Source organism: Evansella sp. AB-rgal1 (genome assembly GCF_041820985.1).
GTDB lineage: Bacteria > Bacillota > Bacilli > Bacillales > Salisediminibacteriaceae > Evansella.
Window position 1 is genome coordinate 1 of record NZ_JBGUAU010000038.1, and the last position, 49,000, is coordinate 49,000.

Sequence of the window (49,000 nt, forward strand, 5' to 3'; positions counted from 1 at the left end):
ATATCCGCTTATTTCAAAATCTCACTACCTAACCTCCGTAAATTATCCTCACCTGGTAGTATCAACCTGAGGGAGTTTAAGTACATTTATCATAATGTTAATTTATGGTAAAACGAGTCAGATTCACTTTGTGAAAAGGTCTCGTTTTTGCTGTATTATTTTTATTTTTCTCCCCTCTAAACGGAACTACTTATAACACAACCCCGACCCTTTTTACTGTCAATCCACAGGGTACAAGACATAAGCTCAATCTAAAGATGGATTTCTGAATACGTTGTATTAAGAAAGGAGGGTGTTACTATGCCAGAGTTATTGACAGGACCAATTGAAAACACACCTGTGGGTGGAGTTAGACCAAGTACTCAAGTGACTATAAAAATCACGAATCAAAGCACAACTAATTTTGGTACTGTATCCATTAGAGGCTTTATATTAAACGCCTCTAGAACACTATATGTAAACGAACTATTTGCAATTGCTCCTAATCAAGTAGTAACAAGAACCTATAATGCTACTTTCAATTCCTTTGAATATATTTTTACAATAGATGGGGCAGCCGAAGATGATATAGAGATTTCCGTGTGGGGTAAAAATGCAGCAGGTAATTTAGTTACAGCCCATCGACTTGTTTCAGATGAACTATTAGGTTCAGAAACCGGACCTCAGGGTGTACAAGGACCTCAAGGTGAGCAAGGACCACAAGGTGTTCAAGGACCACAGGGAGATCAAGGACCTCAGGGTGTTCAAGGACCTCAGGGAGAACAAGGGCCTCAAGGTGAACATGGCCCTCAAGGTATTCAAGGACCTCAAGGAGAACAAGGGCCTCAAGGTGAGCAAGGACCTCAGGGTGTACAAGGACCACAGGGAGAACAGGGACCACAAGGCGAGCAAGGGCCTCAAGCAAGTTTAGGATATGGGTCACTAAGGGGGGCTACGACTCTACCTGTAACGATTGGAAGTAACGTAGTTTTTGACAGTGCAGGTCCTTGTTTGAATACCTCATCAAGTTCTACTTCTATTCAAGTTTTAACAAGTGGTGTATATGAAATCAATGCACATATACTTTTAGAAGGTGTTTCAGGAACAGCAGGCTTTATACTTCAAAGAAATCTTGGCTTTATTAACTCAACTGCATTTAGGACGTCTTTTCAAGGAAGTGGAACAATCGGAGTAGTCCATCAAATAGCTTTAAATGCAGGAGATAGTATTTCCATTGGAACTAATACAGTAGGTGGTTCTCCTAATTATAGAGGTCGAAATTTAACAATAACAAGACTTTCATAAGTTGAGTTAATGTCTATTATTATAGACCCATCTAAATCAACTACCTTTCTACTAGAGGTAATGATGTTCATTATTTTTCACCAAAGCCAACAAAGACTAGCCTATCGTCGAATATACTTATCGATAGGCTGATTTCAAATCCCCCAGATTATTAATAGTAAAGAATATATTTTTACGCAAAATGTTAACGTTGAATACTACACACTAGTGAAACAAGGATGTGTCAAAAGTATGTTTCCTTTGACACATCCTTGTTTCTTTAAGCTATTTTTCTACTAGCCACCTTATTACTTCGTTCCTATATATAATATATCACTCTCTGATAATCCGTATTGTTTTGCTTCCTCTAGCCCATACTTTTCAGCGAAGTTGTATGGAATGACAGAGAATCCCGCCTTTTGTAGTCTACTTAAATAACCTTCCTTATTATAGATCCTAACGTGATCATCTTGACCAAAATGTTCTCTTCTTGCTTCAGATGATGTGATCGTTTCATCCTCTATGATTCTGTCAAAATTTAGAGCGATTGGTACTTGTAAAATACTCCATCCTCCAGGCTTCAACACCCGATATAATTCTGACATAGCCTTTTGATCATCCATAATATGCTCCAGTACATGACTGCAGATGATAACATCAAAGTAATCATTGCTGTAAGGAATTTCTGTTATATCTATTTTTACCGTTTCAGTATCCATAGGAGTTAAATCTCCGAATACAATGGAAATGTTTAACTGCCCTTTTATCCAAGCTTTTAAATTTTTTTCTGGTGCAACATGTAATATACGTTGCGGCTTATCCAACAAATCCGTTTCCCTTTCGATATATAACTTATAAAGTCTTTCTCTATCAAAAGAGTGACAGACAGGACATGTTGCGGTATTTTTATTCCACATCTCGTATTTACACTTTGGGAAATCAAATATATCTGGCCATGGGATGAATTGTGTAAACGTATGCTTACAATAGGGACAATTTGGCCCTACCTTATCATGATAACCTTCCATAGGTTTTCCCCCTCCCCTATAAATATCTTGCTGCAATTTACTCTATATAAGTAACATAACGCTTCTAAGTAAAAACAACTTCTGATGAAAAAATTATTTGTTTTTTATTCATATGCCTTTTTTATGTATATGTGAAAAATAGAATCGAGAAAATAATTCATTGTTTTTGCTAGTTTTATATTTGAATTTTTTTACAACATGTAGAGTGACAGAAGATAACACACTTTTCTATGATTTTAAGAAAAGTGCAGCATGGTATTAGTTGCTGAGGAGTGTCTAATAGTTTGTTCAACAATACACCTCTAGAGGCGTTGAAGTTACTCAAAGTTTGATTTTGGTAAAATAGAAGCAAAAAAAGACATCCTTTTTTTGGGTAGGGTTGTGGTGACTCTACTTACCCAAAAAGGATGTCTTTTTATATTTACTTTTTGTTTCTATTCATTTTTATTGCGGAAGTTGTGTTATTTACTAGCTAGTTCTGCTTTTTTAAGCTCAGACTTTGCTAAGTCAAAGCGATCTGCGTTCATTACTTTCACCCAAGCAGCTACAAAGTCGCGTACAAATTTCTCTTTGTTGTCTTCTTGAGCGTATACTTCAGCAATGGCACGAAGAATCGAGTTAGAACCAAACACAAGGTCTACTCTTGTTGCTGTACGTACTACCTCACCACTGTTGCGGTCACGTCCAACATATTCACCATCTTCTACTGGTTTCCACTCTACTCCCATGTCAAGCAAGTTAACAAAGAAGTCGTTTGTAAGTGTACCAACGTTTTCTGTGAATACGCCGTGTTGTGTTGCCCCGTGGTTTGTTCCTAGTACACGCATACCACCAATAAGTACCGTCATTTCAGGAGCAGTTAAACCAAGTAATTGAGCTTTGTCTACAAGAAGCTCTTCTGAACTTACACTGTACTGTTTTTTCTGATAGTTACGGAATCCATCAGCAACAGGCTCTAGCACTTCGAAGCTTTCAGCATCTGTTTGCTCTTGTGTTGCATCTCCACGTCCAGGAGCAAATGGAACTGTTACATCAAAACCTGCATCTTTTGCTGCTTTTTCTACTGCAGCACTACCAGCAAGTACAATTAAATCTGCAAGGCTAACTTCTTTTGTAAAGTCGTTTTGAATGCTTTCTAGTACATTTAGAACCTTTGAAAGTTGCTCAGGTTGATTTACTTCCCAATTCTTTTGAGGCTCAAGACGTACGCGGGCACCATTTGCACCACCACGGTTATCAGAACCACGGAACGTACTAGCAGAAGCCCAAGCAGTTGTAACTAGTTCCCCTACGGATAGACCGGAAGCTAAGATTTTTCCTTTCAATTCTGCAACATCTGCATCCGTTAGATCATAGTTACCAGCTGGTACAGGATCTTGCCAAATTAAATCTTCTTTTGGAACTTCTGGGCCTAAATATCTTGCTTTAGGACCCATGTCACGGTGAAGAAGTTTGAACCATGCACGTGCAAAAGCGTCTGCAAATTCATCTGGATTTGCATGGAAACGTCGAGCGATCTTTTCGTATTCTGCATCATGACGTAATGCCATATCTGCAGTAGTCATCATTGTTGGAACTTTTATGGAAGCATCTTCTGCATCTGGTGCTAAATGTTTCTCATCAGGATCTACAATATGCCAGATCCATGCTCCTGCAGGACTCTTTGTTAGCCACCACTCATATCCAAATAATAAATCAAAGTAACCATTATCCCATTGTGTAGGGTTCGCAGTCCAAGCACCTTCAATACCACTTGTGATGGTGTCTCGCCCTTTCCCACTTCCATAGGAGCTTTGCCAACCAAAGCCTTGCGCTTCAATTGGAGCTGCTTCTGGTTCAGGACCAACATGGTCAGGATCTCCAGCACCATGTGCTTTCCCAAATGTATGTCCACCAGCAACTAACGCAACCGTTTCTTCGTCGTTCATTCCCATACGGGCAAATGTTTCTCGAATGTCTCGAGCACTTGCAATAGGGTCTGGTTTTCCGTTAGGACCTTCTGGGTTAACATAGATAAGACCCATTTGAACAGCCGCAAGTGGATTTTCAAGCTCACGATCACCTGAATATCGGTTATCACCTAACATCTCTGTTTCAGCACCCCAGTAGATGTCTTCTTCTGGATGCCAAATGTCCGGGCGACCTCCACCAAAACCAAATGTTTTTCCACCCATAGATTCAATCGCAACATTCCCTGTTAGTAGGAGTAAGTCGGCCCAGGAGATCTTGTTTCCATATTTTTGCTTAATTGGCCATAGAAGGCGACGAGCTTTATCAAGATTACCGTTATCTGCCCAGCTATTAAGTGGAGCGAAACGTTGGTTCCCAGTTCCACCACCACCGCGGCCATCACCCATACGATATGTACCGGCAGCGTGCCAAGACATACGGATAAAGAATGGTCCATAATGACCATAATCAGCAGGCCACCAATCTTGGCTGTCTGTCATTAGATCAGTAAGATCTTTTTTAAGTGCTTCATAGTCTAGCTTTTTAAATTCTTCCGTATAATCAAATTCTTCACCCATAGGGTTCGATTTTTTGTCGTGTTGATGTAAAATATTTAGGTTTAGTTGATTTGGCCACCAATCTTGATTTGTTGTACCGCTAGTTTTCGGACTAGTTGCGGCACCGTGATTAAATGGGCATTTTCCACCACTATTGTTATCAAAAGATTGCATATTTTTTTCTTCCCTTCTTTTATAGATTCTTATTAATAATATAGATTCTAATAGTTTAAAAACTTATATGTTAGAAATCTATAATTATTATTATGTAATGATTATAATAAACTATCTTTTAAAAAGAAAGAAATAACACTTGTAAAAAACAAAAAGAATTTCCAACACGAAAAAACATAAGAAGATAAAGGGTTGATGAGAGAAAATCTTCTATAGTTCTAATGGAATGATATATTTGTTTCTTATATAACTACTTTGCAAAAAGAATGTAAACTACATAAACATTGTGAAAATATTTTTATATATGAGAAGTAAACGCTTTCTTTATCAATTAGATTCAATATTATCAGTGGATAGATTCCTTTTTAGCATATGGTATATTGGGAAAGTTTAGTACTCATTTTAAGACGGTAGTGGAAAGTAGAGATATTAGTTGCATTGGAGCAAATCCTGATGGCAGTCTTTGGCTTTTCTGTTCTTTAAGAATGTTTACCTTTACTAATGAAAGAAAGTGTAAGAAAAACTATTAGATTCGCTAGGAAGACTTGGGGATAACCTAAGTTTTTCTAAAAGGAAATAAAGCCTTTTAAAAAAAATGTCGTAACTTGTTGTAGCTGTTAGAGGGATAAGTTAAACTAGTATGTATCCTTGTTCCTTCATAGAGAAGATTCATATCAAAAGTGATTGCAGGGGTGTTACCAATATATAAATATTTCGTTTCGCTAAACGAAGGAAGCAGGGAGAACCGTCCCCAATGCTTCCAAGAAAGGTGATGTTGGATTGATGAAAAAGGTTTATTTGAATCATGATGGTGGTGTGGATGATCTCATCTCCCTATTTCTTCTTCTTCAAATGGAAGGTGTGGAAGTTGTTGGAGTTGGAGTAATCCCTGCCGATTGTTATTTGGAGCCTGCCATGTTTGCAAGTAGAAAGATAATTGACCGATTTGGGAAAGGGAAGAAAGTTGAAATTGCAGCTTCTACGTCTCGTGGAAAAAATCCATTTCCAAAGGATTGGAGAATGCATGCATTTTTCGTAGACGCTCTACCAATTTTAAATGAAGCAGGAGAAATTCGTACACAAGAAACGGAAACTCCAGCACATATACATATGATAGAAAAAATTAAGAACTCAGATGAACCTATTACCCTTCTTTTTGTTGGCCCATTAACAGATCTAGCAAGAGCGCTAGATGAAGATCCCGAAATAGAGAAAAATATAGAAAAACTTGTTTGGATGGGGGGAACATTTCTTGAAGTAGGAAATGTGGAAGAGCCAGAACATGATGGAACTGCCGAATGGAATGCTTTTTGGGATCCAGAGGCAGTTGCAAGAGTATGGGATACGAATATTGAAATTGACCTTGTAGCATTAGAGAGCACAAATAAGGTTCCTTTAACATCGAGCGTTCGTGATGATTGGGCTAAAAATCGCTCTGATATTGGAATTGATTTCTTAGGTCAATGCTATGCCATGGTTCCGCCACTTCAGCATTTTGTTACTAACTCAACCTATTTCCTTTGGGATGTATTAACAACAATGACTATCGCAAATCCTGATTTGGTAAAAACAAAGAAGGTTTCTAGTAGAGCGATTGCCGACGGTCCGAGTCAAGGGAAGACGGAACTATGTGAGAATGGGAAAGAAGTAAATTTAGTCTATGATGTGGATCGAGACGAATTCTTCCGTCAAATTTCCCAATTAGCTAGGCAAGATGGGTGAGGTGAAACCGATGGAACGTGTAATAATAGATACGGATACCGCAGGAGACGATACAATCGCTTTGTTGACAGCATTACATTTTTTTAAAGTAGAAGGTGTAACCATTACTGGTGGGAATGTAGCGTTTCAACAACAAATTGAGAATGCACTTTACACGATTCAAGTAGCTGATGCTGATTTTTACACTCCCGTTTATAAGGGGTATGAAGGCCCTTTATTCTCCTATGGGAATAAACAGCATGTAACGGTAGAGGATGTTCATGGCAGTGATGGTATGGGCGATTCTTTTTTTGAAAAAGCGAGCCAACGACCGGAAGAAGGTCATGCTGTAGACTTTATTATCAATAAAGTGAAGGAATTTCCTGGGGAATTAAATCTACTTGCCATCGCTCCATTGACGAATATTGCAATGGCGATTAAGAAAGCACCAGAGATCGTAGGCGATATCAAGCACCTCTATATTATGGGTGGAACAAATAACAGTTTAGGTAACATTACCCCTGCTGCAGAATATAATTTCTGGGTTGATCCCGAAGCTGCAAAGATTGTTTTGCATTCTGGAATTCCTATGACGATGGTAGGGTGGGATATGTGTACGCAGTACTCCCTTATGGATGATCGTGATCATGAGGAGATTCGTGAGTTGGGAACTAGCGGTTCCGATTTCTTTATCAATGTAAATAGAGTTGTAAAGCAATTTAACAGGGATGTACACCGATTAAATGGCACTACGCACCCTGATGCTCTTTTAGTAGCGATTGCTGCGAATGAATCTATCATGACAAAGTCTACTAGCTATTTTGTGGATGTGGAAACGGTTGGAGAGCTCACGAGAGGCTATAGTTTGGTGGATATCAATAATCGTACTGGTAATTCTCCAAACGTACGAGTGTGTGAAGCGGTGGATCGTGAGAAGTTTAAAGAGGTTTTGTTTGATGTTTTGAAGGCGATAAAATAGGGTGGAGAGACAAAGTTGCGGAGGATAAAAGATGCAACTTTGTTTTTTTGTGATTAGAGAAAGTAGAACTATATACTAGCTTTTCGTGTGTTTTTAGATTGGTGGGCAAGAAGAGGAGGTTAATAGAAGCTAATGGTTATAATAGGAACCTAGTAAGTTCCGGTTTATTTTTCGTTTCGGTTCTAACTCATTGACAAGAACGAATGTTCGTTGTAAATTAAGTTTGAACATATGTTCTATCGAAGGGGATGAGGAGATAATGAGTTCCAGACTGGATCATGACCGGTTGTTTAAAGAGTTGATAGAAACTTTTTTTGAAGAGTTTATCCATTTGTTTTTTCCAAATGTGTACGAGCATCTTGATTTTCAAACACTTCGTTTTCTCTCAGAAGAATTATTTACAGATGTAACGGAAGGCGAGAAGTTTCGGCTTGATTTAGTTGTTGAGACGAAGGTTAAGGATGAACCAGGACTCGTCATTGTGCATGTTGAACCTCAATCTTATAAACAAGATAATTTTAATGAAAGAATGTTTATTTATTTTAGTCGTCTTTATCAAAAATACCGTAGAAAAATCGTGCCAATAGCAATCTTTAGTTATAACAATCCACGCAATGAACCAGATTCTTTCCAAATAGACTTTCCTTTTTTAAAACCCTTAGATTTTCAATTTTTAATTATTGAATTAAAGAAGCAAAATTGGCGTGAATTTATACGCTATGATAACCCAATTGCCGCTGCTCTATTAAGCAAAATGGGGTATACTATAAGTGAAAAAATAGAAGTGAAGAAAGAGTTTTTTAGAATGCTTCTTCGATTAGAATTAGACACAGCAAGGGAGGCTCTCATCGCAGGTTTTTTTGAATCATACTTGAAATTATCGGAACAGGAAGAGCAATTATTTTTAGATGAGGTGAAGTTGATGAAACCGGAAGAAGGTGAAAAGATTATGGAGATCATGACATCTTATGAAAGAAAAGGTAGAGAGATTGGGAGGGAAGAGGGTCGACAAGAAGGTAGACAAGAAGGACTACAAGAAGGAAGAGTTCAGGTAGCAAGGAAGATGTTGGATAAAAAAATGTCATTGGAGGTCATTAAGGATGTAACTGGGTTATCCATAGAGACTCTGGAACGGTTAAGAGACGAGTTGTGATTAATATCAGATAAATATTGTCATTGTGGTTCCGTTGAATATGTACTTATGATGTTCTCATAAGGACTTATTTACTCACAGCTTCCAGCACACGTGCAATAACATTATGATAAAAAAGGGGGCAGTGCTACTAACTATCTCCTCAAATGAAAGGAGCAGGAGGACGCCCCCCCATTGCTCACTAAATCAGACTGGTAATGGAAAATAAACCGCCTTTATTTTAAGTTGTGGATCTATCCATTTTTAGAAAATAACTTTCCTGTCTGACATGTAAAAGGAATCTGATGGTAAAAAGGGACTTTAAACTGCCCCTGTTAATCGAGAAAAGATGATGAACAGTTAAATACATCTGTTTGTCATCATCCACTATTTCGAGAACCGAAGGAAGCAGGAGAACTGTCCCCAATGCTTCCCTTTCTGCGGTATACACTGAGAATGATGCCTAATACTGCTGAGTAAAAAAGTAACATCGTTCCTCCATAACTTATAAATGGGAGGGAGACTCCAGTAATCGGTAGTAATCCTACAACCATTAGTATGTTCCAGCAAATTGGAACGGTGAATAGTGCAGCACCTCCCATGACCAGCAATCTTCCAAATAAGTCCTTTGTTTTCAACGCATTTACTGAAATACGACAAATAAAAAGTAATAGCAACAAACAAAGGAAGATTCCAAATGTCCACCCTAAGGAATATACAAGCCATGGGAAAACGTAGTCAGTATGTGATTCTGGCAAGCTCCGCATATTAATTCCGTTAAATATGCCATTTCCAAACCATCCAGCTTGGGAAAGAACATCACTTATAAGTAAGTTTATATATCCAGCACCAAATGCGTGTTCAACAGGATTAATAAAAGCAAGTAGTCTGTCCAAGCGATGCTGAGTATTCATTATGAAGTAGCTTAGAATAGAGAGCCATGCGATTCCAAATACTCCATTTATTGCTAGCGATTTAATAACAAACTTTTTACTTACACCAGAAAACGCAAACATCGTTACAACACATACAAAATAGATGATACTCGTGATGAATTGTGGGAGGACGGTGTAAAGTAAGATTGGAAACCAAAATAAGAGAAGTACTAATACTTGTTTTTTCCACGTTGTAAATTCATCATGTATCTTACTTATAATGCCTGCCCATCCAACGAAAAAGAAAAATAATGATACTCCACTTACATCAATATGAATATTTCCAATTAAAACCCATCTCATTATCCCAGCTTTAGGAACTCCAAAGAAATGTGTGAATAAGAGTAGCGTAATTCCAACCGCAATAAATAGTTTCCACCAATTCAATAACTTTCGATAATCAAAGAATAGCATAATGATGATCATAGAAATCGCAAAGGTATACCAAAGTGCTTGTCGCTGTAAAAAATATGAGCCAGGTAAATCGAATTGGGGTATTCCCCCAACCAAAGGAAGAAAACTAATCCCAGCAATAATAAAAAATAAAGATACTAGCACCCAGTCCATTTTCGGCTTATGTAGACGATTCAAATTCTCACCAACAGTATATGGATTCCCCATTTCAGCGATCGCTTTTTCTTCCGCTTCTTGTTTGGAATACTCTTGATTTTGGTAGCAGCTACTGAGTTGTTCTAAATGTATAGTTAACTCTTTTTTTATCATGCTATGAGCAGCTTTCCATTTTACTCGTGAAGTAACTTTTCCTAAGTATTCCTCAAACTTAGAAGAGCTCATAATGACGCCTCCTCTAATAATTGCTTCAGAGTTCCTCGTTCCACTTTCGCATGTTCTTGCTTCCTTGCACCTACTAAAAGCTTCTTCCCTTTTCTAGTTAAAGAATAATATTTCTTTTCATCTTTCCAATTGGATTGTAGAATCCCTTTGTTTTCGAAGAAATGCAATAAAGTATATAATTGTCCTTCGTTGTTTTTAAAACTATTAATGTTTTTTTGGAAAAGGAAGGTGGAGATGTCGTAGCCGATTTTTTCATCTTGCTGAACCGATTCTAACACAGCGACTAGAGTTTCTTCTTCCCAGGTATGAAAATGGAGATGAGATTGCTTACCGCGAATCTTCTCTCTCACTGCATGTTTCCTCTCACAAGAAAAGGATAAGTCCTTAAACACTGTTTTCTTCAGGGATCTCTTTAGATTTATAAATGGATCAGTCATCCTTTAAACCTCCTTCGTCATTTCATCTTTTAGTAATTCCTTCGCACGTTTTAATCTTGTTTTCAGAGTATTTATATTAACAGCAGTCACCTTACTTATCTCCGCTATTGTTAGCTCTTCGTAATAATGAAGAAATACCACTTCCCTATATTTTAGTGGTAGGGTCATGACTGCGGTTGCTAGACTATTCTCTTCGTTTCTAGTCACGATTTCCTCTTCCACTTCCTTGGATTTGGACGGGAGATATTCAAAAAGCTTCTCATTTAAAGTTATTTTTCGATAATGCCAGCTTCGTAAGTAGTCCTTACAATGGTTAGCAGCAATTTTGTATAACCAGGTTTTAATTGATGATTGGTGATGAAACTGATCTAATTTTTCATAACACTTAATAAATATTTCTTGAGTTAAATCTTCTGCAGTAGCTTGATTTCTGACATATGTATATACTAGATGGAGAATGATATCGCTATATTCATCCATCAATTGATCGATGATTAGTTCGCGGTCTTCCAAGTTTTCTTCCGTAACAGCTATTTGATTTGAATCATTCATCTTATGTATCACCTCTTCCTACATTTTAGACGAAACCGACTAGATTTTGGTTTGGAAAAAAAATAATATTTTATTACAATGTAGATGAAGTCTGTATAGATAGAATTGAGTAATCATAATGTGTTCAATATAGAGGGGAATTTTCGATTAGTTTTAAAGAATTCCTAAGAGGGCTAGAATAAGTATTTCGTTTAGCTAAACGAAGGAAGCAACGAGAACCGTCCCCAATGCTTCCAGAAGGGGTGAGGATATGTGGCTAATATAATGGATTATTTGGATTGGCGGGGTGATTTGACGTTAAAGCAATCGCCTTTTAATGAAGTGGATAACCTTATTCTTTCCCAGATGTCGTATGTGAATTTTGAACAGATTGTACCTGGTTTACATAGTGACCAAGATATCACAATTAAAGAGGCATCGGATTTATTTTTTACACAGCATTCTGAGTTAGAAATAAATAATTTAAATTTTTTAATGAAAATGTCTGTTCATCTTTTGGAAAAAATGGCTTCATGCGAACGTTTTGCGGAGATGTCTCTATCGAACTATGTGAATATTATTGACCACCACACACAGAAACAATTTTCCGCGGTCACCATCACGTTGGATGAGGACAACGTTTTTGTTGCGTTTCGTGGAACAGATAATACGATTGTCGGTTGGAAAGAGAATTTTAATATGACCTTTATGTCTCCTGTTCCTGCACAACTAGAAGCTATTGTTTATTTAGAGAAAGCGGTAGGGAATTTAGATAAAAACATTCTAGCAGGTGGTCACTCTAAGGGTGGTAATTTGGCAGTATATGCTGCTGTGAAAAGTAGCGCTGCTATTCGAGAACGAATTACTACGGTATACAATAATGATGGTCCTGGTTTTCACAGGGATGTCATTGAATGCATGGAATACAAAGATATGCTTCCAAAGGTGAAAACTATTGTTCCTCAGTCTTCCATCGTAGGAATGATGCTGGAGCATGAAGAGGAAATTATGGTTGTAAAAAGTGGAGAAAAATTACTTATGCAGCATGATCCTATGTCTTGGGATGTATTGGGAAACTCTTTTATTTGCGTGGCAAATGTGTCCAAGGAAAGTAGAATTGTAGATGGAACTTTGAAGTCGATGCTGCAGAAGTTAAATGAATCTCAACGAAGTCATTTTGTTGATTCATTGTTTCAAATATTGGATACTACCAATGTGAATACCATTGATGACCTAACACAAGATAAGTGGAAAAAAATAATGGAGATTATCAAAATCGTAACTAGTATGGAGCCGGAAAATCGGAAAGTCATGATGGAAACAATAAAACTATTATTCAATGAAGGAAATAGGGTGTACAAGGAGGCGAAGCTGGAAGAGAAATCAACAAAGGCGTAACGTAAACTTATAAAAGTATGTCGTTTAGAGGGAGATGACTTTCCTTAAGAAATGGGTGAGTTAGTACGAGTTGCAATTGCAGCTCTTTTTTTCTACCTACCAACTGGAAAATGATGTTAAACTAAAGTTGATTATTATCAGAAAGTGTCTCCTCGGAGAGTTCTGAACGACTTATGAAGATTATAAATCACTATTGCTCCATGTGATCCAACAACACCTATGAGAGAAATTTCACTTAAAGTAATTCGTTCATAGGAACAGAACATTAAACGAACAAGCAATTTTGTTTAAGGAAAAAGTGAAAAGAGGGAAATTTACAGTGGATAAGGGTCAAAGGAAAATTTGGAATGAAACCCATAAAAAATGTAGAGAAATTCTATTGAAGCCAGAAAAACACAATGAAGCAGTAAAGTTATTGTTATCATTGCATTCTGTTCTACACTCTTCCTCTATTAGTAACTTAGCTGAAACTACCTTAGCAGATGAAATAGTGAATAACTTGGATGAAAACGTATTTAGACAATATCCAGTGTCTAATCCTGATACTAGAAATTCAATTGCGTGGCATCTTTGGCATATTACCCGTATTGAAGATATGACGATGAATATATTAGTAGCTGATAAACAGCAAGTTCTTCACACTGCGACCTGGCTAGAGAAAATGAATATCCCGTTTTCGCATTCTGGGAATGATATGAGTGAAGAAGAGGTTGCTTTGTTAAGCGCAAATCTTGATTTTCATTCATTATTAGAATATAGGGAAGTAGTTGGTAAGCGAACACAAGAGGTTATTTCTTTGTTAAGTCCTGAACAATGTAATATGAAGGTGGAACCAAAAAGAATAAAACGGTTATTTGATGAAGATGCAGTTAATAAAAATTCTAAATGGTTAGCTGATTATTGGAGCAGAAAAGACATTGCAGGTTTACTACTGATGCCTGCCACAAGACATATATTTATACACTTAAATAAATGTGTTCGTATTAAGGACAAGTTTCATAAGAACTTGTGATAAATAGAATAATGGACCTAGTAATTGCTCTTGTTCTTTGTATTTTTCTCCTCCCAGCCGAAACATTTTAGAGTCATTAAAAGGGTATTTTACTTCGTGTATCGAAATATGTGATAGATTACTAATACAAATGCGAGGTGTAGGTATGAATAAAATGGAAAAGAGAATAGACTCTATTTTTTCAAAATGGCAAAATGGTCTATGTCCTGGTGGGCAGGTTGTTGTTCGAAAAGGTGGAGAAGTAGTTTATAAGAATAATTTTGGATATGCCAACATAGAACATGAAATACCTGTGAGGGATGAGACGGTTTTTCATGTTGCTTCTGTTTCGAAACAAATAACAGTCATGTGCGTGCTGTTGCTGCAAGAGGATGGGAAGTTACACATTGATGATGATGTGAGGGAGTATGTAGCTGAATATATCGCGTTTCAAGAGCCGGTAACGATTCGTCAGATGATGAATAATGTAAGTGGTATTCGCGATCAATGGGAGTTACTAGGCTTAAGTGGTGTGAGAATTGTGGATACCATTACCCAACGAGATGCATTATCGTTGATAGGAAAACAAAGAAAACTTAATTTTGAGCCACAATCTCAGTTTTTGTATAGTAACTCCAATTTTTCTCTATTGGCAGAAATCGTGGAGAAGTTGTCAGGAAAAACGCTGAATGAGTTCGCAGAAGAACGGATATTCAGACCTTTGGGGATGAAGAGCACGTTTTTCAAGGATAATTATTGGAAGGTAATCCCTCACAAAGCAAATTCCTATTACGATGATGGAACAGGAGACTATGTTTATAGCGTTCTTAACTATGGAACATATGGAGCGACCTCCTTGAATACAACTGCAACAGATTTTTTGAAGTGGATGGAGAACTATAATACTCCTACTATTTGCAAGGAAGAGACCATTCAAATGATGTGTGAAAAGCCAACTTTATCGGATGGATTAGAAAGTAGCTACGCTGGTGGACTGTTCGTAGGAGAACATAAAGGTCACAAGTATATTGAACATGGCGGAGCGGATGCTTCTTATAGAAGTGCGATGTTGAGATTTACAGATGATGACATTGATATCGTGCTGTTCTCTAATACGCAAAATATGCTCATGAAGGATGCAGCATTTGCGGTTGCAGATGCGCTGTTTGGTTATGAAGAGAAGGAGCTACAAGTAGACCAACCTAAAGAATACGAGGGAAAATTGGATACAGGAAAAGTGGAAGGCTATTATTTCCCATCATCTGATTCTTTGCATATGGCGTTTGATGTTTTTGTAAAAGATGGTAGTGTACATATGAAAAATGCGTATGGGTCAGCTCCATTAACTCATGTATCAGGTAATCATTTTGTAATTGATCAGTTTAACTTGGATCTATACCTTGGAGAAAGTCCTGTTTTGAAAACAAAGGAAAAGCTTGTTCCGTTGAAAAAACTTGCGCCATTTACTCCTGAGGATAGTTCTGTATATGAAGGGCGATATCATAGTGTTGAGTTAGATACCGCATATGAAGTAGTAAAAAAGGATGGTGCTTTATACCTTTCTCATTTCCGACATGGGGAACAGGTCCTTTATCAGTTGGAGGAAAATAAGTTTGTAACGAATGCACCTTTTACCTTCGTTGTGGAGTTTATGAAAGAAGGAGAAGAGGTTACAGGCTTTGTGTTTAACGGTGGAAGAGTGAAGAATGTAGAGGTTGTGAGGGAGAAAGGACTAAATTAATTTCTGCTCATAGAGAGAACGTTTCTGTACGATGCAGAGACGTTCTTTTGTTTTTTCTGTAAACTTTTATTTAGGTCGCCATTTTCAGTTATACAAACGAATGCTGATCCTACCGTATTTTCTTAAGTTCATTGTATTAACTGCTAGGATACTGAAAATCTATGATAACCTTATTTTGTGGAAAATGAAATATATTGGATGTTATATACGTCTAATTTAATAGATGGATTTACTGATGGGGGAGAGAGAATGACTGATAAGGAGCGGATTTCGGAGTGGTTTCACCAGTATAGCGATGATGTATATCATTTTCTAATTTATCGAGTAGGATTTCATGAGGCTGAGGATTTGCTGCAGGAAGTGTATATTCGTGCTTGGAAAAATATAGATTTATTTGAGTGGCAATCAAATCCGAAAACCTGGTTGCTTAGTATTGCTCGTCATCTTGCTGTTGACGAGTATCGTATCAAGAAGAAAAGCATATGGAAGAAGATGATTTCATTTGAATCCAAACATGAAACCAAATCTGTGGTTTCTCCAGAGAGTATCTTTGAATGGAATGAGGAAAAAGCGAACATTTACCTTGGTATTCAATCTTTAAAAGAGAATTATCGTGATGTTCTTATATTAAGGGGGATTCAAGAGTTATCCGTCCGGGACACAGCAGAAGCGTTACAGTGGAGTGAAAATAAGGTTCGATTAACATATTTTCGTGCAAAGGATGCTTTACGCAAGAATCTGGAGAGGGGGATGTATCGTGAAACGAGTTCACAGGGATGATGTAGATGAAAAATTGAAAAATATGCCAAAGCCCTCTGTTAATGTTTCTAAGAAAAAAAAGATACATAATTCACTTATGAATATGGATATTCAAAGAAGTGTCAAAAAGCCCTCGTTTTTTCGAGGAAATGACTTGAAGTCGCTTGGAGGATTTGTTGCTATTGGTGCTCTAGTGCTCTTTGTTTTTGTTGCTACATTAATTGTAGATAACTACAGGAAAGGAGATGAAATACTAGGAGATATAGAAAATGAAATGGATAATGAAATTGAAGTACACCAAGAAGAAGCGAAAAGGACTGTTTATGATGAAGTGTTTGGTTTATATATATATGAGTACTTATTTAAAGGAGAGAGTAATCATTGGGAAGGGGAGTTTTATTACTTTGGTGAAGGAGTATCTGGTGATGTAAGTTATAAGGTTGGAAATCAAACAATTGAAGCCCAAGGTTTACATTCCTATGAATTGAAGCTAACTTACAAGGGAGAATCTGTAGATATTCAGAATGTAGAAGAGTTGGAAATTACAACTTCAGTGAAAGGCGATTCAAAAAAATGGGAGCAGTCCACAAATAACTTACAAAGCGATAAAGAATATTGGATAAGTGGAATAGGTTTTGATGGGAGAAGGGGAAGCATCAAAGAGAATGATGAGTATATAGAGATAACTGTAAAATGGGGTAATCAGGAAGAAACAATTACTTTGTATTCTTCTCATCTTGATGAATGGGAAGATCGTGGTCCTGCAGTTGCACATTTACAAGAGATAGTTTCGATGTATATAGATGATTCAATCGACTTTATGGATTTAGCATACAGAACATATCACCTTCATTCGGAAAACAATACTCCATATCTTGTCATTGCATCTTCAGAAGAACTAGAGCAAAGCTTTAAGGATACGGTTTTAAAGTTAGTTGATAATAAATTTGATGTAGAATTTAGGAAGGTGGAATTTTCACGGCAGCAGTTATTTCATACAGATGTTGGGTTAAATAAAAGATTGATAGAAGAAAAAGAATATCAATCAGAGAATTTCGAAATCTACTTTGTAAGAGAGTTTACTTTTGAAAATCGAGTAGGTATTGGTATCGCCCCTTATACAGATCAACATGCACAAGAACTGTATGACTATCTAGACACTGATGACATCTTGGTGTTAGATGCTACGGAAGAACAATACGAGGATTTGTTAAGAGACTATAATATCAATAACTAATCAAATAGATACGATTTTCTATATTCAACTTGAAAAAGTATGACACATGAAGACTTTTGTAGCTTTGCCTAATTTTTTTATCTTGTTTTATTTGTCTCTATGTAAGATCGAGTAGTCGTTCATAAAAAAGCACATCAAGCAAAATAAACCTGCTCGTTGTACTTTTTTTCGGTATAAAAAGGTTTTTCGGGGTTATCTTAATATTGTTTTTATTACCATCTGTGAAAAAACAGATTACATAGGAGGAAAAACTAGATGGCAAAGAAAAGTTTGTTTTGGTTAGCTTCATTTGTATTACTAGTAGGTTTGGTTTTTGTTGGAACGAATGAAGGGTTTGCGGAAGAGCATGATCAAGAGGATGATCAAGATATCTTAGTGGAAGATCCAGCTGAAGTTGAAAAGGAAAAGCAAGTAAAAGGAATGAAGATCGCTAAGTTTGAATTGGAAATTGAACTAATGGATAAGACCGAAATGGAATGGGAATATGAAAAGAAAAGGAAGAAGGCTAAAGCAGAAATTGAGCATGGTGATAAAAAGATAAAAGGTAAAAAAGCAGTAAAAGAGATGGAAAGCATTATTGCTAAGTTAAAAGTAACAAAAGATATGGAAGAGGATGCAATCGTTGCTCATGTATTAGAGGTAGTAGGTGTTAATGCAAAGGATGTTAAGAAGCTGGAACTAGAGATGGAATGCGATAAAGGGAATAAGATTAGTATTAAGAAATAAATAGAAAAAACCCATGATGCGGTAAAACAATACTGTATCATGGGTGTTTTTTGTTTTTTTGCGGTAACGTTCATGAGAGGCCTAGTATGGAAAAACTACCAACGCCTATAATTCAGTACCGTTTCCTTCCATCTAAATAAGAAGAGACAAACACGTTATCGAGATGTTTCACTTTAGCTCTAGTATGTTTTTTTGTACTTCCTAATGGCTTCTCTTTTATATAACGATACAAAATACTTTTTGCCGTTTCTAATCCCATGTGAACTTTAGGGTTGTTAATATTATTATCAATCTTACCAATGTGTTTAAGGTTAAGGTCAAAGTCGCCTTTTTCCGCAAGCATATGAAAATAGAATTTCAACTCATTATCTGTTGTACCTACTTTAACTAGTACAACGGAACTTTGAAGTCCATTTCTTGGATTTATACTATATTGGAGATTGACTTTTTCTGCACGTTTTTCTGCTAGGAGCCTTTTAAGAGTGGTCTTTTTTAAATGATATAATTCTGAAGGATTGAGAGCTGTTTTTGCATGTCTATTGATTGTATAGAGGGCGTATTGAATTTGTTTTAGATCGGGAGTACCCATATTTTTTGATTCCATTTACATCCACCTTATCTTTCATATACTTCTATTATACCATGTGGGAACTCCGTTGAAAAACTCTAAATAGGCTTTTAGGATGATTCATACACTACATACTTTGATTAGGTAGAAGGAAACGCTTCTGTATTTGGAAATGTTAAATAAAACTTTTTACCCATATTGAAAAATTAGTTCGCCCACTATCTCGATGAAACAGAGAAAAAAACTGGTGGAAATACATATTTCCTTCTTGTGATTTTGATGTGATTTGTCTTTTGAAAGAGGAAAGATTTGGCTATTTATGTTAACATAAAGGGGAGTAATTTACTTAGTTTATGAAGTGCTTCACTTAAGAACCAGGTAAAAAAAGAACACGATCTTCATTTTATGTTGATCTAGTGTTGTAAAAAACGTGAATCATCATTCTTTTGATTTGGTAGAAGGAGGATTTCATGAAGAAAAAACATTACTTCATTGTTGTTGGTATTCTTATCGTTTTTGTAATATCCTATCTCGTTTATGACCAAACCAGATACACGACTTTCGAAAATGAATATATCGACATTCAGAACTATTACATTAATCATGATGAGAATTGGAACATATCTGAAATAGAAGTAACATACCTTGATGTAGATAATAACAAAGGATTTTCAACTGTTATAGATGATTCATCTACTATTGACTCTATCTACGAACAATTAATTTCAACTGAATTGAAAAAGACTTCGACTTCGGATGAGGGTCTTGGGGGAAACAATTTTACGTTACATCTTCTATACTCGGAAGGGAATCCATCGACGAGAATGCATATCCACTATGATAGAATCTATATAAGTGAGCCTTTCCTACACATGACTTACAAAGAAGTAGAGTCTAATAAATTTTATTCATTTTTAGAAGAATTAGATCTTTCGTGGGATCGAGAATTTCAGATGTCGTCCGAATAGATTTTTTTACATCTCTAAAAGGGAGTAGAGAAAATCTTGAATTTGTTACTAAAATTTTGGAGTTGCAATGTTGCAGCTCTTTTTTTGTATCTATAAACTGGGAAATTATGTTAAGGTAAAGGAGTTAGTTCAAGAAGGATAATGATTTTCAATGGTGAAATGTAATGTTTCGGGGGTAATTAAATGAAAAAAATTATATATGGGTGAAAGTAAGGGGGCGATAGCACAAGAAGCTGTCGATGCTCCTACCTTGGTGCCAAAGGGAAGATGAGATGAAGAATTTCTACCGGCTGTTACTTTAAAGAAGCGTTTGGAAAAGAAGTGGTGTTTTTTAATTATAATTTACCGAATTTTACGAAACATTTGTGGTGTGCTTTTCGTCCAGTATATGAGGAGGTACTATGAAAAGAATTATATTTTGTTTGCTTTTATAAGGAATGTTTGTAGATTGTTCTGATAAAACAGAAATAGTAGATAAAGAGGAATGGAAGGAAGTTCAACTTTTCATATTCCTGTTACATTTGGAGATGGAACAGAAGGAGAATATGTTTTGATTGGAGAGGAAGGAAGAATTGGTTTTTTAGTAGGCTCTGGTAAAAGGGAGAAGCAGAATTTCATCCAATTATTGCAGGAAAAGATAATAAATATATGTGGCATTTATGGGGAGAAAGAGAAGAAGTTGAAGGAACACTAAGAGTTGTTGGTATGAACGAAAAAGGAGAAGAACACAAAGTGCTAATTGGAACATCTGGAAACAAAGTATGGGAGTACCAAAATTTAGGAATTAATCCTCACAATGGGGCTGATATCCACATTCCATCACATATGGGGTTTCCAACAGCAGGATTATGGAAGCTAAACGTTTATATTGGTGATGAAATATTTGGTGAAATTATTGTAAATGTTGATGAAAGCTAAATTCTTATTCAACGATAGGGAAGCGTTAGCACAACAGGCTGTCGCTGCTTTTGTTCCAAAACGGGAAGGATAGTGAAAGAAGGAAAGCATTGAGCTATGGATATGGAGGGGTATAATGAAAAAAGAAAATTTTATGATTTTAGGCTCAATATTAACTGTTACTGGATTTATTCTATTATTTTTCAGTACTAATTTTGGCACATCAATAGCTAATTCTTGGCTTCACCAACAAGGTGGGGCAGATACTTCAATGTATCATTTAATGATAAAAAGTTATATAAATAACTTTTTAGTGACTGGAGGGATACTCTTTGGCATCGGACTTTCTACTGTAATTATTGCCTGTTTTCAATTCGCTAATATTAGGGAGAGATAAATCCCTTATCAACAAATAGGGAGGTTAATTAAATGATAAAGGAGAATCATATGCAACGTTTCATATACTATCTTGTATGGACGATAATTATAGGGGGAGGGTTGTATTTTGGGTACAGTATAGGTCAATCCATGCGAAATTTTGATAGCGTTATTAGTGTAAAAAATCATGTATACTTTCAGCATGCTCTTTATCTACAACTATTCCCAGTCATTATTGGCATGCTTTTGAGAGCACCTATATTAGTGAAAGAAATCAAAGAAGGAAGAAAATGGCGTATTGATTACGTGAAGTTGCTTGTAATTGGACTGCCTGCTTTTTATGTTACTTTTAGCCACTTGTTATGGGCATTATCCTCTTTTTACTTACCATTTACTTTACCGTTCACTTTCTTGTTATCAGCGTCATTTGACACCTCGATCATAACAATTACTGGAATTATTTTTGGTTATATTTTGCTTGATAGTATTAAAGAATGATTGATAGGTAGTTTTCCACTATTGTGCTAAAGGGGAAGCGTAAGTGGAACAAACAGGCGTTGTCGTTGTGGTGCTTACGGGAGAGGTTTCTACAATAAGCTCTTACAATTGTTAATAATAGGGAGGTGGTAAAATGGATGTTTTAGAGAAACTAATTGCAGCTATTGTTTCATCCCTTTTGTTTTCAGTGGGGTTATCCATTCTAAACAATACAATGGTATATTTTAGGGTATACTTGATGTTTTCATTTTTTATTTTTTTAATAGGGGGAGTAATATTTTCTATGTTAGCAGAACACCTATTAGAGAAATTTGAATTTAAAACGCAAATATCAAAATACTTTCTATCTCTTATATTTTATTCTGCGGGTGGAATTCTCGTAAATGTGTTTCTGTATATCTTAATTTTCAATGAGGGATTTGGTTTAGAGTCATTATATATGATGCTATTAGGTATTGTTGCTGCGTTACTATTCCTACACGTTATGTTTATTACTAGAAAAGCATTAAACATATTGGTAAAAAGAATTTCTTATTAAACAAACAAAAGCGTTACAAGTTCTCGCTTTCCTTATGTCGCTGATATCATTGCACATGATGTAGAACAAACGATAATCAAGATATGGTGTTACTGAAAATGGATTTGGTACGACATTTATGGCTTCATAAATAGAGTTGGAAAAATCAAAAAGTATAGGTTGGAAAGAAATCGAGATAAAAATAATTCTGGATTTATATTTCAAAAAAAGAACATGATTCAATGGGTAGATGAAGGTGTAACATACAGATTAGATGGTGGCGATTTACATGAAGAAGAGTTATTCCAAATAGCGGAATATTGAGTAGTGTGTGATGACTTACACTTAACCAAACAGAGAGAATTCCTTTAAAGAGAGGGGGAGTATTTCATGCCACAAGGTGACATTGCATTAATAGTTGTTCTTTCCTTAATGTTCGTTTTTATAGTTGGGGTAGTAGTATTAATTGTACTCTGGTTTAAAAGTAGTTATAGAAAAAAGGATATAAAAATAGAAGAACTCCAAAGAGAAATTGAAGAACTAAAAAAACGAACTTAAAGTTTGGAGCGTTGTTCAAACGAGAATCGAGAGTGTAACAGGTTCTTGATGCCTTTTGTATCACGAAAGGGAGGTTAATAAAATAATGTAAAAACAAAAGGAGGGAATAAAGTAAAATGAAAAAAATTACACTGGCATCTGTACTTTTTGTACTTTTAGTGGGGTGCAGTTCAGAACCATCATTCTCAGAAGTGAACCTAGAAGATGTACATGAGGATGCACGCTCCGTTTTTGAAAATATTGGACCAACAGATGATGCCCCAATTTACTATGACGGAGAAGACATTGCATATATCTTCTTGCATGGAAATAACGAAGATAACAAACTATTTCACTTTACGGATTTTAGCGTGGAATCAGATGGTAATAACCTTATGATTTATTACACGCAAGAAGAAACAAACGATTCTTCAGATAATACTCTTAAGTACCAGGTTGTATATAAAATTAACAAAGAAAAAGAGTACGAGAGAGTACGAGTCTTTAAAAATAGAGAAGAAGCAGAGTTTTATAGTGTTCCAGGAAATTAACTACATACTTTAACAGGTTGCCTTACACAAGCAAATATGAAAATAATGGCACGAAGAATTTTTCGTGCCATTTTCATGTGCGAATGAAACGGTGATTATCGTTGTGAAAAATGTGTAATTTCACATGTGAATTTGTCTGTGTTTTTCCGTTTTGCACCTCTGAAGTAAACCCGTTAATACGAGGAACAAAGGTTTTTTGATTTTTTATTGTCTAGTGATGAACAGAACAAATTAGTTTATTACAATATATTTTTAGTATTATATGAAAACAACTTCTTTTTCGCTAAGACCTAGAGCCTCTGCTGTTGATGTTTTCATTTCCTCAAGAAACTCTGGGTTTTCCACCAATGACAATCCATAAGAAGGAATCATTTCTTTCAGTTTCGGCTCCCATTCTGGTACATATTCTGGAAAACATTTTTCAATGATTTCTAGCATAACAGAAACCGCAGTAGATGCACCAGGTGAAGCCCCGAGTAAAGCTGCGATCGAACCATCTGCAGCACTTACAACTTCTGTGCCAAATTGAAGGGTTCCTTTGCCACCTGCTTCTGTATCTTTAATCACTTGCACACGTTGACCTGCTACGACTAAATCCCAATCTTCGCTTTTGGCGTTAGGGATAAATTCACGTAACTCTTCCATACGCTGCTCTTTCGATAACATAATTTGTTGGATGAGGTATTTCGTCAATGACATGTTTTTTGCCCCAGCTGCCAACATAGTTAAGAGATTATTAGGTTTTACAGAAGTTATTAAATCAAAAACGGATCCTGTTTTTAAGAACTTAGGTGAGAAGCCCGCAAACGGTCCAAATAACAACTCTTTTTTATCGTTTATAAATCTAGTATCAAGATGTGGAACGGACATTGGTGGAGCACCAACCTTCGCTTTTCCATACACTTTTGCATGATGCTGCTCTGCTACAAAGGGATTATTACAAACCATAAATATACCGCTTACTGGAAAGCCTCCGAAATTTTTTCCTTCAGGGATACCAGATTTTTGTAATAAGTGCAGACTTCCACCACCACTGCCAATAAAGACAAATTTAGCAGTGTGTCGTTCCATGGTATCGTTCTCATTATTTCGTACTTTTAGTTCCCACTGACCATCACTAGTACGTTTCATATCTTCAACACTGTGTTGGTAATTCATTTCTACATTTTGACTCTCTAAATTGGTAAACATCTTACGCGTTAGTGCGCCAAAGTTAATATCCGTTCCAGAGTCAATTTTTGTAGCTGCAATAGGCTCAGTAGTAGAACGCTCTTGCATAATAAGCGGAATCCATTCCATTAGTTTTTCCGGATCATCGGAGAATTCCATCCCACTAAATAAAGGATTATTGGACAACGCTTTAAAACGGTTTTGCAAGAAGTGAACATCTTTCTCGCCTTGTACAAAACTCATATGTGGCAATTGTCTAATAAAATCCTCTGGATTAGATAGCCGATTGCTGTTTACTAAGTAAGACCAAAACTGCATAGAGTCTTGAAATTGTTCATTGATTTTTATTGCCTTACTAACATCTAAAGATCCATCCGGCTTTTCGACTGTGTAGTTTAGTTCACATAGTGCTGCATGCCCAGTACCCGCATTGTTCCATTCGTTGGAGCTTTCCTCTCCAGCGCTTGCGAGTTTCTCAAAAACTGTTATTTTCCAATCTGGCACTAGTTCTTTCAAGAGTGTACCTAATGTAGCACTCATGATTCCTGCGCCAATTAAAATGACATCTGTTTTAGCTTCTCTGCTGCTCATATTTACCAACCTTTCCTCCTAATTTTTGCAGAAGGATGTAGGTGCTCCTGATTTGGCGTCAAACCAAGCCAAGTCGCAACCTAGTCACACATCTTTTCTGGATCGAATATAACTAGATACTATTGTATCACTATTATTTTGAAAATTAAAATATTATTTACTATTCCTACGATACTTATATTCTATATTATAGCAAAATATTCAAAGGTCGTATAACTCCAGTTTAAGGGATAAACAAGAAAGGGGAACGAAGAATGGCGTGGGAACGGTCCACGCCATATATTTGGATATCAATGTTTTTTATTTAGGTTCTTTATTTTCCTTGTAAGCTCTTTAAATTTCTCGTCCAGTTTCTTGTATTCTTTCTCATTCGGAGTCATAAAGCTAAGTTTTCCCAACGCCTCTTGTCTTTCCGTTTCTAATGTTAAGCGCAACTCATCCAGATCATCTCTTTTCAACGGTTCGTCATTCCATTGTCTCTGGATTTTTTGATTGGAAATGACATACCTAGTACTTGTTGTTTTTTCAAGAAAATATCGATCATGAGATACAACGAGCAGCGTTCCGTCGTATTGTGACAGTGTTTCTTCTAATTGTTCTCGTGATGGTAAATCGAGATGATTCGTCGGTTCATCTAAGATAAGCGCATCCTTCTCTTCTAATATATATTTCATGAGTTTACATTTTACACGTTCTCCCATACTCATCTCTTGAACGGGTTCTGTCCATTGTGAAGCAGTAAACCCCAAATGCTTCATTAAATTTTGAACTTTTCCTCTTGCTTCAAATGTCTCTTGATAAAACAGCTGTGCTGGTGTTTGTTCCAGAGGTAAATCAAACACTTCTTGAGTTAAATATCCAATGTTAGCCGTTGGCGAAATCCATACATCTCCTTCAGAGGTTTCCATACCATTTATTATATTTAATAATGTTGTTTTACCACTTCCGTTTGGTCCAACAATAGCAACTTTTTCTCCATGCTGAATAGTAAAACTAACATTCTTAAATAATGTTCGCTCGTGAAAAGATTTAGAAATATTTGTTACCTCTAAAAGTCGTTTTCCCACTTTGTCATTCGCTCTCATTGAAAATTGTACAGTATATTCTGGCGTTACACGTTCTACTTTCACTCTTTCTAACTCTTTCTCTAATCGCTTTTGTTTTGATTTTACTTGTGCATCCATCTTTTTGGCTTTCACACGATAGTATTCCTTCATTCCATCCTTTTTTGTGGATTGACCATGTGCCTTTTTCGACCAAGAGGTAAGCTCCTTCATTTGTCCATCGATTCGCTCCACCATCTTTTGCTGCTGCTCATATTTTCGTTGCTGTGATAGCCGTTTTTGTCTCCGATGCTCCATATACTGAGAATAGTTCCCTTTAAATTCAACAAGTGTTTTCTCCTCCAGAGACCATATTTTAGTCGCAACGGCGTCGAGAAAATATCGATCATGAGAGACAAGGAGGATGGTTCCGTGATAATTTTTCATTTCCTTCTGTAACAATTGCAAACTTCCATCATCAAGATGGTTTGTGGGTTCATCTAAGAGTAATAGATCTCCTTTTTCGGAAAAACCAGTTGCAAGTCTTGCTTTTCGTTTTTCTCCTCCACTTAAGTGGGGAAAATCAACGTTCGGAACATGCCAATTCTCTCGTAACTTTTTTTCCAGAGGGGTCTTCTCTTTGGAAAAATGGAATTCTGTTTCTTGCTCTACCATAATTATCTTCATATCTTGTTCTAGCCACTGTATTTGTCCTTTTGACGGATGGATATCTTCGTGAATCATTTCTAACAATGAAGTTTTTCCAGCACCGTTCTTTCCGATGATTCCGATGATATCTCCTTGTTGAACACTTGCATTGATATCTTGAAAAATAGTGTTGTCCACTATTTCATAGCTTACGTTTGATAATTTTAACAGTTCTTTCATACGATCAACCCTCTTTACAGGGAGAACAAAAAATCCTCCCAAATTTGATTTGGAAGGATTAGCCGTGCCATTACATACACAAACAAAGCTATCTTTTGACATAGCTCATTTTATTGGATTCTATAGAAAAATGGGCAGACTAATCCTATTTCGATTGATTTGAAATTTGTGATTTCAAATGTTAGAAAATAAGATTAGTTATCCATCGGCCACCCATCATCCCTTCAATAAGTATTAAGGTAATTATAACACAGAAAAATTTGGAAATTCAATAATTGGATGGGGGGATATCAGGAGGAGATCGAGCAGATGAGAGGAGTTTTTATCTCGTGAAATGCTCGATCAATGGCCGGTGAATGTCTAATAACTAAAAATCTACTTAAAGTAAAGTTATTTTTGTCACAAAATCGATATTGACAATCGAAAATGGGAGGAGTAAAGTACGATTATAAAAATAAATATAATCCTTTATATCGCTGAATCTGTCTAAAGGCAGAACGGAGGAACCAATTTTCGGCAAGTAGATTACTAGTTGCCGTGGGGTGAGTCTTATTATAAGAAAGGGTACTCTCTATCCTTAACCCGACAGCTAACTTCGTAAGCGTTCATGGAGAGAAAGGTCTGTGATGAAGACCCTTCTTTAAGATTGGTCTTTTTTCATATGGGCAAAAGGAGATGTCATAATGGCAAGTAAAAAACAGTTTGTTGTTATTGGTCTAGGTCGTTTTGGGGGCAGTGTTTGCAAAGAACTTGTTAGATTAGGGAACGAAGTACTAGCGTTAGATACGGATGAACAAAAAGTAAACGAATTTGCAAAATACGCAACACATGCAGTAGTTGCAGATTCAACTGATGAAAGAGCACTAATCTCATTAGGAATACGAAATTTTGATTCTGTTATCGTTGCCATTGGTGATAACATTCAAGCTAGTATATTAACTACACTACTTTTAAAAGAAATTGGAGTAAAACATGTTTGTGTAAAAGCGAGAAATACTTATCATCATAAAGTGCTTGTAAAAATCGGAGCAGATAGAGTAGTACACCCGGAAAGTGATATGGGGAGACGAATTGCCCAACAAATGTCAGATGAAAATGTAATAGATTTTATTGAGCTTTCGGATGAGTATAGTATTGTTGAGCTAATAGCTTCACCCAAAATTGAAGGGAAAACCCTTATTGATTTAAATATTAGAGCTCGTTTTGGTATAACCATACTTGCTATTAAAAAAGGAAACGATATAGATATTTCACCATTACCTAATTATCAAATTTCTCACAAAGATTTACTTATTGTCATTGGACATAATGATGACATTAAACGTTTTGAAGATCAGGTGATGTAACGTGAAAATAGTTAATTTACTAACTCACTGGCGATTTTCACCGCCACAATTATTGGCTTTAAGCTTCGGAGTTGTCATCATTGTTGGTACACTTTTATTAAAGCTACCATGGAGTACAGTGGAAACTGTTTCATGGATGGATGCTTTTTTTACTGCTGCATCAGCAACGACGGTAACAGGATTAGTTGTGGTAGATACAGGGAGTGCTTTCACTAGTTTTGGGCAAGTAATCGTTATGATTTTAATAAAAATTGGTGGATTAGGATTAATGACGTTTGCCATTATGACCGTTTTAGTCTTAGGAAAACGGATAGGACTTAAAGAAAGAGTGCTTCTACAAGAAGCACTGAATCAGCATTCCATAGGGGGAGTAGTTCGCTTAGTAAAAATATTATTTGTTTTTTCCATTTCCATGGAGCTGTTGGCTACTATTTTCCTTTCCTTTCGGTGGGTTCCTGAGTACGGTTGGGGTCATGGTGTTTTTACAAGTCTATTTCATTCTATTTCTGCCTTTAACAATGCAGGATTTAGTATATGGTCAGACAGCTTATCAAAGTATGTGGGTGACCCCAGCATAAATATTGTCATTACTATTTTATTTATTACTGGAGGATTAGGGTTCACCGTTATCTATGATGTAATGACAACAAAGAAATTTCGTCTTTTTGCATTGCATACAAAAATTATGCTTGTAGGAACAGTTGTATTAAACATAGTTGCAATGCTTGTTATTTTTCTATTGGAATACTCAAATCCATTAACATTAGGATCTATGTCAAGTGGGGAACAGTTCTGGGCATCGTATTTTCAAGCTGTAACTCCAAGAACAGCAGGGTTTAATACCATTGATATAGGGAGTATGAATCCTGGTACGATAGTATTTATGCTACTGTTAATGTTTATTGGAGCGGGCAGTGCTTCTACTGCGAGTGGAGTAAAACTAACAACGTTCCTAGTTATTCTGTTGGCCGTTTTTACCTACTTAAGAGGAAAACAAGAACCAGTGATTTTTAGGCGTAGAATCAACAACGAAATTGTCCATCGAGCATTAGCTATTGTAGTGATTAGTTTAATAGTTATCTTTCTATCCATATTAGCTCTTAGTGTGACGGAATCGAATGCACCGTTTCTGAATATTGTTTTCGAAGCTTTTTCAGCATTCGGTACTGTCGGGTTATCTATGGGGTTAACAGAGGAGCTATCATTTTTAGGAAAACAAATTATTATTGTGCTGATGTTTATCGGAAGAATTGGTCCGTTAACACTAGCATTTGCATTAGCAAAGTCATCAAAGCCACTGATAACACATCCAAAGGGCGATGTTTTTACTGGGTGAGTGAAGGGTGGATATAGAAAGTACTTCGGAGATCTTTATGCGGAGTGCTTTTTTATTTGTGAAAAATAGGGAGACATTATTAAACGGTTTTACAGACATTAGGTAATTAATTATATATGTAACCGTATTCTACTTTATTTACATTCTTTTTATCTCCCATTCACACGTGCTCAATATTCCATCATTAGTATGAAAAGTGTTACCAGTAACGAATTCATTAGAAAATAGTGGGAAATATACGACGAAAGGCCTGTATAAAAGCTTTATAAAATGTGAGTTCTTGCTCTTTTATGTAACATTACTCTTTTCTATACTAAACTTTTCCAAAAAAAATTAGGAAGGATTTGGTAACAATGAAACGAATGTCATCGAAATTTACTATTCTCTTTATGATGTTTGCCGTCCTATTCACTCCAGTACTTCAAGGTTTCACTAACGAAAGTGTAAGTGCTAAAGCGCAAGATAACAGAAATGTGAGTCAGGAAGAGTTTATAAAGTCATTAGTTGAGATGTTAGACGTTGATATGGAGAGTGAAGCAGATCTTATAGATCACTTGCGAGTAGCACAAAACATAAATATCGTATCTAGAGATGAAGTTGAAACGTTTGCTCCTAATGAAAAAATTACTCGTGAACAAGCTTATGTTTTCTTAATCAGGGCATTAAATTTAGCTAACAGTTATGGCACATCCATATTAGAACAATATCGAGATTACAGAACAGTTAGCAACTCTGCAAAGGAGTATCTAGCAGCAGCTTCCTATTTAGGTTTTGTAGGGGAGGAAATAGTACTAAGACCAAATGCACCATTAAAGCAACAAGATTTAGCGTACATACTTAGTCATTACGAGACAAACATTGATAAAATTGCGATCGTCCATACAAATGACCTTCATGGTCGTGTATTGTACAATCCGGAAATTAGAGAAATGGGTTTTGGTAAAATAGCTCAAATAGTTGAGAACACGAGAGATTCCTACGAAAATACTTTTGTGTTTGATATGGGAGATACCTTCCATGGAACAAATTATGTGAACTTCAACCGAGGAATGACCGCGATCGCTGCTATGAATGCGATTGGTTATGATGCGATGGTTCCAGGAAATCATGATTTTAACTATGGGCAGGACAGGCTATTAGAAATCTCTGATGCACTTGAGTTTCCAATAGTAAGTGCAAATGTGCTGAAGGAAGAAGGGGAATACCTTCCTCCTTATGAAATTTTGGAAAGAAACGGTAAATCATTTGCTTTAATCGGTATGGTGGCAACAGACACTCCTGAAAAAACACATCCTGATGGAGTGCGTGGCTTGTCTTTTGAAGATGAAGTAGAGTATACACAAATGTATGTAGACCAGTTAAAAGATGAAGTGGATCACATCATTGTTCTTTCCCATTCTGGTTTTTACACAGATGAAAGAATAGCAGAACAAGTGGATGGTGTAGACCTCATTTTAGGAGGACACAGCCATACAACAATTGAAACGCCAAGGAAAATTGGTGGCACATATGTAACACAAGCATATGAACATGGAAAAGCAGTTGGATTTACAACAATGTTGTTTTATAACGATGAATTGATCGGAATCAATGGGCACTTAAAGCGTGACAGTGATCAACTTCAAGAACAGCCTGACATTGCGGGGCTTTTAGAGACATATAAAGCAGAAGTAGAAGAAGCATTAGAAGAGGTAATCGGTACTGTTGATGTGTATCTTGATGGTGCAAGAGAGCATGTCCGTATACAGGAAACGAATTTAGGAAACATGGTTTCAGATGCGCAACGTGATTACCTTGATACAGATATTGCTTTTACAAACGGTGGTAACATCCGTGCAAGTTTAAATCCTGGTGAAGTAAAGGTAGCTGACATATATACAGTACTTCCGTTTGATAATACTCTTGTAAAACTAGAGTTAACAGGCGATCAAATTTTACGTAGCTTAGAACATAGTGTGCGTTTATATCCGAGTCAAAATGGTGGATTTCTTCATGTATCGGGAATGACTTTCTCGTTTCAACCGGCAAATCCTGCGGGAGAAAGAGTTGTTGAAGTTATTGTTGGTGGTGAACCATTAGAATTAGAAAGAACGTATACAGTTGCTACGAATGATTTCCTTGCAGCAGGTGGAGATGGCTATACGATGTTTGGTGAAGGTAGATTAGTTGCAAATACTGGAGAATTGCTTAGTACTGTAATGATTAATTACATTGCTGATCAGAAGCCAATCCCAGGGCTAGAAGGAAGAATTGTTAACTTAGGTCAATAGTTGGTGAAACTAGGATTCCGATGTGGGTCCTAGTTTTTTATTTTCGGGTATGAGCTCATTAAGCAGTTCGGGCGTCTATTTTAAAGTCTTCGTCTTTAATAAAGACGGTATAAAGGATCTTGACGTCATCGCGCGACATTTGAGGAGGGAAAAGAGGTAGAAATGTCGCGGAAGAGGGAGACGCGCGACATTTGAGGAGGGAAAAGAGGTAGAAATGTCGCGGAAGAGGGAGACGCGCGACATTTGAGGAAGGAGATGAGGTAGAAATGTCGCGGAAGAGGGAGACGCGCGACATTTGAGGAGGGAGAAGAGGTAGAAATGTCGCGGAAGAGGGAGACGCGCGACATTTGAGGAGGAAGAAGAGGTAGAAATGTCGCGAGAGGTGGAGATGCGCGACATTTGAGGAGGAAGAAAAGGTTGAAATGTCGCGGAAGAGGGAGACGCGCGACATTTGAGGAGGAAGAAAAGGTTGAAATGTCGCGAGAGGTGGAGACGCGCGACATTTGAAGAGGAAGAAGAGGTTGAAATGTCGCGAGAGGTGGAGACGCGCGACATTTGATGAGGAAGAAAAGATTGAAATGTCGCGAGAGGTGTAGATGCGCGACATTTGAGAAAGGAGAAGAGGTAGAAATGTCGCGGAAGAGGGAGACGCGCGACATTTGAAAAGGAAGAAGAGGTTGAAATGTCGCTGAAGAGGAAGGTGCGAGATATTGGAAGAAGAAGTTTCCATTTTCATACTCATTTTTTTGTTGTCGAAGAGAATTAGGTGGGATTTGTATGCATCGAGATAATCTTCTGTACTTTCTTTTATCACTTTGCAGGATAGGACTAAAAAACTGCCGAAATACTAAACACAGAAAACGATTTTTTTGGAGGCAAGACATGGAACTTGAAATAAAAGAAATACAAAAGGAAGAAGCGTGGGAGCTTCGGCATATCGTGATGTACCCTCATAAGGATCTAGAATATGTGAAAGTAAAGGAAGACCATGAGGGAATTCACTATGGCTTGTTCCAAGAGGAGACGCTTATTTCTTGTATCTCACTATTTATAAAAAACGAGGAAGCGCAGTTTCGCAAGTTTGCGACACTTCAACAGGAGCAAGGAAAAGGGTATGGAAGCTTGCTGCTAGAATACGTAATGAAAGAAGCGGAGATGTGTGGGGTAAAGAAGATTTGGTGCAATGCAAGAGTAAATAAAACTCTTTTTTACCAGATTTTTGGGTTGCACGAAACAAACCAGTACTTCCGTAAAGGGGAGATTGACTATATTATAATGGAGAAAAGTCTGTAGTTAGGGTATGTTGAAAAAGGAGGATTCGTTGCGCTATGAAACTAGTATTCCAAGCTATTATTTGTTCTATTATTATTCATGTGGTTTATATTTCCAGCATTATTTTCGTTGGGTATATAAAAACAAGAAACTATGTACCTGATATAGCAAGCAGTTATGAAAGTGTGGAATATCTCCAGAATGAAGTTACATTTGGTGTGGTTTTTTCTCCTTTCTTTTTTCTTTTTACATTCGTAGGAGTAGCAGCTATCTGTGGATGCATTCTATATTTTTATAAAAATTGGAGTTTGAAGCAGTAAGTAAACATTGCCAGAGACGGTAGAGGGGGATAAAAATGAGTTTCTTTTTGACTATTCTTTTATATCTTGTCGTTTTATTTTCTATTTCATCATCATCTTCCGTTTTGTCGATTACATGTGGTTTACCAATGAGCCAGTTATTGTGTATCTACTTATTTTAATCTTTACTCATTTATTATTGCAATCTATTGGAAAAATAAAAAAGGAGAGTAAGTAAATCATTAACTATAAGTAAGACTTTTTTTTAATGGAAAAGCCTATCAATTGTTCTTATAGTGTTACTAAAAATTTCTCTTCTATTGAATATGTAGTTTACGGAGGATGAGACTTTCTGATAGATACATTGGAGGCTAGTAAAAGATTGATCTTAGGAATTGCAAAGGTCATAGATCATGAAATAGAAGATGAGTTAAAGGGATTGTCAGATACAAAAAACTTACTTAAATGGTTGAAAAAACAGGGTTCTTAGAAGCAGCTATAGGAACTTATAACATGTATACAATTATGCAAAAGAATGGAGAACTAGTTAGGTGAAAAAAATGAGATACATAGTTAATAAAAAAACATTTGTGTTTATTGTTCTTGTACTATTAAGTTACCTTCCTTTTATTGTAAACACCACAATTGGATTTCTTCTTACTGCAATATTGTTTTTTTACGCTACGTTGAAATTAGTAAGGGTCATCAATATCAATGGATTCAAAGAGTTAGGATTATATTATCATAAAAAATGGATCTATCTATTAGTAAGCGGGATTTTCATAGGTTGTGTATTTAATTATACCGTGTATCTCATATTGTCTCATTTTGATATTATTACATTAGAGCCAACTTCGCTAAAAAGATTGCTGCTTATTTTTTTATTTGCTTTTTTTACGACAGGTTTCACCGCATTTGCAGAGGAGATCATTTTTCGAGGGTTTTTAGTAAGAGTTCTTAAAGAACATCTATCGTGGAAAGTGATACTATTGATGATAAGTATTTTGTTTACTGTATATCATCTACCACAATGGGGGTTACCACTACCATATTGGATTAGATATTTTGTAATGGCCATTGTATTTACATTACCATTTATCTTTACGAAATCTTTATGGATGAGCATTGGTATCCATTTTGGAGGAAACTTTACCTATTATGTTCTATTGACGGAGTTAGGATTATTAGCAACAGAGAAAAATGAAAATATAGTATTGATAATGGGGTGGGTTTCAGCAAGTGTTGCAATCGTATTACTATGTTTTATGTATGTTGTCCTAAAAAAGGTGAGAATAAAGAATATTCTATAGAAGTTAATTGTTTATGTGAGGTCCCATTTTTTATATAGGTAATGATGGAGAGCGTTACGAAACCACGAGCTGTGATCGATGCAGTTCGTTTTTTGTATTTCGAGGATTGGAAAAAAACGAACGAAGATTAATTTATACATAATGTTTATCCACTAGTACACTCGTTATTTAATTAGGAACTTCTAGTGTCACATATAATTGACACTAGAAGAGTGTGTCATATATAATTGACACATAGGAGATGTCGTATATATTGTACATTTATATGGGATGGAAAGGATGTTTGACTTGAACAGAGTCAAGGAGTTTAGGAAACGTTGCAACTTTACTCAAATTGAACTTTCCAAAAGGGTTGGGGTAGCCAGACAAACGATTAACTTAATTGAAAACGATAAGTACAACCCCTCTTTGTCTTTGTGTATTTCCCTAGCGAAGGAGCTGCAAACAGACCTTAATACTTTATTTTGGGAGGAGAATTACAATGAAGAATAACATACTTAACAGTTTTATTGGTGTAGTGGACGATCGAGATGAATATCAGCGTCATGAAATCTATAAGGAATTAGCTTATTCTGGAATTGTATTATGGCATTTAACCATGTTATTAATGTTCGTCAGTCTGATTATTGATACCATTCAAAAAACTTCTTCTTTTGCCACATTAGCTCTTTTTATTATAAATATGATATATGCCATCATGACGATTATCAAACTAGGTAAGAAAAATCTAGATGAAACAGATTGTGCCTCCATAGAGGAGTACGAAGAAAAGAAAAAACAACTGAAGAAAATGTCCATCATCGGTGGATTTCAATGGGGATTATTCATGATCTTTCTATTGGAATATGTTTTACCTTATCTACGTAACGGTGTCCTAGATGTAAGTTGGTTCAATGTTGTTGTTTGGAGTATAGGTGGAATGTTCTTTGGTTTGATTACGTATTGGTTTTCGAGATCGAAGCTGAAGAAGTACTATTAAGGGTACAAAACAAATCAGGTAAACGAGAGTTTGGGAAAAAGGATTGCATTAGCAGCTCTTTTTTTCCTATTTGGATTTATATATAAGAGAAGTAATTCACTATGGTCCGTGATTATTCTTCATTCTTTGTATAATTTACTAGTATCACTTTTTTATTAATGTTGTTTGAAGAAATAGTAACTCAGTTGCTAATGATAACTTTTACATAAATCAAATAAAAAAGAGGTGCGAATTGTGATGGAATTAAACGAATACTTACATACTCATTTTCCAGGTCTTTGTTTACGACCAAGTATATATCATCAATGGGAGACTGGGATACATATAGAATTAGGGGAAGGGATGTATCAGTTTTCAGATAGTTTTCAGCTCAATCTGGCCATGTTTGACCGTGTGTATCGTCAGGTGCTATCTACATTTCACTCGCTATTCTCTGAACAGGATGACATTTTACTTGTAACAAATGTGTATCATCGTGCTGGTGATGAGAAGAAAAAGATAAGGGCAACGAAGGTATATGACCGCTATCTAAAAAATAGAGATGTAAGGTTTCAATTAAGACGCGAGACTTTACCGTTTGTTTTTGATGAAGAAGAAGGAGATAGATTTTATACATCCCGATTTTATCTAAAGTGCAAAAAGAGGGATATACATTCGCTTTTACTATTGAAGGCGATTTGTAACGAAGACTTTTCTTTACATCCTAAATTAGGAGGACAGTACGGTAGCTATTATCCAGATGTATTTTTCATAAATACTATAACAAATGTCATCTTCTTTATCTATGACGATAGAGGTTGCGAAGTGATCGCAAAGGAGAAAGAAGCGATTATGCAGTTAAATAAAAATTAGAGAGGCGGATTTATAGGAACGATTGGGTTTATTGTTATGAGATTAACTCAAATTGGTGCAGTAATGGGATTGTCATACCGAATGTTGGACATGGTGTCTCCCTAGTGAAACCTGATTATTTTCATCTAATGGTGGGAATTCGGCTAGTGAAGGATGAATTTCCAAAAAATAAGTATCTATTCTCTAACGTTTGCTGATAACTAACTAGAACCGAACATACATTGATTCATTGCTTAGTTTGTTCACATGAATTGTCTTTTTTCAATTAGTGAGATGGAAGCTTGGTAATGAAGTATATGGAGGGGCGTAAATGATTGATAATTGAATCTCAAAGGTTTTTGATCATAAAATAGAAGATGCATTAAAAGGTTGTCAGATAAAGACATCTTACTAAATTTCCAAGAAACGATTGTTAAGTTATACCCTCATTTAATCCGAATTTACTCGTTTGCTAGTGATGCTTGAGATGATTTTGTTGAACCACTGTTTCATGAAATGGTATACAAGACCTTTGCTTTTAAATATGGCATTAATATAGAACAAAAGGAAACACACATGTATGAGTATTCGTTAGACAATTGTAAAGGAATACATCATATACAGTGTGTTCCGAAACGGACGCCAATTAAAGCTATCATAAACTTCGAATGTAAGACGCTAGTTAGAAGAGACTTGGAAAAAGCGTTCTCGTTTTTAATTCTTGGAGACGGGAAACATCATATATCAACGGGTTTAGATGTCATCCGAGCATATCAAGTAAGGTTTAATCTTGTGGAGGTATACATATGCTCGAAAGAAACAGGGTTCTCCAATTCAGAAACGATATATTATAGATAAAGAAGATCTAGATTTTGAATTTGTTGCAGAAACATATGATAGACAATGGGACCGCTAGGTATTGGAACTATTTGGGAATTTGAGCGTGATTTTAGGGCAGGATTACAGAACTTTTTGCTAGTTTCGGCTACAGCTCAAAAGTCCTTACTGAGTAATAGTGGTCTGTTTTGCAAATACAAAGGTAAATGACCACTTTCACCAGTTACAATCTCTTCTACAATCAACTTCGATAATATTTGGCTATAAACTGTTCCATTGTCTCCATATCCAAACAAAAAGTAACTATTGGGAAACTCGGGGTATTTACCAATGATAGGGAGACCATCCACTGTACCTCCGTAATAAGCTGCAACAAAATAATCAGGTTCTACTTCCATGTTTGGAAACAGCTTGTTGAATTCCACTATTAACTTATCTTTTTTACTCATCAGTTTGCTGTCTCGGACTTCAGGGAATATCGTATTTTCATCTAATCCACCTATGATGATTCTATTATCTTTCGTGGTGCGTAAAAAAACATAAGGTCTTGCTGTTTCCCAGATGAGTGTGCGATTGTGCCATGATGAGAAATCATGGACAGGTTTTGTAGTCACCGTATATGTGCTCACAAAGGACGCCATTTTTTCTTTTTTTATATCTATCCCCTCGTAGCCAGCACAATAAATAACTCTTTTAGTGTGAATAACGTTGCCTGTCTTTGTGCGAATAACTACTCTGTCACGATCTTTATCATAAGTATGACCGTTCATCTCCGTATTCTCAAAAACACGTACCCCTTTTTTTACACTATAGTCGAATAAGGCATGAGTATATTTAAAGGGGTTTATTTCCGCATCGTTGTATGAATAGTGAGCACCATCTTTCGTGAACCCATATTTCTTTTCTATTTCATTACTTTCTAAGTAAGTTAGCTCAAATTGCTGTTTTTTCAAAAAATCGTATTCCTTCTTTAACTTTTGGATATCTTCTGGACAGCTAGCATAGTACAAGGTGTCTCGGCGAGTAAATTCAAAGTCAATATCCACTATATTTGCTGCATCTTCTATTTCATTGATAGCTTCTCGACATAATTGCAAATGCATTTCTATGTACTCTTCTCCAAAAGTGTGAACCAAGTCAGTAAACAATTTTTCCCCAGCGTACTGTATTATGGCAGTATTGGTACTTGTACTGCCAGATCCTATTCTATTCTTTTCTATTACAATTACATCTAGGTGTGAATCTGCTAGATAATAGGCACACTGTGCTCCTGATCCACCACCACCAACAATCAGTACATCGCAATTAATATCTTCATCTAATGAGTTGTAGGTAGGCGGAGCGGGCATCGTAGTAGGCCAATAATATGTTCCGGATTGTAAGTTCATTTTATTTCTCCTTACTTATCTTTTTGTAGATAGTATTACCTTAGAAAATAGTATCATTCTTATAGAAAGGAAAATGAATTACCTTATCCACCTACGTGAAAAATCACACTCTTTATTTGTTAGATCAAAGAAGAACATCGAGAGACATTGTTTTTTTCAAAGTTATCATATTGTTAATCATTTGATTATGTAGAAATGAAAAACTTTTTTTACGGTTTTTTATAAAAAATGAAACCGATTCTGATCATATTCGTCTTAGCATTAGAAAGAAATGGGGTGAGCATTTGAATGAAAGGAAAGAGTTTGATCTGAGTTTCCAGAATGATCAGGATAGATGGTTAGAGACAATCATGGATGGGTATGGTGAAAAACTGACGAAGCTGGCTTATAACTATGTAAAGGATTGGCGACTTGCGGAGGATATTGTTCAGGATGTTTTTATTACTTGTTATGAGCAGTACGGAAAACTAAATGAAATCTCATTCTTTAAAGCGTGGATTTATCGGATTACCATTAACAAGGCAAAGGACATTCTGAAAAGCTCGTCAATCAAAAGGGTGGTTATCGATTCAGGTTTGTTTCGTGTATTCACATCAAAGGATCCTACGCCAGAAATGGCAATGATGAAGCGTTCAGAACATGAGGTTTTATCCAATTGTGTGTTATCTCTCCCTATCAAATATAGGGAAGCAATTATCTTATATTATTATGAAGAATTATCAATTGATGAGATAAGCACGATTCTGAAAGTAAACCGAAATACGTTAAAAACGAGACTTGATAGGGGCAGGGAGAAAGTGAAAAAGCAGATGGAAAGGTGGGAAGGAAATGGAGAGTAAATGGAACACATTACGAGAGGCCATGGATTCTACGACACATAAAGGAACTCATTTTTCAGAGCAACAGAAGCAAGAAATATGGGAAAAGATTCGTTCCGATAACAGCAGCATGAATGATCAACCGAAGAAAGTTGTTATGTTTGCCATAACTACTGTAGCTGCCGCTATCTTCCTCTTGTTACTAACCATTGAGTTTATAGGTGTAAATGAATCTCCTCCTGGAATGGAAGATGGGAGCCTAGTAGTGGCAGATGAGTGGGAGGTTCGTCATGAATATAGTGAAAACGGCGAGGTGCTGTTCCGTGTTTTTCCTGACAATGGTCTCACAGCTGGAGAAACGTATGGATATCTATTCTCTTTCACCGAGGACTTCGATGTTTTCAAAGGAAAATATCTCGCAATCTATGCTCAACACAAGGAGACCGGTCAACGAATCAATGTACTATTTGGAAAAAGGATAACAGAGCCTTCACATGGTTATCAAAGTTTAGAACGATTTACACCGTTTTTAGCAGTTCCTTATGGAGGTTTATGGAAATATGAGGTGTTTATTAAGGGCGAACTGTACGGTGATGTAGTTCTATCGGTAAACGAGAAGCAGAAAGGCACTTTGTTTTTACCAGAGGGAATTCCAGACTATGTTCAAGAACCTGATTTTGGGCAAATCAATTGGGATAGAAAAGCGGTAGAGTTCGGACGGAACATGGTAGGAAATGAAAATAAATCTGGTGTTATTGGAGCTCAAATGCCGAGTTTAAGTGGGCAAAAATGGATGTGGCATATTTGGGGAGAACGAGGTAGAGAGCTTACGGTGGTTGGATACCATCGTGAAACAGAGTCCGTTCACCAAATCTTAAAGAACAGTTGGAGCATTGGATTGGGGGGAGAAAACAACGGTGCTGATGCACATACTCCTTCGACTGTCATCGTTCCTATCAGAGGAGAATGGGCGCTACTCCTTTATGTTGATGGAGAGTTGTTTGATATTTTGGTGTACGAGTTTGAGGAATAAACATTATATTTGAGGATTTTTTTAAGGGAAGAACGGCTTAATTTTGAGATTATGTCGTTCTTTCTCTCTACTTTGACTTGTTTGAAAAAAAATATGAAAATAATGGAGATCCTATTTGAATACTGATTTTTATTTGGAAAATTGTGTTAATATTAGTTGACTTTAGGTTGTTAATTAAAAAACAATGAATAAAACTATGGATAGGGGGATGTACGATGGAGGGTGTTCTTGAAACTATTCTTATTATCATTATTATCTTTTTTATTGCAGGAGCCTTGGAAATATTTGCAATAAGTAAGAGACAAAAACAATTAGAGGAAAAGATAACAGAGATGCAGAAAGATATAAAGGAAGTATTGAGAAAAATCGATCATACATAATTCTATTTTAGGAGTTGAAAAACTTCTTTAATGGAAAAAAAGGAGTGACAACATGGAATTATATGATGTGATACAGGGGCACACTTCCATACGTCAATATGAAGATAAGGAAGTGAGTCAAAAACTACTAGATCAAATTTTAGACGCAGGTATTCGGGCTTCCTCGAGCGGAAATATGCAAACGTATTCGATTGTGGTCACAAAAGACAAGGAACTAAAGAAAAAATTGTACAAAGCGCATATGAATCAATCAATGGTGATTGATGCACCGATCTTAGTCACTTTTTGTGCTGATTTTAACAGAATGAGAAAGTGGCTTGCACTCAACGATGCGCCTGTACAGTTTGATAATTTGATGAGTTTTATGATAGGGGCTATAGATGCTACTTTGGTATCACAAAATTGTGCGTTAGCAGCAGAAGATGCAGGTCTTGGGATTTGCTATATGGGTTCAACATTAGCTAACTGTGATCAAATCGGGGAACTGCTTAACTTACCACCGAATGTCGTTCCCGTTGTTGGTTTTTCATTAGGATACCCAGCTGAAACCCCAGCTCCTCGTGATAGGCTACCAAGGCAAGGTCTTGTCCACTATGAACAGTATCAGGATTATACTGATGAAGAGGTTCTTGAAATCTACAAAGAGAGAGATGAAAAGGGCTGGCAACGGTACATGGACGTTCCTAAATTAAAGGAAATGACAGAACAGTTAGGCTTAAAAAATCTCGCTCAAATCTATACAATTGCCAAGTATACGAAAGAATCCCATCAAGAGTTTTCACAGACCCTATTAAAGTACTTGGAAAAGCAAAATTTTATGAATAATGAGGAAGGAAGAAAAGGTGGCTGGAACATTACTTAGTGTGAAAATGAGAAGAACGATATCTACACTTAGCGGAGGGAATATACGAAGACTCCGGCGGGATAAAAAGGCAAGGGTGAGACCCCTAGAGTGCTTAAGCACTCGGCGGCTCACCAGCCGCCCGCGGAACGCAAAGTATATTTCCGGAGCGGATAGTGTAAACAAGTAATCATTTCGTTCTTCTTCTTGCTTTTACACTTTGTTATGTTATGTTCCAACCACTCTTAATTCTTGAGTTGCTCATCCAATACTGGAGACATTTTCAACATTCTCTTAACCAATATTATTTTTCACTAGTAAGATACCGTTTGTCTTTAAGGAACAATCGCCAAAACCAGATGAATAAGGGGATCAGAATAGCCATCATGACAATATAACCCCATAGTAAGTATTGATACATAGCTAAATTTGTTAATCCATCGAATATGGTGATTTCTGGATATACAATGTAAGGCATATGCGCCCATCCGTATGCAAAGCTAGCTAGTGCAAATTGGACGACAATAAGAATGACTGCGACCCGAGGTTGTCCGATTCGTACTTTTTTCGACGGCCACCATAGGGCACTGTATCCGATGGAGAAGGCAAACATACTTAAGGAAAATAATTCCCATTGTCTTACCATATTTTCTACCATCCACATGGCTTCTGGCATTAACGTTAAAGTCGCTGCAACTGCAAAACTTAACATGATAGGTCCAAAGATAATCGCATTTTTCCGATATTCTTCGTACGTTTCCTTGGAATTCGCTTCTCTTGCATAGTCACTTAAAAACAAGGAAGAAAGGAAGAGTTGGCTCGCTAGACCAAAACCAATGTGAGCATACACTGTTGGGCTCGTTAATACCTTGTCAAATAAGATATAATGACGATCTCCAACGACCTCAACAAATCCACCAATAATGATAGGTAATACAGTAAGCATGAGGGCAGGTATTAACACCCCTGTAATGCCAGAAATATAACGCAACAGCTTCGTGTAACTTTGTACAGAATACGAATACACCATAAAGGCACTTCGTATCGTCAATAATATCAACACTAAGCTAACAGGAACAATCATTAATGATCCAAGGGAAAAAGCTGCACCAGGGAAAAAGCCAGCTAATGCTACTACAAATAAAACAAGAAATACATTCGTTACCTCCCATGAAGGAGACAAATATAAGTTAGCAAAGTTAGCTGCAGTAGTATCTTTCCGTTCATAATAATACATCGCCCAGAACCCAGCGCCAAAATCGATAGCTCCACCTATGGCATATAAAAATAAAAACAGCCAAATAATTGAAATTGCTATATAAGCTTCATGCAATGAAATCCCCCCCTTTATACTGATGTTGTTACTTGAAATTCATTGGATAATGGGTTCCGATGGAAATAGAAACGCATCACGAGCGCGGTTATTACTAGCAATAAAAGATATAAGCTAATAAACAAAACGAAAATGAATCCAAGATTTCCTGAAGCAGTTGCCGCGTCTGCTGTTCGTTGGAAGTTCATGATCGTCCAAGGCTGCCTTCCAATACATGCAAAAATCCAACCCGTTTCCATTCCGATCAAGGCAAAGGCGCCACTAGGAACTAAAGCGAGTAATAGCCAGGTAGGGTAAGGTTTTTTCCTATATAGTATCCACCAGAAGAGAGCGCCGACAGATAAGCCAATTAATAAAGTTCCAATCCCCACCATCACGTTAAACAATGTATGTACAAAGAGTGGCGGCCAATCTTCTCTTGGAAATTCGTTTAGACCTATGACGACTCCATCTGTTGAGCCAGTTGCTAACCAACTAAGCATCCCAGGTATCTCAATTCCCCCTACGACTCTATTCGCCTCGGGATCAGGAGTGCCCATAATAGCTAATGGAGCATGAGACTGTGTTTCAAACAATCCTTCTGCTGCAGCGAGTTTTACCGGTACATAATTATGTAATCCTACTGCTGCCTTATGTCCTGTGGAAGCTGTCCAAATGGACGTTGCTGCGCCAAGGACTAAAGCGATCATTAATCCTTTTCGATAATAACTTACTTCTTTCTCACTTAAATTGCCTCGTAATAGTCGATAAGCTCCAACAGAAATAACCACAAAGGCAGTAGTTAGATATGCGCTGCTAACTACATGAACAGCTGTATAACTAAAAGCTGGATTTAATACAGCTTGCCATGGCTGAACGTTGGTGAATTGTCCATCCACAAACTCAAATCCCGTTGGTGTATTCATCCATGCTTGTACATTTGTAATTAATACAGCAGAAGCAGTAGCACCGAGAGCAACAAAGAATACACTTATTATCCGCATAGTGGAAGAAAGTCGATTAGCAGCATAAATGTAAATAGATAAAAAAAGAGCTTCAACAAAGAATGCGAAAATTTCAATCGCAAAAGGTAATGCAATGACCTGGCCAACTACCTCGATGAATCCTGGAAAAGTTAACGACATCATAACCCCGACGATCGTTCCCGATGGAATTGCAACACCCAGTAAGATAGCAACCCCCTTTGTCCAACGCCTTGCAAGAATGGCATAGTCATTATCTTTTGTAATTAACCTTACAACTTCCGCTATTAGAATCATCAAAGTAAGGCCGACACCTAATGTTGCAAATATTATATGAAACGCTAAGGAGGAACCAAACAGGGTCCTAGCTAGTAACACATTGTCCATCACACTACCTACCTCTCTTAACAGTAATTAACAAAGATATTGTCTATAGAAAGAGGTAGATTTATACATTTTTTTTGGAAAAAATATGAACGTTTGGTGAAAAGTAGTTAAGTCTTAAAGTAAAAGGACGGGGTTTTAATAAGTTGAGCGACGTTTTATCCTGTGAAGTGCACGATCAGAGGGAAATCGAGCAGTTGCCAAGCATTTTTTCTATTTTACTTTCGCAAAGACCTTCCCATTATTTAACTCACACCAATCATCAAATTCTTCGTATCTTTCCTTGTCTCCATACTTTTCCATAAATGCTTCCTTACTTTCGTATACTTCAATTTCATCACTTTCTAGCATCTTTACCATTTGAAAGGTATTTAATTCGAAAACCCTCGATACGGCTATAACTTCACCTAAGTCAACATAGTTAGCATAATTCTCCATTATTCTTCTCCTTTGTGACTAAGTGTTTTATTCGCGCTATTTCTATGTAAATTTCACATGCACCTTACCAGAAGTACACGCCATTCCTTACCTGAAAACTCGTAGCAACCATCGTCAGAGTTAAATCCTTTTTGCAACAGATTCTATAGAAACCATCATGGTCTTAATTAAAACGAAACTTCTATAAAGTATGCCCGAATAGTATCAAGATTATGGGATGATAAAAACGAATAAAGTTTGAACCCTCACAAATAGGCTTGGTTAAAGAAAGTGAAATTTTTTTTTGTGCGAAGGATAGAGTACGTAAATTTACAAATACTACCTCTAGTATACATATCGGGGGTGTGGCCAAAACAAGATAAAGCAAAGTAAATGTTTTCTCATAAAATAAATTATTTTTTACCATCCAAGGAGGAAAGTACAATGAAAAAGTGGTTTATCGGGGTTATGTTTCTTTGTGTGCTGATCATCCCATTTGCAACAGGAGTACTAGCAGAAGAGAGCATAGAGAGTAAAAAGGATATTGTTGATACAGCAGTAGATGCTGGTAACTTTAAAACATTAGCTACTGCACTTGAAAAAGCAGGCCTGGTTGATTCTTTAAAAGGGGACGGACCATACACAGTGTTCGCACCAACGGATGAAGCCTTTGAAAAGTTACTAAAGGATTTAAATATCACAGCAGAAGAGTTATTAGCAAGAAAAGATTTGAAAGATATTCTTCTCTATCATGTAGTTCCTAAAAAAGTCATGGCAAAGGATTTAAAGGACAAAATGCAGGTGGACACCTTAGCGAAGAAAAAACTAGATATCTTACTGGATCCTGTTCGAGTAAATGATGCCAACGTAGTGCAAGCAGACGTCGCAGCATCCAATGGCGTCATTCATGTGATTGATAAAGTCTTGCTTCCTAAATAAATGGCAAATAAAAGACTGAATCCTAAGATGACAGCATCTACTGGATTTCAGTCTTTTTTATGCCCTCTCCATTATGATAAAACATTGTTTTTAAAACACCAAAGTATTCTCGAATCAAATAATTAATCCTTACAAATAAGGGAGACTCTCCACTCGAACTGTAGGAGTGAATTCCTACCTTATTTGCAATCATCTTCGCTCGCAATGCATGATAATCACTCGTCACAACTAAAACAGTGGGCTCATGAAATCCTAACTCAACCATTATCTCCTCGGAATATGTAATGTTTTCATACGTTGTTGTTGCTCGACTCTCATAGTAAATCCGTTCTTCTCTGATTCCATACTCCAATAAGTACCTACCCATAGCCTCCGCTTCCGTTATAGTTTCTCCAGGCCCCTGACCGCCAGAAACAATAACAGGAACATCTTCGTTTTCTAGTAAATACTCTACCCCTTTTTCTAACCTGCTCTCCAACGTTTGCGAAAGTCGGTCTCCTTGAAGACCCGCACCAAGTATAACGACAACATCTATGTTTTCTAAAGGAGCAGCTTTGCTACGTTCCACCTCATAAAGGATGAGACCCTGTACTATGAAGAATGAAAGGAGAAATAGTAGATAGCCTCCAGCTAATATTCTGGTAACGAACTTATTTCTTCTTTGGGTGAAAAATAGAATAATAGATAAAATAGCCAGATTAGCTACAATAAATAAAACCCCGATACTACGTCCGAAAATGCCGAGCAATAGTACCGCTAATAGTATGAAAAAAGAATATAAGTACTTTGTCATTGTTTATCCTACCTTTTAAAAATAGATTAGTTAGAAGAAGGGGAGGTAGATGTGAATCAATCCATCTACCTTTCTATTAAAATAAAATCTTAATAAACTTAATTCTGGATCCTTTTCGTTAGTGACTCGTATCTCAGTACTTTCTCACCCAAGTAATCGAATAAACAAGGACTTGAATCAATGGAAGCAGTAAGATAACCATAATCGGATAGTAGGGAAAAACATCAATAACAAACGGGTAAAACAGGAGTAAGCTTGTAACAATTGGTGCGGCATACCAAAGACTAATATAGGCAGCTCGACAAGCTTCTGAAGTAATCTGTTTTTCTCTTTCGTCACTCTCTTCTAACTCGGGTGGAAGAAACACTGCTTTTTTCCATGATCGCCATTTTTTCTTATTATGTTGTAAGGAAACCAATGCTATCACCCCAAGAATCACTAATACAACTACGATAGGAGTGAAATTTACTTCGATCGACCAAGGTGCCTCTGGATTTTTCGTGATTTCGGCAAATTGTAATTGAGCGTGGTACATGCTGGAGATGGCCCAGCCGAACAATGCTATAGAAACAACCATTAAAGCAAGATTTCGATAAATTATCTTCATGTTAATCATCATCCTCCATATAAAAGATTTCTTCAATAGGCACTGAGAAGATTTTACTTATCTTCATGGCCAACAATAGAGAAGGAACATAACTGCCCTTTTCTAAAGCAACGATGGTTTGTCTTGTTACATCCACTTTATCTGCAAGATCTCCTTGTGTTATTTGGTGTCTTGCTCGTAATTCCTTCACTCGATTTCCTAGTGCCACGATGCTCACCTTCCATCTTTTTCTAACTTGATTGTAAAGTGAACTATACATAATGTCAAGTTTATTTTACATTTGTGAATGAGGAGTTATTATATATATTGTGATAAAATGTTAATGAATTGTATAATTCATACATACAAAGGAGTAGGTTGCCGAATGTCTATCGTTACGAAATTAAACCTAACGAAATATAAGAATCTTACTGTTATAAATGAGCCGAACGATTATGATGTGTTTGCTGGACAAGCAACGGAACTAACTGGTGATCATGACGCTATTTTTGTATTTATCAAAACAATGGACGAAATGGTGGAGTACACGAATCGTGTTATGAAGGAAAACTCTCTTCAAGAAAAAGGTTATTTGTTTTTTGCATATCCAAAAAAGGGAAACAAACGATATGATACGTTCGTGCATCGAGATGAGATTTTCCCAACATTAAAGGTCGGGGAAGATGGGTATGTTGGTGATAGTGATGTTAAGTTTTCCCATATGGTGAGTATGGATGATGTATTTACCGTAGTTGGATTGAAGCGGGAGAAAAAGAAGGAAACGAAGTCTGCAGCTGCTAGTCAGTGTGTGGCAGATTATGAAGAAAATGTAAGTGAAATAGAAGCATTGTTAGCAGATCATCCAAAAGAGCTTTCCTTTTATCTTGAGTTAACGCCTGGATATCAGCGGGATTGGGCTCGATATATCTTCTCTGCAAAGCAGCAGAAAACAAGAGATAAACGAACGGAGCAAATGGTTGATGTTTTATCTCAAGGCTATAAGACAATGGATTTGTACCGTCAGAAGAAAAAATAAGATTTTATTTTGTTACAGCACATGTAAGGGTAGGGCGCGGAAGAGTTGATGACTATCTTTTTAGGCTTCGTACATGCATGAGAAGGGAAAGTCCTCATTATTGGTTCTTCTTCATAACATTATTTTAAGGTATAATTGTGTTATGAAAGAAGGGATCTTTATGATGTATTTATTAGCTGTGATACTCCCGCCAGTGGCTGTGCTGTTTTGTGGAAAACCAATTCAAGCTATTTTAAATTTCTTCTTAACACTATTCTTCTGGTTGCCAGGGGCAATCCATGCTTGTATGGTGGTTGCAGATAAACGTGCTGATAAAAGGATGAAGAAATACTATCGAGGTTGAGGCATCAAAACATAATAGATAAGAGGTTGTCCATTTACACATCAGGACAACCTTTTTTATTCTTGCAAAAGCCTTTCAAGCAAATCCTTTCCTTCCTCTTCTGTTTCCGCAGGTGCAGCAAAACGGATCGTTCCCAGTTCTTCTGTACCAAAATCAATATTCGTAATAACACCAGCAACAGATTGAAATTTACTATCAATCCATACTTCTCCACGGCTGTTTCCATCAAGATCTATCATTCTATAAAAACGAATGCCATCAATAACTTCTCGTCTATCCGTTCCATAAGTAGTAAGGTAATATTCCTTGTCATGAATATTGAGTTGG

The 49,000-nt window shown here is 36.6% G+C and carries 53 protein-coding genes and 1 riboswitch; of the genes, 37 read left to right on the plus strand and 16 right to left on the minus strand.

Annotated elements, in window-relative coordinates; translation table 11 throughout:
• The first annotated feature begins 300 nt into the window (after positions 1 to 300).
• Entirely contained in the window at positions 301 to 1,284 is a 984-nt protein-coding gene (locus ACERII_RS22665) for a hypothetical protein (RefSeq protein ID WP_373645256.1), read from the plus strand.
• A 287-nt stretch (positions 1,285 to 1,571) separates the two neighbouring features.
• On the opposite strand, the gene ACERII_RS22670 is transcribed toward ACERII_RS22665, so the two are convergent.
• Positions 1,572 to 2,291 carry a class I SAM-dependent methyltransferase gene (locus ACERII_RS22670; protein ID WP_373645257.1) on the minus strand — a complete coding sequence of 240 codons (720 nt, stop codon included), beginning with the start codon at positions 2,289 to 2,291 and terminating at the stop codon, positions 1,572 to 1,574.
• A 461-nt stretch (positions 2,292 to 2,752) separates the two neighbouring features.
• Positions 2,753 to 4,972, minus strand: coding sequence for a catalase/peroxidase HPI (katG, locus tag ACERII_RS22675; protein ID WP_373645258.1), 2,220 nt, complete (start codon positions 4,970 to 4,972; stop codon positions 2,753 to 2,755).
• A 780-nt stretch (positions 4,973 to 5,752) separates the two neighbouring features.
• On the opposite strand from katG, the gene ACERII_RS22680 reads away from it, so the two are divergent.
• The 3 genes from ACERII_RS22680 to ACERII_RS22690 all read left to right on the plus strand — a co-directional run bounded on the left by ACERII_RS22680 (position 5,753) and on the right by ACERII_RS22690 (position 8,805).
• A complete protein-coding gene (locus tag ACERII_RS22680) occupies positions 5,753 to 6,694 on the plus strand; it encodes a nucleoside hydrolase (RefSeq protein WP_373645259.1) in 942 nt (313 codons plus the stop codon).
• Between the two features lie 10 nt (positions 6,695 to 6,704).
• Positions 6,705 to 7,652 carry a nucleoside hydrolase gene (locus ACERII_RS22685; RefSeq protein ID WP_373645260.1) on the plus strand — a complete coding sequence of 316 codons (948 nt, stop codon included), beginning with the start codon at positions 6,705 to 6,707 and terminating at the stop codon, positions 7,650 to 7,652.
• A gap of 256 nt (positions 7,653 to 7,908) precedes the next feature.
• Entirely contained in the window at positions 7,909 to 8,805 is an 897-nt protein-coding gene (locus tag ACERII_RS22690) for an RpnC/YadD family protein (RefSeq protein ID WP_373645305.1), read from the plus strand.
• Between the two features lie 359 nt (positions 8,806 to 9,164).
• Here ACERII_RS22690 and ACERII_RS22695 read toward each other — a convergent pair whose 3' ends face one another.
• Genes ACERII_RS22695 through ACERII_RS22705 form a run of 3 tightly spaced genes read right to left on the minus strand, consistent with a single transcriptional unit; the run spans position 9,165 to position 11,503 of the window.
• On the minus strand, positions 9,165 to 10,514 hold the full coding sequence (locus ACERII_RS22695; RefSeq protein WP_373645261.1) for an FtsW/RodA/SpoVE family cell cycle protein: 1,350 nt from the start codon (positions 10,512 to 10,514) through the stop codon (positions 9,165 to 9,167).
• Entirely contained in the window at positions 10,511 to 10,951 is a 441-nt protein-coding gene (locus tag ACERII_RS22700; RefSeq protein ID WP_373645262.1) for a PadR family transcriptional regulator, read from the minus strand. Before ACERII_RS22700 ends, ACERII_RS22695 begins: the two co-directional genes overlap by 4 nt.
• Before the next feature lie 3 nt (positions 10,952 to 10,954).
• Positions 10,955 to 11,503, minus strand: a complete 549-nt coding sequence (locus ACERII_RS22705; protein WP_373645263.1) for a sigma-70 family RNA polymerase sigma factor — start codon at positions 11,501 to 11,503, stop codon at positions 10,955 to 10,957.
• Between the two features lie 252 nt (positions 11,504 to 11,755).
• Between ACERII_RS22705 and ACERII_RS22710 the strand changes: the two genes are divergently transcribed.
• From ACERII_RS22710 to ACERII_RS22735, 6 genes are all read left to right on the plus strand, one after another.
• Positions 11,756 to 12,880, plus strand: coding sequence for a DUF2974 domain-containing protein (locus tag ACERII_RS22710; protein ID WP_373645264.1), 1,125 nt, complete (start codon positions 11,756 to 11,758; stop codon positions 12,878 to 12,880).
• A 319-nt stretch (positions 12,881 to 13,199) separates the two neighbouring features.
• Entirely contained in the window at positions 13,200 to 13,892 is a 693-nt protein-coding gene (locus ACERII_RS22715; protein ID WP_373645265.1) for a DinB family protein, read from the plus strand.
• Positions 13,893 to 14,037: 145 nt separating this feature from the next.
• Positions 14,038 to 15,612 carry a serine hydrolase domain-containing protein gene (locus ACERII_RS22720; RefSeq protein ID WP_373645266.1) on the plus strand — a complete coding sequence of 525 codons (1,575 nt, stop codon included), beginning with the start codon at positions 14,038 to 14,040 and terminating at the stop codon, positions 15,610 to 15,612.
• 249 nt (positions 15,613 to 15,861) lie between these two features.
• Positions 15,862 to 16,392: an RNA polymerase sigma factor gene (locus ACERII_RS22725; RefSeq protein ID WP_373645267.1), complete on the plus strand. Its 531-nt coding sequence runs from the start codon at positions 15,862 to 15,864 to the stop codon at positions 16,390 to 16,392.
• The gene (locus tag ACERII_RS22730) at positions 16,370 to 17,608 is read left to right on the plus strand and encodes a hypothetical protein (RefSeq protein WP_373645268.1); all 1,239 of its coding nucleotides are present in this window, start codon (positions 16,370 to 16,372) and stop codon (positions 17,606 to 17,608) included. Before ACERII_RS22725 ends, ACERII_RS22730 begins: the two co-directional genes overlap by 23 nt.
• Before the next feature lie 255 nt (positions 17,609 to 17,863).
• Entirely contained in the window at positions 17,864 to 18,334 is a 471-nt protein-coding gene (locus ACERII_RS22735) for a YusW family protein (RefSeq protein WP_373645269.1), read from the plus strand.
• A gap of 112 nt (positions 18,335 to 18,446) precedes the next feature.
• Here ACERII_RS22735 and ACERII_RS22740 read toward each other — a convergent pair whose 3' ends face one another.
• Positions 18,447 to 18,938, minus strand: coding sequence for a YkyB family protein (locus tag ACERII_RS22740; protein WP_373645270.1), 492 nt, complete (start codon positions 18,936 to 18,938; stop codon positions 18,447 to 18,449).
• 434 nt (positions 18,939 to 19,372) lie between these two features.
• Between ACERII_RS22740 and ACERII_RS22745 the strand changes: the two genes are divergently transcribed.
• The 9 genes from ACERII_RS22745 to ACERII_RS22785 all read left to right on the plus strand — a co-directional run bounded on the left by ACERII_RS22745 (position 19,373) and on the right by ACERII_RS22785 (position 23,248).
• Entirely contained in the window at positions 19,373 to 19,870 is a 498-nt protein-coding gene (locus ACERII_RS22745; protein WP_373645271.1) for a hypothetical protein, read from the plus strand.
• 484 nt (positions 19,871 to 20,354) lie between these two features.
• The gene (locus ACERII_RS22750; RefSeq protein ID WP_373645272.1) at positions 20,355 to 20,564 is read left to right on the plus strand and encodes a hypothetical protein; all 210 of its coding nucleotides are present in this window, start codon (positions 20,355 to 20,357) and stop codon (positions 20,562 to 20,564) included.
• Positions 20,519 to 20,788, plus strand: coding sequence for a hypothetical protein (locus ACERII_RS22755; protein ID WP_373645273.1), 270 nt, complete (start codon positions 20,519 to 20,521; stop codon positions 20,786 to 20,788). Before ACERII_RS22750 ends, ACERII_RS22755 begins: the two co-directional genes overlap by 46 nt.
• Before the next feature lie 115 nt (positions 20,789 to 20,903).
• Positions 20,904 to 21,164: a hypothetical protein gene (locus ACERII_RS22760; protein WP_373645274.1), complete on the plus strand. Its 261-nt coding sequence runs from the start codon at positions 20,904 to 20,906 to the stop codon at positions 21,162 to 21,164.
• 32 nt (positions 21,165 to 21,196) lie between these two features.
• The gene (locus tag ACERII_RS22765; protein WP_373645275.1) at positions 21,197 to 21,643 is read left to right on the plus strand and encodes a hypothetical protein; all 447 of its coding nucleotides are present in this window, start codon (positions 21,197 to 21,199) and stop codon (positions 21,641 to 21,643) included.
• Between the two features lie 133 nt (positions 21,644 to 21,776).
• Complete coding sequence (locus tag ACERII_RS22770; protein ID WP_373645276.1) at positions 21,777 to 22,181, plus strand: hypothetical protein; 405 nt, start codon at positions 21,777 to 21,779, stop codon at positions 22,179 to 22,181.
• A gap of 159 nt (positions 22,182 to 22,340) precedes the next feature.
• Positions 22,341 to 22,484, plus strand: coding sequence for a DUF4367 domain-containing protein (locus tag ACERII_RS22775; RefSeq protein WP_373645277.1), 144 nt, complete (start codon positions 22,341 to 22,343; stop codon positions 22,482 to 22,484).
• Between the two features lie 66 nt (positions 22,485 to 22,550).
• Positions 22,551 to 22,718 carry a hypothetical protein gene (locus ACERII_RS22780; protein ID WP_373645278.1) on the plus strand — a complete coding sequence of 56 codons (168 nt, stop codon included), beginning with the start codon at positions 22,551 to 22,553 and terminating at the stop codon, positions 22,716 to 22,718.
• A 116-nt stretch (positions 22,719 to 22,834) separates the two neighbouring features.
• On the plus strand, positions 22,835 to 23,248 hold the full coding sequence (locus ACERII_RS22785) for a hypothetical protein (protein ID WP_373645279.1): 414 nt from the start codon (positions 22,835 to 22,837) through the stop codon (positions 23,246 to 23,248).
• A 258-nt stretch (positions 23,249 to 23,506) separates the two neighbouring features.
• On the opposite strand, the gene ACERII_RS22790 is transcribed toward ACERII_RS22785, so the two are convergent.
• Entirely contained in the window at positions 23,507 to 25,009 is a 1,503-nt protein-coding gene (locus ACERII_RS22790; protein WP_373645306.1) for a malate:quinone oxidoreductase, read from the minus strand.
• 290 nt (positions 25,010 to 25,299) lie between these two features.
• Positions 25,300 to 26,940 (minus strand): ribosomal protection-like ABC-F family protein, encoded by a 1,641-nt coding sequence (gene abc-f / locus ACERII_RS22795; protein ID WP_373645280.1) that lies wholly within the window; start codon positions 26,938 to 26,940, stop codon positions 25,300 to 25,302.
• 464 nt (positions 26,941 to 27,404) lie between these two features.
• Positions 27,405 to 27,560: riboswitch (cyclic di-AMP (ydaO/yuaA leader) on the plus strand.
• A gap of 63 nt (positions 27,561 to 27,623) precedes the next feature.
• On the opposite strand from abc-f, the gene ACERII_RS22800 reads away from it, so the two are divergent.
• The 11 genes from ACERII_RS22800 to ACERII_RS22850 all read left to right on the plus strand — a co-directional run bounded on the left by ACERII_RS22800 (position 27,624) and on the right by ACERII_RS22850 (position 36,604).
• Positions 27,624 to 28,286, plus strand: coding sequence for a potassium channel family protein (locus ACERII_RS22800; protein ID WP_373645281.1), 663 nt, complete (start codon positions 27,624 to 27,626; stop codon positions 28,284 to 28,286).
• A 1-nt stretch (position 28,287) separates the two neighbouring features.
• A complete protein-coding gene (locus ACERII_RS22805) occupies positions 28,288 to 29,622 on the plus strand; it encodes a TrkH family potassium uptake protein (RefSeq protein ID WP_373645282.1) in 1,335 nt (444 codons plus the stop codon).
• A 353-nt stretch (positions 29,623 to 29,975) separates the two neighbouring features.
• A complete protein-coding gene (locus tag ACERII_RS22810; RefSeq protein ID WP_373645283.1) occupies positions 29,976 to 31,892 on the plus strand; it encodes a bifunctional metallophosphatase/5'-nucleotidase in 1,917 nt (638 codons plus the stop codon).
• 882 nt (positions 31,893 to 32,774) lie between these two features.
• A complete protein-coding gene (locus ACERII_RS22815; protein ID WP_373645284.1) occupies positions 32,775 to 33,185 on the plus strand; it encodes a GNAT family N-acetyltransferase in 411 nt (136 codons plus the stop codon).
• Positions 33,186 to 33,220: 35 nt separating this feature from the next.
• Positions 33,221 to 33,484: a hypothetical protein gene (locus tag ACERII_RS22820; protein ID WP_373645285.1), complete on the plus strand. Its 264-nt coding sequence runs from the start codon at positions 33,221 to 33,223 to the stop codon at positions 33,482 to 33,484.
• Between the two features lie 7 nt (positions 33,485 to 33,491).
• Positions 33,492 to 33,701, plus strand: a complete 210-nt coding sequence (locus ACERII_RS22825) for a hypothetical protein (protein WP_373645286.1) — start codon at positions 33,492 to 33,494, stop codon at positions 33,699 to 33,701.
• Between the two features lie 322 nt (positions 33,702 to 34,023).
• On the plus strand, positions 34,024 to 34,773 hold the full coding sequence (locus tag ACERII_RS22830) for a CPBP family intramembrane glutamic endopeptidase (protein WP_373645287.1): 750 nt from the start codon (positions 34,024 to 34,026) through the stop codon (positions 34,771 to 34,773).
• Between the two features lie 288 nt (positions 34,774 to 35,061).
• On the plus strand, positions 35,062 to 35,265 hold the full coding sequence (locus ACERII_RS22835) for a helix-turn-helix transcriptional regulator (RefSeq protein WP_373645288.1): 204 nt from the start codon (positions 35,062 to 35,064) through the stop codon (positions 35,263 to 35,265).
• Complete coding sequence (locus ACERII_RS22840; protein ID WP_373645289.1) at positions 35,255 to 35,752, plus strand: hypothetical protein; 498 nt, start codon at positions 35,255 to 35,257, stop codon at positions 35,750 to 35,752. Before ACERII_RS22835 ends, ACERII_RS22840 begins: the two co-directional genes overlap by 11 nt.
• 30 nt (positions 35,753 to 35,782) lie before the next feature.
• The gene (locus tag ACERII_RS22845) at positions 35,783 to 35,911 is read left to right on the plus strand and encodes a CPBP family glutamic-type intramembrane protease (protein ID WP_373645290.1); all 129 of its coding nucleotides are present in this window, start codon (positions 35,783 to 35,785) and stop codon (positions 35,909 to 35,911) included.
• 78 nt (positions 35,912 to 35,989) lie between these two features.
• Positions 35,990 to 36,604 carry a DUF3885 domain-containing protein gene (locus ACERII_RS22850; protein ID WP_373645307.1) on the plus strand — a complete coding sequence of 205 codons (615 nt, stop codon included), beginning with the start codon at positions 35,990 to 35,992 and terminating at the stop codon, positions 36,602 to 36,604.
• 971 nt (positions 36,605 to 37,575) lie between these two features.
• Here the strand turns inward: ACERII_RS22850 and ACERII_RS22855 are convergent.
• The gene (locus tag ACERII_RS22855; protein ID WP_373645291.1) at positions 37,576 to 38,808 is read right to left on the minus strand and encodes an NAD(P)/FAD-dependent oxidoreductase; all 1,233 of its coding nucleotides are present in this window, start codon (positions 38,806 to 38,808) and stop codon (positions 37,576 to 37,578) included.
• 284 nt (positions 38,809 to 39,092) lie between these two features.
• Here ACERII_RS22855 and ACERII_RS22860 point away from each other — a divergent pair, with 284 nt between their 5' ends.
• From ACERII_RS22860 to ACERII_RS22875, 4 genes are all read left to right on the plus strand, one after another.
• Positions 39,093 to 39,647 carry a sigma-70 family RNA polymerase sigma factor gene (locus tag ACERII_RS22860; protein ID WP_373645292.1) on the plus strand — a complete coding sequence of 185 codons (555 nt, stop codon included), beginning with the start codon at positions 39,093 to 39,095 and terminating at the stop codon, positions 39,645 to 39,647.
• A complete protein-coding gene (locus tag ACERII_RS22865; RefSeq protein WP_373645293.1) occupies positions 39,637 to 40,659 on the plus strand; it encodes a hypothetical protein in 1,023 nt (340 codons plus the stop codon). The genes ACERII_RS22860 and ACERII_RS22865 overlap by 11 nt, the downstream gene beginning before the upstream one ends.
• Positions 40,660 to 40,874: 215 nt before the next feature.
• Entirely contained in the window at positions 40,875 to 41,039 is a 165-nt protein-coding gene (locus tag ACERII_RS22870; RefSeq protein ID WP_373645294.1) for a hypothetical protein, read from the plus strand.
• 52 nt (positions 41,040 to 41,091) lie between these two features.
• Positions 41,092 to 41,901, plus strand: a complete 810-nt coding sequence (locus tag ACERII_RS22875; RefSeq protein ID WP_373645295.1) for a nitroreductase family protein — start codon at positions 41,092 to 41,094, stop codon at positions 41,899 to 41,901.
• 283 nt (positions 41,902 to 42,184) lie between these two features.
• Here ACERII_RS22875 and ACERII_RS22880 read toward each other — a convergent pair whose 3' ends face one another.
• The 3 genes from ACERII_RS22880 to ACERII_RS22890 all read right to left on the minus strand — a co-directional run bounded on the left by ACERII_RS22880 (position 42,185) and on the right by ACERII_RS22890 (position 44,997).
• Positions 42,185 to 43,213: a cytochrome d ubiquinol oxidase subunit II gene (locus tag ACERII_RS22880; protein WP_373645296.1), complete on the minus strand. Its 1,029-nt coding sequence runs from the start codon at positions 43,211 to 43,213 to the stop codon at positions 42,185 to 42,187.
• Positions 43,214 to 43,227: 14 nt separating this feature from the next.
• Positions 43,228 to 44,562: a cytochrome ubiquinol oxidase subunit I gene (locus ACERII_RS22885; protein ID WP_373645308.1), complete on the minus strand. Its 1,335-nt coding sequence runs from the start codon at positions 44,560 to 44,562 to the stop codon at positions 43,228 to 43,230.
• A 210-nt stretch (positions 44,563 to 44,772) separates the two neighbouring features.
• Entirely contained in the window at positions 44,773 to 44,997 is a 225-nt protein-coding gene (locus ACERII_RS22890) for a hypothetical protein (protein WP_373645297.1), read from the minus strand.
• 423 nt (positions 44,998 to 45,420) lie between these two features.
• On the opposite strand from ACERII_RS22890, the gene ACERII_RS22895 reads away from it, so the two are divergent.
• Positions 45,421 to 45,915, plus strand: coding sequence for a fasciclin domain-containing protein (locus ACERII_RS22895; RefSeq protein ID WP_373645298.1), 495 nt, complete (start codon positions 45,421 to 45,423; stop codon positions 45,913 to 45,915).
• 37 nt (positions 45,916 to 45,952) lie between these two features.
• On the opposite strand, the gene ACERII_RS22900 is transcribed toward ACERII_RS22895, so the two are convergent.
• The 3 genes from ACERII_RS22900 to ACERII_RS22910 all read right to left on the minus strand — a co-directional run bounded on the left by ACERII_RS22900 (position 45,953) and on the right by ACERII_RS22910 (position 47,523).
• Entirely contained in the window at positions 45,953 to 46,708 is a 756-nt protein-coding gene (locus tag ACERII_RS22900; protein WP_373645299.1) for a YdcF family protein, read from the minus strand.
• A gap of 133 nt (positions 46,709 to 46,841) precedes the next feature.
• A complete protein-coding gene (locus ACERII_RS22905) occupies positions 46,842 to 47,315 on the minus strand; it encodes a hypothetical protein (protein ID WP_373645300.1) in 474 nt (157 codons plus the stop codon).
• Between the two features lies 1 nt (position 47,316).
• Positions 47,317 to 47,523, minus strand: a complete 207-nt coding sequence (locus ACERII_RS22910; RefSeq protein ID WP_373645301.1) for a helix-turn-helix transcriptional regulator — start codon at positions 47,521 to 47,523, stop codon at positions 47,317 to 47,319.
• Positions 47,524 to 47,679: 156 nt separating this feature from the next.
• On the opposite strand from ACERII_RS22910, the gene ACERII_RS22915 reads away from it, so the two are divergent.
• Entirely contained in the window at positions 47,680 to 48,330 is a 651-nt protein-coding gene (locus ACERII_RS22915; RefSeq protein ID WP_373645302.1) for a YdeI/OmpD-associated family protein, read from the plus strand.
• Between the two features lie 160 nt (positions 48,331 to 48,490).
• On the plus strand, positions 48,491 to 48,673 hold the full coding sequence (locus tag ACERII_RS22920) for a YqaE/Pmp3 family membrane protein (protein WP_373645303.1): 183 nt from the start codon (positions 48,491 to 48,493) through the stop codon (positions 48,671 to 48,673).
• A gap of 56 nt (positions 48,674 to 48,729) precedes the next feature.
• Here ACERII_RS22920 and ACERII_RS22925 read toward each other — a convergent pair.
• On the minus strand, positions 48,730 to 49,000 hold a 271-nt coding region (locus tag ACERII_RS22925; protein WP_373645304.1), incomplete at its 5' end, for a hypothetical protein.

What these genes read in the sequence shown, in the direction of transcription:
- ACERII_RS22840 (WP_373645289.1), top strand. Translation starts at nt 35,255, where the DNA reads ATGAAGAATAACATACTTAACAGTTTTATTGGTGTAGTGGACGATCGA.
- katG (WP_373645258.1), bottom strand. Translation starts at nt 4,972, where the DNA reads ATGCAATCTTTTGATAACAATAGTGGTGGAAAATGCCCATTTAATCAC.
- ACERII_RS22870 (WP_373645294.1), top strand. Translation starts at nt 40,875, where the DNA reads ATGGAGGGTGTTCTTGAAACTATTCTTATTATCATTATTATCTTTTTT.
- ACERII_RS22720 (WP_373645266.1), top strand. Translation starts at nt 14,038, where the DNA reads ATGAATAAAATGGAAAAGAGAATAGACTCTATTTTTTCAAAATGGCAA.
- ACERII_RS22725 (WP_373645267.1), top strand. Translation starts at nt 15,862, where the DNA reads ATGACTGATAAGGAGCGGATTTCGGAGTGGTTTCACCAGTATAGCGAT.
- ACERII_RS22905 (WP_373645300.1), bottom strand. Translation starts at nt 47,315, where the DNA reads ATGAAGATAATTTATCGAAATCTTGCTTTAATGGTTGTTTCTATAGCA.
- ACERII_RS22800 (WP_373645281.1), top strand. Translation starts at nt 27,624, where the DNA reads ATGGCAAGTAAAAAACAGTTTGTTGTTATTGGTCTAGGTCGTTTTGGG.
- ACERII_RS22820 (WP_373645285.1), top strand. Translation starts at nt 33,221, where the DNA reads ATGAAACTAGTATTCCAAGCTATTATTTGTTCTATTATTATTCATGTG.
- ACERII_RS22755 (WP_373645273.1), top strand. Translation starts at nt 20,519, where the DNA reads ATGTGGCATTTATGGGGAGAAAGAGAAGAAGTTGAAGGAACACTAAGA.
- ACERII_RS22705 (WP_373645263.1), bottom strand. Translation starts at nt 11,503, where the DNA reads ATGAATGATTCAAATCAAATAGCTGTTACGGAAGAAAACTTGGAAGAC.
- ACERII_RS22665 (WP_373645256.1), top strand. Translation starts at nt 301, where the DNA reads ATGCCAGAGTTATTGACAGGACCAATTGAAAACACACCTGTGGGTGGA.
- ACERII_RS22780 (WP_373645278.1), top strand. Translation starts at nt 22,551, where the DNA reads ATGCCACAAGGTGACATTGCATTAATAGTTGTTCTTTCCTTAATGTTC.
- ACERII_RS22750 (WP_373645272.1), top strand. Translation starts at nt 20,355, where the DNA reads ATGGAAGGAAGTTCAACTTTTCATATTCCTGTTACATTTGGAGATGGA.
- ACERII_RS22875 (WP_373645295.1), top strand. Translation starts at nt 41,092, where the DNA reads ATGGAATTATATGATGTGATACAGGGGCACACTTCCATACGTCAATAT.
- ACERII_RS22810 (WP_373645283.1), top strand. Translation starts at nt 29,976, where the DNA reads ATGAAACGAATGTCATCGAAATTTACTATTCTCTTTATGATGTTTGCC.
- abc-f (WP_373645280.1), bottom strand. Translation starts at nt 26,940, where the DNA reads ATGAAAGAACTGTTAAAATTATCAAACGTAAGCTATGAAATAGTGGAC.
- ACERII_RS22900 (WP_373645299.1), bottom strand. Translation starts at nt 46,708, where the DNA reads ATGACAAAGTACTTATATTCTTTTTTCATACTATTAGCGGTACTATTG.
- ACERII_RS22740 (WP_373645270.1), bottom strand. Translation starts at nt 18,938, where the DNA reads ATGGAATCAAAAAATATGGGTACTCCCGATCTAAAACAAATTCAATAC.
- ACERII_RS22700 (WP_373645262.1), bottom strand. Translation starts at nt 10,951, where the DNA reads ATGACTGATCCATTTATAAATCTAAAGAGATCCCTGAAGAAAACAGTG.
- ACERII_RS22735 (WP_373645269.1), top strand. Translation starts at nt 17,864, where the DNA reads ATGGCAAAGAAAAGTTTGTTTTGGTTAGCTTCATTTGTATTACTAGTA.
- ACERII_RS22830 (WP_373645287.1), top strand. Translation starts at nt 34,024, where the DNA reads ATGAGATACATAGTTAATAAAAAAACATTTGTGTTTATTGTTCTTGTA.
- ACERII_RS22785 (WP_373645279.1), top strand. Translation starts at nt 22,835, where the DNA reads ATGAAAAAAATTACACTGGCATCTGTACTTTTTGTACTTTTAGTGGGG.
- ACERII_RS22695 (WP_373645261.1), bottom strand. Translation starts at nt 10,514, where the DNA reads ATGAGCTCTTCTAAGTTTGAGGAATACTTAGGAAAAGTTACTTCACGA.
- ACERII_RS22770 (WP_373645276.1), top strand. Translation starts at nt 21,777, where the DNA reads ATGGATGTTTTAGAGAAACTAATTGCAGCTATTGTTTCATCCCTTTTG.
- ACERII_RS22815 (WP_373645284.1), top strand. Translation starts at nt 32,775, where the DNA reads ATGGAACTTGAAATAAAAGAAATACAAAAGGAAGAAGCGTGGGAGCTT.
- ACERII_RS22865 (WP_373645293.1), top strand. Translation starts at nt 39,637, where the DNA reads ATGGAGAGTAAATGGAACACATTACGAGAGGCCATGGATTCTACGACA.
- ACERII_RS22920 (WP_373645303.1), top strand. Translation starts at nt 48,491, where the DNA reads ATGATGTATTTATTAGCTGTGATACTCCCGCCAGTGGCTGTGCTGTTT.
- ACERII_RS22855 (WP_373645291.1), bottom strand. Translation starts at nt 38,808, where the DNA reads ATGAACTTACAATCCGGAACATATTATTGGCCTACTACGATGCCCGCT.
- ACERII_RS22765 (WP_373645275.1), top strand. Translation starts at nt 21,197, where the DNA reads ATGATAAAGGAGAATCATATGCAACGTTTCATATACTATCTTGTATGG.
- ACERII_RS22850 (WP_373645307.1), top strand. Translation starts at nt 35,990, where the DNA reads ATGGAATTAAACGAATACTTACATACTCATTTTCCAGGTCTTTGTTTA.
- ACERII_RS22895 (WP_373645298.1), top strand. Translation starts at nt 45,421, where the DNA reads ATGAAAAAGTGGTTTATCGGGGTTATGTTTCTTTGTGTGCTGATCATC.
- ACERII_RS22885 (WP_373645308.1), bottom strand. Translation starts at nt 44,562, where the DNA reads ATGGACAATGTGTTACTAGCTAGGACCCTGTTTGGTTCCTCCTTAGCG.
- ACERII_RS22790 (WP_373645306.1), bottom strand. Translation starts at nt 25,009, where the DNA reads ATGAGCAGCAGAGAAGCTAAAACAGATGTCATTTTAATTGGCGCAGGA.
- ACERII_RS22915 (WP_373645302.1), top strand. Translation starts at nt 47,680, where the DNA reads ATGTCTATCGTTACGAAATTAAACCTAACGAAATATAAGAATCTTACT.
- ACERII_RS22890 (WP_373645297.1), bottom strand. Translation starts at nt 44,997, where the DNA reads ATGGAGAATTATGCTAACTATGTTGACTTAGGTGAAGTTATAGCCGTA.
- ACERII_RS22745 (WP_373645271.1), top strand. Translation starts at nt 19,373, where the DNA reads ATGAAGAAAAAACATTACTTCATTGTTGTTGGTATTCTTATCGTTTTT.
- ACERII_RS22685 (WP_373645260.1), top strand. Translation starts at nt 6,705, where the DNA reads ATGGAACGTGTAATAATAGATACGGATACCGCAGGAGACGATACAATC.
- ACERII_RS22670 (WP_373645257.1), bottom strand. Translation starts at nt 2,291, where the DNA reads ATGGAAGGTTATCATGATAAGGTAGGGCCAAATTGTCCCTATTGTAAG.
- ACERII_RS22760 (WP_373645274.1), top strand. Translation starts at nt 20,904, where the DNA reads ATGAAAAAAGAAAATTTTATGATTTTAGGCTCAATATTAACTGTTACT.